Below are 42,329 nucleotides of genomic sequence, written 5' to 3' on the forward strand. Positions count from 1 at the left end.
TAAATTCTAAAATTGCATAAACAAACCGGTTTTGAGTATTAAGAACATTGAAAGCTATTAACCAACTTATTACCACATTGGCAATAACTACGTATGAATAAAGTTTTAAAATTTGCAAAACTAAATAAAAAATTGCTATCATTTTTTTTCAACATAAATAGACTGACTGGGAAAAGCAAAAGAGGCATTATTTTTTTCTACTATTTGTTTAATTGCAATTGCTAATCTCTCTTTAACATCAAGCCAATTATTCCAACTGCCTGTCTTAGTAAAACATCTAACATACATATCAATTGAGCTATCTGAAAATTTATCAACTCTCACTGCGATTCCAATTTCTGTATTATAATCCTCACTGTTATTTATGTGTTCCTCAATTTCATTTCTAATTTTTTTTAATTGATCAACTGTAGTGTCATATTGAAGTGTTATTATCCAACTTATTAACCAGTTTGAGGTTTCACTTACATTAATAACTGCATTTTCTGCAAATTGAAAATTTGGAATAATAGCTAATGATTTATCAAATTTTCTTATTGTGGTCGACCTAAAACCTATTTTTTCAACTATACCCTCAATGATACCATCAACAGAAATCCAATCTCCAATTTTAAATCTTTTTTCTACTAAAACTAAAATTCCTGAAATTAAATTTTTAAATAAATCTTGTGCGCCTAAAGCAACAGCAACTCCAAATAACCCAAGTCCAGCGATGATCGGGCCTATTTTAATACCCCACAACTCTAGCACAGCTGCTAAACCTAAAATAAAAATCAAAATTTTTAATGATTTGATAATCCAACCTATTAATTCTCTCGTAAGAAGTTTGTCTAAACCACTTAAAATATAAGATATAGGCTCTATAATTTGATGAATTACCCAAAAAATTAAAATTGTTATTAATGTTCTATTAATTGTATCTACAACCTCTCGACCCTCTAAAGAAAAAGTCATGTAATAACTTGCTATAAAAAAACCAAGAACTATTGGCAAAAATCTTGCTGGACCTGTAAGTGATTGAACAAATGTATCATCTAATTTATTTGTTGTTTTTTTAGAAATAACCTCTAATTTTTTTATAATCAATTTACTAATTAATCCTCTGAAAACTAAAAAAAGTAAAAATATTCCAATACCTATGAGTATTTGAAAAATATCAACCCCAAGTATTCCTTTATTCCAAACTGACAAAAATATTTCAGAAAAATTATTTATTAATTCCATATTTAAATTTTATATAACAAAAACTCTTCTTCTCCAGGATTAAAAAGAAATATCTTTTTCCACTTGATTTCATTCAATATTGACGAGGTTTTTTCACCTATGCACATCAAATTAGTATCCATCCATTGAGTTTCTGAATGATTAAACTTAATAAATTTTAAAAAACTCAGAGCACTATTTTGGGAATAAATAAAGACTATATCTGGAATATTTTTTTTTAATTCGTTAACAAATTTTTCCTGAAAATTATTATTATGTTTTGTCTGATAATTCACAACTCTTTTAATAGAATATCCTTCATTAATTAATTGTAAATCTAAATCCATAGATATGATCTCACCACTTACATAAACTAGATTTCCCTCATGAGTTTCAAAATTTTGCATGATTAATTCTTTTAAATTTCTTACATTGCCCTCAGCACAAATTATATTTTGAAAACCAATACTCTTTGCTTTTTTTTCAGTTTGCAAACCTACACAAAAACATTTGATATTTTTATCAATATTTTTTATATCTAAAAACTTAATTGCATTCGCACTAGTAAAAATAATGCCTCTACTATTATTCAAAAAACTATCGTCATAATTTTTTTTTTCAATTTTTAACAAAGGCATATGAGAAACAATATGGCCCAACTTTTTAAATCTAATAATCAATTCAGAACAGTCTTCTAAAGGTCTTGTTAATAATATATGCATATCAATGTTTATAATTTCCTTTGGATTTTTGTTTTAAAATTTTCCCAATTTCTAATCCTATATTTTCAAATTCATTTTTATTACTAATTTTTTTTTCATAAAATCTTTGAGAACCATCTAAAGAAAATAATTCAGCTGTAAGAATAATTTTATCGTCTTTTAGTGTTGCGTTTGCACCAACTGCAGTATCGCAATCTCCCTCTAAAATTTTAAGAACATTTCTTTCTGCTACAGCACATTGAAATGTTCCAGGATCATTTATTTTTTTTAGTAAATCTATAACCTCTATATCTTTTTCTCTACATTGCATTGCAATAACTCCTTGGCCAACACTTGGAATAATTTCCTCAAGGGAAAACACTTGGGATATTTCTTTTTCAAGATTCAATGATTTTAAACCTGCATATGAAAGAATTATTGCATCATAAAAACCCTCTTGAAGTTTTTTTAATCTTGTATCAACATTTCCTCTTATAAGCTTACAAGAAATATCGTCTCTAAATTTTTTTATTTGAAACTCTCTTCTTAAGGACGATGTTCCTATTATAGAATTCATTCTTAAATCTTTAAGTTTTTTATTATCTTTGCTTACTAAAATTTCTCTAGCGTCATTTCTTTTAAGAAAAAAATTTGTAATTAAACCACTTGTCTCAATAACAGGCATATCCTTAAGTGCATGGACTGCAATATCTATTTTGTTCTCAATTAATTCTGTTTCAATATTTTTAGAAAATAATCCTTTTCCACCTAACTCTGACAATCTCTTATTATGAACTTGATCTCCTTTAGTCACAATTTCTTTTATTATTATTTGAAAGTTATGAAATTTTGATGTTTTTAATATCTTATTCTTTACTTTTTGAGCATATATTAATGCTAATTTACTACCTCTCGATCCTATTACTAATTTTTCTTTTTTCATTCTTGTAAAGAGATTGTACTATTATTAAAAACTATTTGAATGAGCAAAAAGCCTATAATTTTAGGAATTGAATCGAGTTGTGATGAAACAGCTGCCTCTATAATAACTGAAAATCAACAAGGAATACCTATTGTTTTATCAAACATCGTCTCAAGTCAAATAGATATTCATAAAAAATTCGGTGGTGTAGTACCTGAATTAGCAGCCAGATCCCACATAGAAAAAATAGATTGGATTGTTCAAAAAGCTATAGATGATAGTAATATCAATATAGAGGAAATAAGTGCTGTAGCGTCTACAGCAGGACCAGGATTGATAGTGTGTTTATCTGTTGGTTTAAGTTTTGGAAAATCATTTGCCTCAACAATGGAAATTCCATTTATTTCTGTTAATCATTTAGAGGGTCACGCCTTAAGTCCTAAACTTAATTCAAATTTAGATTATCCATATCTATTGTTATTGATTTCAGGAGGACATTCGCAATATTTATATGTTAAAAATATAAATTCTTATAAAAGATTGGGCACAACAATCGATGATGCTCTAGGTGAGGCTTTTGACAAAACAGCAAAATTACTAGGTATAGAATTTCCTGGTGGTCCTCAAATAGAGTTGCTAGCCGAAAAAGGCGACCCAAACAAATTTAAATTACCAAAGCCCATATTTAATAGAGGTGGATGTAACTTATCTTTTGCTGGATTAAAAACAGCAATACTGAAATTAAGTAAATCTATCAAAACTGAGCAAGATAAGTTTGATATCGCAGCATCTTTTCAAAAAACTATTGAAGAAATTTTAAAGAAAAAAACTCAAATTGCTTTTAAAGAATTTGAAAAAATGAGTAAATCTAAGAAAAGAATATTTGTTGTTGCCGGTGGCGTTGCTGCTAATAAAAAAATTAGATCAATGCTAATAAAACTCTGTGAGGAAAACAATTATCAAAATATATTTCCACCAATTAACTTATGTGGCGATAATGCAGCAATGATTGCTTTGGTTGGTTTGGAAAAATTTAAACTAGGTCAATTTAATAAACTTGATTTCCCCGCAAAACCAAGATGGCCTCTAGATGAAAAAGCTAAATTTTTAAAAGGATCAGGAGTTAAAATTTAAAAAAGATGATCTATCTACATATAGGTGGAGGTGTTGGAGATATGGATCCCAGTAATAATTTTCGAGATGGATTTTCAGAGTTTGTAAAAGGAAATTCTGATAACAGAAAAAAAATTTACATTATAGAGGCGAATCCAATAAATATTAAGAAACTTAAAAAATCTTGGAGAAAATTTAATAAAGTATTTATATTTAATGTTGCAATAACTCATAAAGATATGGGCTATATGAAATTTTTTTTTTCTGAAAAGGATGCTCCACATTATCAACTTTTTTCTAATAAGATTAATCATGTAAAAAATCATTTTCCAGGTTCAAAGATTAAAACCAAAAAAATTAAAACAATTGGAATAAATACCTTTCTAAAGAAAAATTTTAATAATAAAATAATTAATTATTTTTCGATAGATATTGAAGGTTCAGATTATGAAGTCATGATGAACTTAGACTTTAAAAAGTTCAAAATAGAAAACATTTCAATCGAATACTTACATCTAAATAAGCTACAAAAAAAAAAGTTAATAAAAAGGCTTATGAATTATGGGTATTCATATTATGGGTTTGGTCTTGATCATAATAAGATAGATTGGTTTTTTAAAAAAAAAGTTTCTAAATGGAACAATTTTGTTACCAAATTTTTTCCGTATATACATAGAAAGCACTACAAAAGGTTAAATAGATTACTAATTAAATGAATTATTGGTTGTTAAAATCAGAACCAAATGTTTGGTCCATATATCAGCAGGAAGACGCAGGAGCTAGTGGTGCCCCTTGGGATGGAGTTAGAAATCACCAGGCGGCAAAAAATTTAAAATTAATGAAAAAAGGAGATCAATGTTTTTTTTACCATTCAAATATAGGTAAAGAAATCGTAGGTATTGTTAAAGTGACTAAGGAAGCCTATCAAGATAAAACAGATGCTTCTGGTAAGTTTGTAGCCGTAAATGTGAGATTTCTCAAAAAACTAAAGAGACCTGTTAGCTTAGAGAAAATTAAAAAAAACAAGCAATTAAGCCACTTATTATTAATTAAACAAAGTAGGCTATCTGTTATGCCAATAGATTCTAAAAGCTGGAAAATTATAAATAACATGGGTAAGATTTAGTAATTTAAATTTATTTTTATGCCTAAGAAAAAAAAGAAAAAAACAAAGTATAAAAAAAAAAGAAAATCTTCAAAAAAAAATAAAAGATCCTTCAGAGGGAAAAAGTCAGTTAAAATTCTCAAAAGAAAGAAAAAAAAAAGAAGTAAAAAGAAAAAAATTGAAAAAAAAGAAACTGCTTCAGAATTAATAATTAAGACTAGACCAGAGTGGATTAAAGCAAGTTTATCAAACAAAGCTCAGTATCAAAAAAATTATAACGAATCTATAAAAAACAATGACAGTTTTTGGAAAAAACAAGGAAAAAGAATAACTTGGATAAAACCATATAAGAAAATAAAGGATGTTAAGTATAGTTCTAAAGAGGTAAAAATTAAATGGTTCCAAGATGGAACTTTAAACGCTGCTGCAAATTGTATTGATAGACATTTAAAGGATAAAAAAGATAAAACCGCTATAATTTGGGTAGGAGATGATCCAAAAGACCATCAAAAAATTTCATACAAGCAACTCCATCAAAAAGTATCTAGGGCGGCTAATGGTTTAAAAAAATTAGGAATTCAAAAAGGAGATCGAGTTACAATTTATTTAACAATGATACCTGAGTTGGCTATTTTAATGTTAGCTTGTGCTAGAATTGGTGCTATTCACTCAATTATTTTTGGAGGATTTTCAGCAGAATCGATATCTGGTAGAGTGAATGATTGTGAGTCTGAATATATTATTACTGCAGATGAAGGTATTAGAGGTGGAAAAACAATTCCTTTAAAAGCTACAACTGATGAGGCGCTTCTAAGCTGTCCTAATGTTAAGAAATGTATAGTGGTTAAAAGAACTGGAAATGTAGTTAGCTGGAATGATCATAGAGATGTTTGGTACCACGATTTAATTAAAGACGTTTCATCTCAATGTGAACCAGAAGAAATGAATGCTGAAGATCCATTGTTTATTCTTTATACATCAGGATCTACAGGAAAACCAAAAGGGGTATTGCATACAACAGGTGGTTACATGGTCTATGCATCGATGACACATCAATATATTTTCAATTATAAACCTAAAGATGTTTATTGGTGTACAGCTGATATTGGGTGGGTAACAGGTCATAGCTATATTATTTATGGACCTCTTGCTAATGGCGCGACTACCATAATGTTTGAAGGAATTCCCAATTATCCTGACAGCTCACGTTGGTGGCAAATAGTTGATAAATATAAAGTTAATACTTTTTATACAGCGCCTACGGCTATAAGGGCTTTGATGAGAGAGGGTGATAATCCAGTCAAAAAAACTTCAAGAAAATCATTAAAGTTATTGGGAACAGTTGGGGAACCAATCAATCCTGAAGCCTGGATGTGGTATTATAAAACAATTGGAAATTCCAAATGTCCAATTGTTGATACATGGTGGCAGACAGAAACTGGTGGCATAATGATCGCACCTCAAACTGGAGCTATTCCTCTTAAACCTGGATCAGCAACAAAACCTTTCTATGGAATTAAACCTGCTCTTTTAGATAAACAAGGAAAAGAAATTAAGGGAGCTGGCGAAGGAAGGCTTTGCATATCTCAATCATGGCCAGGCCAAATGAGAACTGTTTATGGAGATCATCAAAGATTTATAGATACTTATTTTTCTCAGTTTGAAGGGAAATATTTTACTGGTGATGGTTGCAAGAGAGATAAGGATGGATATTACTGGATTACAGGAAGAGTAGATGATGTAATAATTGTTTCGGGACACAATCTAGGTACTGCAGAAATAGAAAGTGCTTTTGTTGCACATCCTAAAGTAGCTGAAGCAGCTGTTGTGGGATATCCACATGATATAAAAGGCAATGGATTATATTGTTATGTAACATTAAATGCCGGTGAAGTTGAGACTGGCGAACTTGAAAGAGACTTAAAACTTTGGGTGAGAAAACAAATAGGTCCCCTTGCTACACCCGATTTAATCCACTTTACTCCCGGATTACCTAAAACTAGATCAGGTAAAATTATGAGAAGAATTTTAAGAAAAATTGCTGCTAATGAGCATGATCAACTTGGAGACACAACAACATTAGCAGATCCTAGTGTAGTTGAAAGTTTAGTTGATAATAGAAAAAATAATTAAAATTGAATTCTATCTTTAAATTCTTTTTTGATTATATCCCATTTTAAAATTACTGAATTTAAGACAATTTTTCTATCTAAAGTTTTTAGTTCATCTGCAATTGGTGCCCACTTGTATAAAGATAGAGCACTCGGATTAAAAGGAATATCATCACAATATTTTTCCCAATTAATTGACTTAAATCTTTCTTCAAAATTTTTTTTTGCTTCCTCAACTATTTCAATAGGCATTTTATTTGATGTTTCGTCATCCAATATATTTAAAAAAATTTCTTTAGCTTTTATTTGTTCATTAAAGTTGTAATTTACTTTTAAGTATGAAAAAACAAAGAAACTTAAATCTTGTAATGCTACAGCATAGATATTCCATTTTGCTTGATTAACAGACTTCATAAATTCATCATTATCAAAGTGAAGAACATACCTTGTTCCCATTCTAGTTTTTAAATAACTGTAAAGTGTTACTTGTGATACCCACGCTGACTTTGTTTGAATAAAATTTTCCAAATCATCAAAATTTCTTAATTTTTTTTTTGGAATTAAGGCTTTGAATAATGAAAAAAAATACACTTTGAAATCGTCAAGGGATAAATCTCGCCAAGTAAATTTTTTTTTTGTCATAAAATTCTATTTTTAGTGGAAAATATAGGAAAAACTAACCAAATATGTACATTTTTTACACTTTTAATCTATCTCAGAATGGTTATGGTTTCGCAAGTTATAACTAAAAGAGAGAGGTATACATGGCAAAAAATGCACAACACTGGGAAAAGACCAAAGGTTTGCTAATAGTTACATTAGTAATTTGGGCTATATTCTCAATGGGTATATTCCTTTTTGGCGCTGAAATGAACGAAGTTACGGGTCCTTTTGGGTATCCGTTAACTTACTGGTTCACTTGTCAAGGTTCTCTTGGATTATTTGTAATACTAATTTTTTGGTTTGCAGGTAGACAAGAAAAAATTGATGAAGAGTTCGGCTTCGCAGAGAGGGGAGACGATTAATGATTAAAGGTAATTTTATAGACAACTTGCCTAAGATTTATGGAATCTATACTGGAGGATTCATAGGTTTTATAATTCTGATGGCGATTGGCGAACAAATGGGTATGTCATCAAAAGCAATAGGAATTTGTTTTGTTGCTTTTACAGTATTCATTTACGCTGTAATTGGTTGGCTATCTCGTACAGCACAAGCGAGTAACTATTACGTAGCTGGAAGAACAGTTCCAACTGTATTCAATGGAATGGCAACTGCAGCAGACTGGATGTCTGGTGCCTCATTCGTTGCAATGGCAGGTGGTATTTATTTTAAAGGTTATGGATATATGGCTTTGCTTGTTGGTTGGACAGGTGGTTATGTGTTAGTTGCAACTTTATTAGCACCATACCTAAGAAAATTTGGGTGTTATACGGTCCCAGATTTTGTAGGTACTAGATACGGTGGTAACACAGCAAGGTTGATGGCAGTGATAGTTTTAACTGTTGCCTCATTTACTTATGTGACTGCACAAATTAACGCTACGGGTACAATTGCATCTGTTGCTTTAGATATTCCATTTCAATACGCAGTTTATGTTGGTTTAGTAAGTATATTACTATGCTCAATGTTAGGTGGTATGAGAGGAGTAACTTGGACACAGGTTGCACAATACATTGTACTTATTATAGCTTACTTGCTTCCAGTATTCTGGATCAGTAATAATATTGGTGCGGGATTTTTCCCTCACTTCATGTTAGCTGATGAAGTAGCTAGAATAGGTGAATTAGAACAACAGTTTGGTTTTGTTAAAAACAGTGCTGCTGATCTAAAAACTGTACCTAAAGGGTTAGCTGGTATTACAAAAGCTCACTCAGAAGTAAACGCAACACCTTGGGCATTCATCTCATTAGCATTAGCGATGATGATGGGAACTGCATCATTACCACACGTAATGATGAGATTCTTTACTACCCCAAGTGTAAAAGCAGCTAGAAAATCTGTAGGTTGGTCGGTATTCTTTATCTTCCTACTTTATTCTTCTGCACCAATGTTAGCTACACTTTCTAAATTGGCTTTGATTGATCCAACATTACCAACAGGTATTATTGGTAAATCAGTAGCTGAAGTTCAAGCGATAGATTGGTATCAAAACTGGAACCAAGCTAATCTGATGTTTGTTAGTGACTTTAATGGCAATGGAACTGTTGAATTAAACGAGTTCTTCATGGCTGGTAAAGCTGTAGTATTAGCAACACCAGAAGTAGCAGGATTACCTTATGTAATTTCAGGTCTAGTTGCTGCCGGAGGTATGGCTGCAGCTATGTCTACTGCTGATGGTTTGATTCTAGCAATCGCAAATGCTATCTCTCACGATGTTTACTATAAAATGGTAGACCCTAAGGCAGAGACAGCTAAGAGACTAACTGTTGCAAGAATATTACTTGTAGTGATTGGTTTTGCTGGCGCAACTATTGCAGCGATGGAGATCCAAGGAATCTTAGGTTCAGTAATATGGGCTTTTGACTTTGCGATGTCTGGTTTGTTCTGGCCACTTGTACTTGGAGTATGGTGGAAGAGAGCGAACAAAGAAGGTGCTATAGCTGGTATGGTTCTAGGTCTAGTTTCTGGTTTTGCGTATCTAATTTGGGTACGTAGTGGTGGAAGTGGATTCCTAGGAATTACTCAGTTAACTTTTGGTATCTTTGGATCGACTGTAAGTTTAGTAGCAATGGTTGTAGTAAGTTTAGCTACTACAGCACCAAATGCTGCTACGCAGAAAATGGTTGATGATGCTAGAGTACCTGCGGGTGCCCAAGTAATAAGCCAAAAATAAATAATCTTTTTTTAGGGGCGATTAATTTCGCCCCTTTAACTTACTTTCATTATCAAATATATATTTACCAATGTCTGCTAATTTTCACCCTCTAGTATATATAGTTGATTATATCCTTGGGATTGTAATGTGGACTTTAGTTGGAAGAGTTGCAATGAACATTTTTCAAAGAGAAGACTCGGAATTTTTTTTTATGAGAGTTTTCGTAAAATTTACAAATCCTTTACTATCTGTTTTTAAACCAGTAACACCTTCATTTATTATCCAACCACTGATTCCTCTATACGTTGCCTGGTTCTTTTTTATGATAAGATTTTATCTAATGCCATATATTTTAGGGTACTCAGTTATGGGAATGCTTTCTTTTCCACTTGAAAGTGAGATATCACGACAAATTTATCAATTTTTTAATTCAATAAAATTTTAAAACTTGATACTAATCAATTTAGTATTAAATGAAAAAAATACAAATTTCACCCTCAATTTTATCTGCTGATTTTAGTCAGTTAGGTAACGAAATTAAAAGACTCGAGGAAGGAGGTGCTGACTTAATACATGTTGATGTGATGGACGGCCACTTTGTTCCTAATCTTACAATAGGACCTCCTGTAATAAAAGCTTTAAAGAAAAACTGCTCTATTAAATTTGATGTTCATTTAATGATTTCTCCAGTTCATAAATATATAGAAGCTTACTCTGATGCTGGTGCGGACATAATTACTATTCATCCTGAGGCAACAGAAGATTTATTATCTTCAATTTCTAAGATTAAAAAATTAAAAAAAAAGGTTGGTGTTTCGTTGAACCCAGAGACTAATGTAAGTGTAATTAAAAATTATCTTAATCAAATTGATTTAGTGCTAATAATGAGTGTTAATCCTGGTTTTGGAGGACAAAAATTTATGCCAGAAGTATTAGAAAAAATTAAAGAGCTTAAGAATATTCAAAAAAGTCAAAATTTAGATTTTGACATAGAAATAGATGGTGGAATAAATTTTGAAAATTCAAAAATTGCAATTCAAGCGGGTGCTAATATTTTAGTATCAGGAACTACAATATTTAAAAGTAATAATGGGGATATTAAAAAAAATATTGATTTACTAAAATCTTTATAATGAAATGATTTTAAGAAATTCCTTAAATTTCATTTATCAGTTTTTAACAAACACTAATAGGTATTTAAGAAGTTTTTATTTAAATTCAAATTATTATGATAAAAAAATTTCTAAAATAGATAATAATGACTTATTTTATAAACCAAGTCCTCATTTACTTTCAGCATTAATTAAATATCAAAAAGAAAAAATTAATATTAATGAAATAGATATTAAAAATTTATGGGATAATAAAAATAAAGATAATAAAAATTTAAAAAAACTTAATAATTTTTATTGGTTTTTTAGCTTAGATTTAAAATCCTCAAAAGAAAAAATACAAAAAATAATATCTGATTGGATCAGTAATAATTCAAAATATAACTCTAATAGTTGGGAATTTGACCTAACATCAAAAAGAATCATATCCTGGTTATCAAATTACAATTTAACAATAGAAGAAAGTAACAACGAGTATCTAAAAACATTTAACATAATGATACAAAAACAAGCGAATCATTTAATAAATGAGATAAAAAGTTCAAAAATAGTTGATGATAAATTAATAGGTTGTGCGGCTATAATTTTAGTTGGTCTAAGCTACAAAGATGAAAATACCTATCTAACATTCGGCCTTAATTTATTAAAAAAAATATCTTTATTAACTTTTGATAATTTGGGTTTTCCAAAATCTAGAAACATAAAACAATTAATTTTCTACCTAAAATATTACATTTTAATTAGAGAATGGTTTAAAGAAGCTCAAATTGAAATTCCTGAACATATTGATGAAACAATTTATTATTTAGGACAAGGTTATGCTTTTATATGGCAAAATACGGAGACAAATATTTTAATGAATGGAAATAACATTTCTAATAATTCTGAATTTGACCAATATCTTAAGAGGTTTGGTTACACTTTTAAAAATGATAACAAAGAACTTGGTGGTTACGCTATTTTATATAATAAAAAAATTTCAATTGTAATGGATGTTGGTTCATCGCCTTCCTCAAAATTTTCATCAAATTATCAATCTGGGGCTCTCTCTTTTGAAATAAATTCTAATGGAAAAAAATTAATAAGTAATTGTGGTTATTATGAGGGAAAAAATATTGAATTAATTAAGTTATCAAAATCGACCGCAACACATAGTACATTAGTAATTGATGACAATTCTTCGTGCCAATACAGAAAAAATAATAAAAATTATATAGTGGAAAATATTTTAAAAATTTTAAAAAAAAATATTGTTTTTGAAAAAAATTATTGGAAAATAAGCGCTTCACACGACGGATATGGTAAAAAATATAATACAACTCATGAACGAGAAATAGAATTTTATCCTGAACAATCTAAATTTATTGGAACAGATAAAATTATTAATAAAAAAAATAATATAAATATTAAATTCGACATTAGATTTCATCTTGAACCTAATGTAAAATTAATGAAAACACAGAACAACAAAACAATTTTAATAGAATTGGAGGATGAGGCTTGGAAATTTACTTGTGATAACTTTGATATAAATATTGATAATGGTTTATATTTCGGTAATAAAAATTCATATATTCAAAACCAAAATATTTTTATTTCTGGCATAACTAATAATCAAAATGAAAATATTATTTGGCAAATAAATAAAATCTAATGAGAAAAATAAAAAAAGCACTAATTTCAGTACATGATAAACAAAACTTAAAGCCTTTATTAAGTATTTTAAAAAAAAATAAAGTTGAAATAATTAGTTCTGGTGGAACTTATAAATTTATAAAAAAATTAAATTTTAAATGTGCTGAAATATCAGAATTTACTGGATCTTCTGAAATTTTAGGAGGACGAGTAAAGACATTACATCCTAAAATCCATGCGGGAATTTTAAATATAAGAGAAAATAAATCACACATTCGAGACTTAAGGAAAAATAATTTTGAAAATATCGATCTTGTAATTGTAAATTTTTATCCATTTGAAAAAACTTTAGAAAATTCATCAAATCATAATACAATAATTGAGAATATTGATGTTGGTGGTCCCACTTTAGTAAGAAGTGCAGCAAAAAATTATAATGATGTTACGGTGATTACAAATTGTAACCAATATAATGAGCTAATAGATGAGTTGGTTCGATTTAAAGGTGCTACATCCTTAAATTTTAGGAAAAAAATGTCTGAAATAGCATTTACAGAAACCTCATATTATGACGCTGTTATTTCAAATTATTTTCAAAATTTGTCTAACAATATTTTGCCTAAAAAAAAAATAATTTATGGAAATTTAATTGAAAAACTGAGGTATGGAGAAAATCCTCATCAAAAGAGTGCTATATACTCAAAAAATAGCTCTATCAATATAAAGCAACTTAGTGGAAAACAATTAAGTTTTAATAATTATAATGATATCTTTACAGCAATAAAGATTTCAAAATCTTTACCTAAAAATCGCGGAGTTGTAATTGTAAAACACGCTAACCCATGTGGTGTGTCTATCATAAAAGACTCGATAGAGTGCTATAAATCTGCACTTGCATGTGATCCTATAAGTGCTTTTGGAGGAATAATTTCGTGTAATTTTAAAATAAATAAAAGATTAGCGTTAGAATTAAGCAAATTATTTTTGGAAGTTGTAATCGGAAATAACTTTGAAGCTAGTGCTTTAAAAATTCTTAAAAAGAAAAAAAATTTAAGATTGATAGATGCGTCAAATTTCAAACCAACTGAAAATTTAGAATTGAATTCTAATAATGAAAATATTTTAGTTCAATCAGCAGATATACAAAAATTTACAAAAAATAATTTTAAAATAGTTTCAAAAAATAAGCCAACCAAAACTCAATTAGAAAATTTAATATTTGCATTTAATATATGCAGACATGTTAAATCCAATGCTATAGTTTTAGCATCAAATAAATCAACGTTTGGTATTGGTTCAGGACAACCAAGTAGGCTTGATAGTTGCAAAATTGCAATTAAAAAAATGAAAAAATTTTCATTGAAATCTAATGATTTAGTAGCAGCTTCTGACGCTTTTTTTCCATTTGTTGATGGAATTGAAAAATTAATTCAGTCCGGAGTTACCGCAATTATTCAGCCAGCAGGGTCAATAAAGGACAAAGAAATTGTAAAGTTTGCAAATCAAACTAATACAGTTTTATTATTTTCAAAAACAAGACATTTTAAACATTAGAAATGTTGTCAATTTTGGCAGCTAAAATGAAGTCATTCTCAGACAGACCCTCTATAGCATGTGTAGTGATGTTTATCTTTGCATAGCCCCAACCAAAAATGATATCTGGATGATGACCTTCTTCCTCAGAAATTTTTCCAACTTTGTTAACAAAATTTTGACTATCTAAAAAATTTTTAAATTTAAAACTTTTCTCTAAATAAAAAATGCTTTTGTTGTTTTTGACCACATTCCAACCATCAACTTTTTTCTGATATTTATGAATTTCAGAAATATCAAAAGGCATAACACCTCCTTCACAAGGAGCACATTTTTTTTCTGTCAAATCACTCATAATCTAATGGAGCGGGCAAAGGGGGTCGAACCCTCGACCTTCTCGTTGGCAACGAGACGCTCTACCACTGAGCTATGCCCGCTTATTAAGAAACATTATAGTTAGCGGTTTTTAAAAATGCAAGTAATAGTCAAATTTTATATCTTTTAAGTAAATTACGATTTAAGCCATTCAAAATCTTTTTCAAAATCTTTTATCAAGAAATCATAGTCTTCGTACTTTTTTTTATCGTAAACTTTAATACCTGATCTTATTTGGTTGCTACTGGCAGTTTTAGAAAATAAATCATCCCTTTTATGGAAATTTATACAATTTTCATCCCAATCTAAATTACAAAATTCATAAATTTTTTGAGATATTCTTTTTGGGTTTTTAGTAAGATCTTCTAAAGATATGGATAATATTTTTTTTTCATTTTTTACTAATTGTTTTTCGATTACTTTTAAGTAATTATCAACATACCTGATTATATCATTGATAGAGTGCGACCATGAAATTTGACTCAAAAATTCTTTATAAATTGCAAAAACATTGTCTCTTATATCTCTGTGGGTATGTATAAATTTAGCATTTGGGAAAATTCTTAATATCAAATCTACATAATAAAAATTTTCTAATGACTTATCTAAAAAGAAAACTTTTTTATCTTTAATTGAAACATTGAGATTTTTATAAGAATTAAGCAATTTTTTTAAAATTATACTTATGTCAACTTCAATTTTATCAATATTACTTTGTTCTTCAAAAAGCTCATTTCTATGAGTATTTAATAGTGACCAATTAATTAGATTAGTCTCTCCTAAATCTTCAATTTCATTCTTACCAGATGATATAATTTGCTCTGTAACAGTAGAACCTGACCTAGGCAATCCAATTATGAATATTGGAAACATATTTTCAATCTTATTTTGATTTTTTGTTTGTTCTAAAAAATAAAATTTATCAAACTTGTTTGGTATAATTTCAAACCAATAATTTAGTGCTTGTTTGTTTACTTTATCTTTGCTTTTGAAAGAATAATGATTTGCTTTTTCTAAAAAAAATACCTCTTTTTTAAAGTTCTTTTTTTCATTTTCTTTTTTTGCTAATAAAAAATAACCTGATGCAATATTAAAATATTCATCCTTTCCAAACTTAATAAACTTTTCTATATTTGGGATGTCTTGATTATAAGGTATCTTTTTATCTAATTTAGACATATTGTATAGAACACTCAGATTCTTTGGATTTAAATTTAGTGCTTTTTTGTAAAATTTTAATGACTCTGAATTTCTGCCAAGATTCTCAAGTAAGATTGCTAAGTTTATTAGTGCCGTCTCATTTTTTTCATTGATGGAAACTGATTTTAAATAATAGTCCTCTGCCTTTTTGAAGTCTTTCATTCTAAGAAAATTATTTGCAATCATATTTAACACACCAGAATTGTTTGGATTAATTTTTTGATATTCAAAAAGATAATATTTCACATCCTGAAAATTATTTAATTTACTTAAAGTGTCTGCCAATAATAATAAAATATTTAGCTTTATCTTTGATTCTAACTCAAAATTATTAATAACCTTTAAAAGGCTGATTTTAGCTTCTTCAAATTTATTTATTTTATAAAAATTTTTTGCCTTATTTATTAGTTGAATATAATCTTCCATTTAATATAAATTTATTTATGAATAATTTACCAAAAAATATACCTATTTTCCCATTAAGTAACTTTATAATTTTTCCCAAAACCACAGTCCCTTTGAATATTTTTGAACCTAGATACATTGATATGGTTAATGATAGTATGAAATCAAATAAATTCATAGGAATGATACAGCCTAAGCCAAATTTAACAAAAGGTTCAAAATCAAAACTTCCAAATTTACATAATATAGGTTGTCTTGGTAAAATTACAGGATTTAAAGAAACAGAAGATGGAAGATTTCTTATTGATTTACGAGGAATTATTAGATTTAAAATATTAAAAGAGTTAGATACAAAAAAAAAATATAGAGAGTGTAAAGTAGATTACCAAACTTTTTTGGGGGATTTAAATGAGGAAAAAGAAGAGTTAAAATTTTCTGATTTGGAACTTGTTTTCAGAGATCTTAAAAAATTATTTGAAAAAAAAGGATTTATTATTAATTGGAATGCACTTGAGAAACAAAGCTTACATGAGACAATAAATGCTTTAGCTATGGCATCTCCATTTACTTTAGAGGAAAAACAAGTGTTATTAGAAGCCTTAAGTTTAGATATAAGAAAAAACAAGATAGCAGAAATTTTATCTACATACACATACGACGAATTTCATAATACAACTTTGCAATAAATTTAAGATCTTAAGCCCTTGTCGGCAAATTTTTGAAGAGACGAATTGATAAATTTATTCTTCCCTAAAGCATATATTGATTTGCTTAATATGTCTGAGTTTATTTTACTTTCAAAATTAAACAATTCATAAATTAAATCGATACCAGATGAAAATAAGAAATTTTTATCTTGTGAGTTAATTGTAAAATCATGGCATATTGATCTATCTATATCTAGTCCTAAATTCATTTTTTTATCAATTAAACTTGATAAGAGATTAATATCTCTTAATGACATATTAAATCCTTGACCGGCTAATGGATGAATAGAGTGTAATAAATCACCAAAAGCAAGAATATTATCCTTATAGTATTGTCTTAAATTTGAAGCTTTAAGCTTAAAACAACTACATTCATCAATTTTTTTTATATCGTACATGGGATTATATTTATGAATTAATTTTTTTATTTCAGAAATTTCAATTTTATTTCTTGATTTAAAAGAATAAACTACAGATGTTTGGTTTTCTGAGATTGGCAAAAATGCTATTGGTCCATTTTTTGTAAAATATTGAAATGCTGTATTATTATTAGTTTCTTTATGAAAAATAATAGTTGTGTAAGCAAAACTATTATAATTCTTTTCTAGTCTTCTAAAAAAAAATTTTTTTGTGATTTCATGTTTTGAGTTACAATTTATAATCAAATTATACTTCTGTTTGATTAAATTTTTATAATCATTAACTTTTTTAAATCTTATTAATTTACTTTTTTTCAAATTCTTAAATAACAATTTTTGTAAATTAAAATTTTTAACTATTGAAAAAATTTGTTTGTTGTTTTTAAAATTTAAAATTTCCTCTTTTAAATTTTTTTCTGTATAGACCTTAATATTACGAATATTCCACAAAATATTATTTATATTCAATATTTCCTTATTAAAATAATCAGCATTAGACTTGGAAATCCCTAAAGTTCTTGATTTATCATATTTACTATTTTCTTTTCCTGATAAAATTTCTACTAATATATCTTTTTGAATTAGCATTTTTGCCAATGTTAAGCTAACTAAGCCGTCACCAATAATACAAACTTTCATAACAAATTAATTTTAACAATAAAAATATGATGATACAAAGTGTTAAATTTGATTCATTAAAATGAATATTAAAAAAATAACAAAAATAGTACTCAAATTTACAATAAATAGATTGATCGAAATATTAGGTACATCTGTATCTCTGATTGGTTTTTTGCTATTTATAGCTTTAATCTCATATTCTCCTGATGACCCGAATTTTATATTTCCAGAAAACACTGAAATTAAAAATTTTTTAGGTTTTCAAGGTAGCTATATTTCGGATTTATTCTTTCAATCAATTGGGATCATGTCATACCTCGTATCAATATCACTTTTTATAACTGGAATTAATATGTTCAGAGGAAAAAATATTTTTCTAATAATTGAAAATAATTTTTATATAATTCTTTATTGTATTTTCGGTACAATATTTTTAAATTTTTTTTATAAAAATACTTTTGAATTATATATAAATGGAAATGGTGGATTTGTAGGGGAATATTTTGTTGATTCCTTTTTTGTTAACTTAATAAACTTTCAAAAAACTTTTTCTTATTATTTTTTAATTTTAATTACAATTGGATTATTTTTGATTAGTGTTAATTTTAATTATAAAAAATTTTTACTTTTTTTAAAAAAAATTTTTAATTTTATTAGTAGAAAAAATACCAAATCTTATACTGATAAAAGCGAAATTATAAGTGAGTACATACCTCAGGATGAAATTAAAAATTTAATACAAGAGGATTTACCATTTATAAAAGCGGAAAAAATGAAAGAAAATGAGAAAACAAAATTCAAACTCCCAAATTTAGATTTACTAAACACTCCAAGTAAAAAAGAGAGAGAAGAAACAAGTAAAGTTGTCAGTTATGATCCTGAATTTCTTGAAAAAATCTTATTAGACTTCGGTGTAAACGGAAGTATTAAAAAAGTAAGTCATGGACCAGTTGTAACACTAAATGAATTTGAACCTGCTGCAGGCGTAAAAGTATCAAAGATAATTAATCTTTCAGATGATATAGCAAGAAACACTAGTTCGGAGTCTGCGCGTATAGCTACCATACCAGGAAGCAATACTGTCGGCATTGAATTACCAAACAATTTAAGAGAAAATGTTTATTTAAGTGAAATTTTGGATAAAACTGAATTTAAGAAAAAAGATATTAAATTACCAATTGCGCTTGGAAAAAATATATCTGGCACTCCTGTAGTGGGAGATTTAGCTTCAATGCCTCATTTATTGATTGCCGGTACAACAGGTTCAGGAAAATCAGTTTGCATTAATACGATTATTCTATCTCTTTTATATAAACATACACCTGAAAAATGTAAGTTTATTTTAATAGACCCAAAAATGTTAGAACTGTCTACTTATGAGGGTATCCCACATCTTATTTGTCCAGTAATAACTGAGGCTAAGAAAGCTGCATCTGTCCTCGGTTGGGTAGTAAAAGAAATGGAGAGTAGATATCGCTTGATGACGAAAGAGGGAGTGAGAAACATTGATAGTTATAATGTAAAACACAAGTTACCGATGCCCTACATAGTTGTCGTAGTTGATGAAATGTCTGATTTAATGCTTGTGGCTGGAAAAGAAATAGAAAATTATATTCAAAAATTATCCCAAATGGCTAGGGCAGCTGGAATACATATAATTATGGCCACTCAAAGACCAAGCGTGGATGTAATAACTGGAACAATAAAAGCTAATTTCCCAACTAGAATTTCATTTCAAGTTACATCTAAAATAGATAGTAGAACAATATTAGGAGAGCAAGGTGCTGAGCAATTATTAGGTAAAGGCGATATGCTTTATATGTCATCTGCAAATAAAATTTTGAGAATTCATGCTCCATTTGTGTCAGATAACGAAATAGAAAAAATTAATAACTTTATAAGATCACAACAAGAACCGGATTACGTGGATGAAATTTTAAATTTTGCAGATGAAAAAGAAATAGGAGATGGACTTAAGAATAATAATGATAAAGATGAACTTTATGAAACAGCATTGGAAATAATTAAATCTGAAGGTAAAGCCTCTACTTCCTTTTTGCAAAGGAAATTGCAAATTGGGTATAATAGGGCTGCTCGAATTATTGATATGATGGAGAGTGAAGGTGTGGTAAGTAAGGCAAACCATGTTGGTAAAAGAGATGTGCTTTGATGAAAAGGTTTTTTTTATTACTTATTATTATTAATTTTCCTAATTTAGGACTGGCGGCAATCAAGGATAAAATAATAAATAATTTAAATAGTATTGAAAATTTAAGCTTTAAATTTGAACAAAATATTAATGGTAAAATTGAAACAGGAGATTGTGTTATTCAGTATCCAAAAAAAATTTTCTGTAGATATGATAAATTAAACAATAAAATTTTAGTTTCTAATGGTACATCTCTTGTAATTAAGACAAACAACGGAAATTATTATCGATACAGAATAGAGAGAACGCCGTTAAATTATATACTTGATAAAAATTTTTTGATTCAAGAAATACAAAATTTAAAAGAAAGAGTTGTTGATAATAAATTTGTTAATTTTACATTTTTTAAAAATGAAAATGAGATTAATATATTTTTTGATGCACAAAATTATGAATTAATTGGTTGGCAAACTTTAGATATATATCAAAACTTAAATATTACTTACCTGTATACTATTAGAAAAAATCAAATATTAGAAAAAAATTTTTTTAAACTTCCTCCTATAAACTAAATTCTAATAGTTTCTTTTTTGTAAATTTTCATACCTCTTGCTAAATAGTTATCTAATGCGTTCTTATGATCAAGAGAACATGTATGAACCCAAACTCTTTTAACATCCTTTTTAAAAGATTTTTTTATTGCTGTAGTGAGCATATAACCGCCTAGTTTTTTATTTTGATATTCCTCTAATAGTCCAAAATATGCGATTTCTATCTCTTGAAGCTTTGAATGAAATATCAGCTCAAAATATCCTGCCAAATCATCTTTAACCTTTAGAATATATGTATCTAATCTAGGATCAGATGAATATTTAATCCAATCTTTTTCTGACCAGGTCAGACGATCAATCCATTTATGTTTTTTTCCAACATTTTTATAAAAAAATTTATTAATCTGAAAATCATCTGGTTTTACAATATGTGTGGAACATTCTACCTGTGGAGAAACACTTTCAATTAAACAATTGATTGATTTAATCTCTAAATAATTACGAACGATAGTCTCTTTCACACAACCATTTTTCCCACTTTTTCGCCACCAAATAGGTGAAAGTGTAAATGAGGAACTTCTTGTCCCCCATCTTCATTAATATTAGCTAATGCCCTATATCCCTTCCCTGTATCAACTGAAATCCCAAGTTTCTTTGCTACAATATTAATTCCTTTCAATAATCCAACCATTTCTTTTGGTGATGCATTTACACAAAAATCATCCAAATCAATATATTTCCCTTTTGGAATTACTAATGCATGAATTTTTTTTTGAGGATTAATATCATGAAAAGATAAAACAAAATCATCTTCATAAATTTTTTTACAAGGAATTTCTCCCCTCAAAATTTTTGCAAAGACGTTGTTATCATCGTAACTCATTTTTTTCTTTTATTTAATTCATCCATAACATCTTCAATTTTTACCTCATTAGCCTCTAAATACATTATCAAATGATAAAAGACATCTGCAGCTTCATGAATTGTGTTTGAATTATTTTCAACAGCTTCTATCAACTCATTTATTTCCTCGAGAACTTTTTCTTTACTTAAAGACTTATCGCTAAGTAATTTATTTGTATAAGATCCATCTACAGGCGATTTTTTTCTTTCCCTCGCAAGATTAAATAAATTTTCTAACGTACTAAGCATGTCAAATTCTAACAGGTATTCCTTTTGAGTCCAAATATTCCTTCGCTTCTTTTACTGAATGTTTTCCGTAATGAAATATAGATGCAGCAAGAACGGCACTAGCTTTTCCTAATTTTATTCCATCAACTAAGTGATCTAAATTACCTACACCACCTGAAGCAATTACCGGAATATTTACTTTTGATGAAATTTTAGACATTAGATCAATATCATATCCAACTTGTGTTCCATCTCTATCCATAGAAGTTACTAGTAATTCTCCTGCACCATTGTCTTCCATCTGTTTTGCGTACTCTAATGCATCAATACCACTATTATTTCTTCCTCCATGAGTAAATACTTCCCACTTATCCTCATTTTTTTTTGCATCAATTGCAACTACAATACATTGGGATCCAAATTTTTTTGAACTATCAATAACAACTTTTGAATTTTCAACTGCAGCAGTATTTATGGAAACTTTATCTGCACCACAATTTAGTAATTTGTAAATATCCTCCACACTTCTTATGCCACCACCAACTGTTAGAGGTACAAAACATTTCTTTGAAGTTTTTTCTACAACTTCATAAATAATAGCTCTATTTTCATTTGATGCAGTAATATCAAGAAAACAAATTTCATCTGCCCCACCATCACTGTAAATTTTTGCTTGCTCAACGGGATCTCCGGCATCTTTTAGATCCACAAAGTTTATTCCTTTAACAACACGTCCATTTTTTACATCTAAACAAGGAATTATTCTTTTTTTAAGCATCTTCTTTTACAAGCTCTTCTAATTTTATATCACCATCATAAATAGCTTTACCAACTATTATACCCTCAACATTTTTTAAATTCTTTGCTTTTTTAATGTCATCTATTGACGAAACTCCACCAGATATAATTACTGGACAATTTGATATCTCAGCAACTTTTGCTGTTTCATCAAAATTTGGGCTTAGTTTCGAGCCATCTCGGTTAATATCAGTATAAATCAATCTACTAACTCCATAATCATTAACCTCTTTTAAATAATCTAAAGTCAATTGATTAGATTTTTCTGTCCATCCAGATACCGACAGATAACCATCTTTAGCATCCAAACCTAAGGCAATTTTATTTGGAAATTTTTCACATGCTTCTTTTAAAAAGTTTTTATCTTTTATTGCAGCACTTCCTAAAATTGTTTTCTCAGCACCTGCATCAATATATCTTTGAATACTATCAAGATTTCTGATTCCACCACCTACCTCGACTTTTAAATTAAATTTGCCAACTATATTCTGGATAATATTTAAATTAACTGTTTCACCATTTAAAGCTCCATCTAGATCTACAATGTGTAAATTTTTAAAACCATAATTTTTATATTTACTAGCTTGTTCAACTGGAGACATTTCGTACTCAGTTTTATTTTCAAAATCTCCCTTTACTAACCTTACACATTTTTTATCTTTAATATCTATAGCCGGGAATATTTTCATATTTATTTTATAAACTTATAAAATTATCAATTATTTTAAGTCCCATCTTATCACTTTTCTCTGGGTGGAATTGAGTTCCAAAAATATTTTCTTTTTCGACAGAGCAAACAATATTTGTTGAATAATCTGTTGTCGCTAAAATCACTTTTTTATCCTCTGGTATAAATTCATAGCTATGAACAAAATACATATGAGAATTATTTTCTACATCTTTAAAAATTTTACTATCTTTTACAATACTGATTTGGTTCCAGCCAATATGAGGAAGTTTATATTTACCATTTTGATTATCTATTTTTGCAACTTTTCCTGAAATCCAACCTAACCCTTCAGTTTCAATTTCTTCGTAACCAATATCAGCAAACATTTGTAAGCCAACACAAATCCCGAGAAGAGGTTTTTTATACATTATTGCAAATTCATTTAATGTATCTGAAAGTCCATTAATTTTATTTAAAGCTTCTACACAGCTTTTAAATGAGCCCTGCCCTGGCAAGACTACTTTATCACTCAATTTAATTTTATTTAAATCTGAAGTAACCTCAATATTTACTTTATCTTGAGCAACTTCTTTAAAAGAATTTATTACAGAACTTATATTACCAGAATTATAATCAACAATTGTGACCTTCATCAAACTTATAATGAACCTTTAGTGGATGGAACGCTCTTTTTATTTCTAGGATCCAACTCTAATGCTGCTCTTAAAGATCTTGCTAATCCCTTATAACAAGACTCGATAATATGATGACTATTATCACCATAAATATTTTCTATATGCAAAGTAATACCAGCAGATTGTGAAAAAGCCTGAAACCACTCTTTGAATAACTCAGTATCCATTTCTCCTAGTTTCTCAACTTTTAATTTTACTTTCCAAATTAAATAAGGTCTATTTGAAACATCAATTGCAACACGAGATAATGTTTCATCCATTGGTATCATAGAATGCGCATACCTTTTAATTCCTATAAATTTTTTGGCTGCTTTTTTCAATGCTTCTCCTATAGCTATACCTGTGTCTTCTGTAGTGTGATGAAGATCAATATGAGTATCTCCTTTTGCTTTTACTTTTAAATCAATTAAAGAGTGTTTGGATAATTGTTCAAGCATGTGATCTAAAAAACCTATTCCGGTGTCAACTTGATACTTGCCCTTACCATCAATATTTAACTCAACACTAATGCTAGTTTCTTTTGTTTTTCTAGATACTTTCCCTTTTCTGGTCATATATTTTAGAGGTATACAGACATAATCCACCTATATCAATATTTGTATCTGGACTTGAAGTATCAAAATTAATTACCATTTATTGTTTATGACAACAATTGTTTTAGTTAGAAAGAATAACGAAGTAGTAGTCGCTGGTGACGGACAGGTTAGTATGGGAAATACAGTCGTTAAAAGTACTGCTTCAAAAGTGAGAAAAATTGAAAAAAGAGATGTAGTTGCTGGATTTGCGGGATCTACTGCTGATGCTCTAACTCTATTTGAAAGATTAGAGGGTAAACTTGAGAAACATGCGGGAAATTTGTCTAGAGCCGCAGTAGAGCTAGCTAAGGATTGGAGAACTGATAAATATTTAAGAAGACTAGAGGCTCTTATGGCTGTAGGAGATAAAAATAATAGTTATATAATTTCTGGGACTGGTGATGTTTTAGAACCCGAAGGAGATGTTATTGGAATTGGTTCAGGGGGTAACTATGCTTTAGCAGCAGGAAAAGTTTTAATGGAAGGAAAAATGTCAGCAGAGGAAGTTGCAAAAAAGGCAATAAAAGTTGCTGCTGATATTTGTGTATTTACAAACGATAATGTAAAAATTGAGAAAATATAATGGAAAATCAAAACGTAACACCTTTACATCCTAAAGAAAAAAATAAAAAAGAAGAAGCTTCTTTGGTAAGCTCTCTTTCACCAAGAGAAATAGTTTCAGAATTAGATAGGTTTGTTGTAGGTCAGAATAAAGCAAAAAAAGCTGTTGCTGTTGCTTTAAGGAATAGATGGAGAAGACTAGCGCTTAAAGGTGAGATGAAAAATGAAATTTTACCCAAAAATATTTTGATGATTGGTCCAACTGGAGTTGGTAAAACAGAGATTTCTAGAAGACTTTCTAAACTTGCAGAAGCGCCTTTTGTAAAAGTTGAAGCCACAAGGTTTACAGAAGTTGGTTATGTTGGAAGAGATGTTGAACAAATAGTTAGAGATTTGATTGAAATCGCAATATCTATGGAAAAAGTTAAGAAAAGGAAAGAAGTTTTTACAAAAGCACAAAAAGCTGCTGAAGAAAAAGTCTTAGATGCTTTAGTGGGTAAAAAAGCAAGTTTAGCTACAAGAGAAAGCTTTAGGAAAAGACTTAGAAATGGTGATTTAGATGACAATGAAATAGAAATAGCAGTAAGTGATACTGGTTCTGGTGGAACATCATTTGAAATACCAGGTATGCCTGGAGCTAATGTGGGAATGATTAATATTGGAGAGATGCTCGGTAAATCTATGGGCAATAAAGAAAAAAAAAAGAAAATGACCGTAAAAGAGTCTCATGAAATTTTGATAAACGATGAATCTGATAAATTAATTGAACAAGACAAAATAATAAAAGCTGCAAAATTATCTACTGAAAATAACGGAATTGTATTTTTAGATGAGATAGATAAAATCTCAGCAAGAACTGATAGAGTAGGTGGTGATGTATCAAGAGAAGGTGTGCAAAGGGATTTGTTGCCATTGATTGAGGGAACTACTGTAAATACTAAACACGGACCTATAAAAACAGATCATATTTTATTTATTGCATCAGGAGCATTTCAACTTGCGAAACCATCAGATTTATTGCCTGAACTTCAAGGTAGATTGCCTATTAGAGTTGAGTTAGAAGCTCTAACAAGCGAAGATTTTAAAAGAATTCTAAGAGAACCAGACTATAGCTTAATAAAACAATATGTTGCGCTTCTTAAAACTGAAAATGTGAATTTAGAATTTTCTGATGATGGAATAGACACTATTGCAAAAATTGCATCTGAAGTAAATGCAACTGTTGAAAATATTGGCGCCAGAAGACTTCACACAATAATAGAAAAAATTTTAGACGATATAAGTTTTACAGCTACTGATAGGGCGGGTGAAAAAATTATCATTAACAAAGAATATATAAATAAAAATTTAGATACTCTTGTAAAAGATACTGATTTATCAAAATTTATTTTATAATTTTTTTTTTAAGAAAATATAAAAAGCACCGCTACCGCCATCTTTGATTTTAGCTTCTTTTATCTCAATAATCTTTTTCATCAAATTAAAGTTATTTTTAATAAATTCTGGAACGGAATTTTTTAATATACTCAAATCTTTTGAAATATAAGGATCTTTTTCAACATCTGAATGGAGACCTTTGCCAGTCACAACAACAATTTTTGTAACCCCATTTGTATGTGAGTCATTAATAAATTTTTCAATAGTTTTATTAGCCTCTCCTAATGTAAAACCATGTAAATCAATACGCTTAATTTTTGTGGTTTTACCCACTGACGAATCTAAATCTTTGTTAGGTAATTTTTCATCATTAGATAAGAACTTTTCCCAATCCTTCTTATCTTTTTCTGAAATTTTATCGTTCAACTATGTAAGCGTATCTACTAATTGCCAGTTAGGATTATTTGATCTGGTGTCTCTCGAAAAAACCCATGTATCATAAATTTTTTTTATTTTTTCAGGATCGCCTGAAATAATTTTTTTATCTATATCTCTAATACAAGTGATCACTTCACTTACGAAATCTACTGTCACATTTAATGTTTTATCTAACATTTTATGTTCTTTAATTTTAGCTGATTTAACTCCTATAAAAGTTATTTCAGCATAATGACCTCTTTTACTTCTTTCCTTAAGAGCAGCTTCAAATTGATCATGAATTTTATTGCTTAACAAAGGTTTGCTAGCTATCAATTTATTATCATTATCACTAAAGTCAGTTATGATTGTTTCATAAGCAATTTTAGCTCCTTTTAAAAATTCTTGTTGAGCTTTGTGATCAAAATTTTCTTTTTTAAAGATTTTTTGATCGCTTTGAATATTATTTAAAACTTTTTCGAATTGTGAGGGAGGTTCTCCTTCAAAACCAGTTCTTTTTCCTAAAATGCCTCTCAATCTTAAAAAAATGAACCCTGCGATCATCGCAAGTAATATTATATCTATGTATTCAAAACTATAATTCATTACCTAAATGTAATTACTATGTTGATTAATTTCAACTAACAATTACATTAAAGACAAATGAACTCAGTTTTATTATCAATTATTTTAATTCCAATTTTAGAAATTTACCTTTTTATTAAGATAGGCTCTCAAATTGGCGCTTTTAATACAATTTTGCTAATATTTGTTACTGCATTTATCGGCGTATATTATGCAAAGTATGAGGGTTTAAATACTATTAAATCAGGTTTCCTTCAGATGATTAAAAATGAAATCCCTGCCTATGAAATAATTTCAGGAGCAGCTATAGCTTTTGCAGCTGTCCTTTTAATTATACCAGGCTTTGCCACGGATTTTTTGGGTTTCTTATTTATATTTCCTATAACGAGAAAATTAATATTTGGAAAATTTTCAAAAAAATTTAAGGATACTAAAGAAAAAAAAAATGATTTCATTGAAGGAGAATATGAAGATATAGAAGACAATGATGACAGAAAAGTTTAAAATTTTAGCAAATTACATTAAAGATATGTCAAGTGAAACACCGGACATTGAAACTTTTTTATTTGTAAAAGAAAATATTTCTAAATACCAGTTAAATATTGACATTAATTCTAAAGCTTTAAAGGATAAACTAGTTGAAATAAATACTACTCTTAAATTTGAAGATAAAGAACCTAATCAAAAAAAATCACATTATGAAATAGTTTATGCTACGATAATTAAAGTAGGAGATGATATTAAGGAAAAAAAAGAATTAGAAAAAATAATTCTTTGTGATGTACCATCACAAATTTATCCTGATTTAGAAAAAGCTTTTTTAAATCTAATTCACAATTCAGGTCACCCTGGTTTGAAAATTGAAAAAAAAATAGATTTTAACAAACTGTATAACGAACGGTTTAATTAAAAAAGTTTTTTTTTAAGTTTTTTTTCAAAAAAAGATTATGTTTAACTAGTTCCTCTGGAGAAGGATTTATAATTTTTTTACAGTAATCAACATTTTTATTTTTTAAATCAAAATGTTTTTGCTCCGGTTCGTTAAATTCAAGCATTGGTTCTTTTTGATCAATCAAATTTATATAAACTTTTGATAATAAATCACAGTCAATGAGAGCGGTATGTTGTACTCTTTTAGAGTTATCGATCCTGTATCTTTTACATAGAGCGTCGAGACTTATTCCAGAGCCTGGAAACTTGTCTCGAGCCAAAACAAGTGTGTCAATTACTTCGTTATTAATTTTATTTATTCCAAGAAGTTTTAATTCATTATTAATATGACCTAAATCAAATTCAGCATTATGTATAATTAACTTTTTTCCTTCAATAAAATTTAAAAATTCTTGAGCAATTTCTTTAAATTTTTTTTGTTTAGACAAAAAATCGTCAGAGTAACCATGTACCTTGAAAGCTTTTTCTGATACCTTTCTTTCAGGATTTAAATAACAATGAAATTTATTTTTTGTTGGAACTAAGTTATTAAGCTCGATACATCCAATTTCAACAATTCTATGGCCCTCTTTAATTGATATACCTGTTGTCTCTGTGTCTAATACTATTTCTTTCATTTATATAATTTGACTTAAAATATTTTTAATGGCTCTTTTAACAGATTTATCAGTAAAATCATTTTTTATAATAAATTGAGATTTATTCTTTTTATAATTCAGTGGTAACTGAATATTTTTAAACTTTTTATAAAGTTCTTTATTATAATTATTCCTATTTTTTAATCTTTTTAAAATTTCAGATTTTTTTGACTCAACGAAAACTAGAATATCTTTCTTACTATTGATCTTATTTTCTAATAGAAGAGGAATATCTAAAACGACTATCTTTTTATTTTCATGTTTTTTTAAAAAAACATTCATCTTCTTTTTTATTTCGAGATGAACAATTTTTACTATTTTTTTCAAATTGTCTTTATTAAATAATATTGCTCTTGTAATTTCATTTTTACTGATTGGAAAAGAATAAATAAATTTAGGTAGAGATTTTTTAAGTTTTTTAAAAACTTTAATATCATTTTTATATAACTTACTTACCTCATTATCAGCATTAAATACTGGATATCTAAAGCACCTGGCTATGTAACTTTTTCCTGATCCAATATCACCTAAAATTCCAATTTTGATCATTAATCCAATAATTTAATTACTTCATCATTAATTTTAGGACTAACACCTGTCCACATTTTAAAAGCCAAATGCGCTTGCCACAAAAACATCATTTTTCCATTCATAGTTTTGTTTCCCCTAATTTTTGCCTCCTTAAGAAAATTTGTTTCTCTAGGGTTGTAAATTAGGTCGTAAAACAAGACTTCTTTTTTATTTATATAATCACTAAAATCAAAATTAATTTTTTCATCTTTTTTCAAACCGACACTGGTTGTATTTATGACCAAATCACATAATTCACATTTTTTCTCCCAGTCAATAATTTCTATAGTATCTTCTTTAATTTGAAGAATACCAGGTGCTGTATCCCATAATTTTTTTAACTCTTCTGCTTTTTCTCGCGTTCGATTGGTTAAATAAATTTTTTTAGCTCCATTAATTTTGATAAAACTTGACAAAATGGAAGGAGTAACACCTCCTGCACCAATTATTAAAACTTTTTTATTTTTAGAAAACCAATCATTTTTCACTAAACTAATCTCAAAACCTTGTTGATCTGTGTTGTATCCAACAACTTTATCATTTTCTTTAACTAATGTATTTACAGATTTGGTCAACTGAACATCTTGTGGTGCATCGTCAATATAATTAAATATTTCTCGTTTAAAAGGAACCGTTACATTTACACCTTTTATTTCTTCCTTTTTAATTTGTTCAACTATTTTTTTTAGATCACCCTTCTCTACTTTTTTCTTTTCATAAATTGAGTCAGAAAATCTATATTTTTTAAACCAATAATTATGTAAAAGTGGAGATAGAGAATGATCTATTGGATTGCCAATTACTAGATATTTATTCATAATTTTTTAGATAATCCTTAATTTTGTCAATTGGAAGGCCCATTATAGTATTTTCGTCTCCTTTTATATCTGTAAATAGTTTTCTTCCCTCACCTTCAATTTGGTAAACATTGTAAGCATATAAAGCTTCATCTGATATTTTGGATAAATATAACTTAAGTTCATCATCAGAAAAATTTTTCATAGTTAATATTGCTTTGTCAGTATAATTCCAGATCATATTACCACCTCTAGATATACATACTGAGCTTATTAAATAATGTGATTTATTGTTAAGTAATTTTAAAATATCAAATGCTTCAGTTCTATTATTTGGTTTTGATAAGATGCTACCATCTAAATCTATAACACTATCAGCTCCAAGCACCATATAATCTCTATATTTGGCGCTTACTTTATTTGCCTTTAACTCTGCTAAATTTTTTGAAATTATCTCTGGTGAGGCGTTTTCTTTACTTAATGATATTTTTACAGTATCTTCATCAACGTTTGATGGTATCACATCACAACTTATACCATTTGAATTTAAAATATTTTTTCTTACTTTGCTTTTTGAGGCTAAGATAATCTTATCCATCATTTTTGACTATAAATTTCATAAATTTTAATTACTGAGGCAGCTGTTTCTTCAACAGATTTTCTTGTTACATCAATAGTTGGCCAACCATATTTTTTGAAAGTTTTTTTTGCATTATCAATTTCTTTTTGAATATTTTCTATATTTGTATATTTTTTATTTTCTGTTTCCTTTAAAGAATTCATTCGATTTTTCCTTAAATCTACTAATCTTTGCGCTTCTGTATTTAATCCAATAACACAACTAATTTTAGGATCACTTTTTAATATTTTTGGTATTGAGTTTTCATTTACTAATGGGATATTAGAAGTTTTATAACCTTTATTTGCCAAGTAAATAGAAGTTGGTGTTTTGCTAGTTCTACTAACGCCTAATAAAACAATATCTGACTTACCCACATCGTTTAATAAATTTCCATCATCATGGTTCATTGTAAATTGTATAGCTTCTATCCTCTGATAATATTCTTCATTTAATACGTGTTGTCCACTTGGCTCATGAGAGGCTTTTTGATTTAGTAATTTAGAAAAACTAAGTATTAAATTTCCTAAAACACCAAAGCATGGAAGCCCTTTGTCTTCGCTTTGATTTGCAAGAAATTTAGCTAAGCTGTTGTCAACTATTGTATATAAAATAATTGAATTTTTGTTTTTTTTAGCATTACCTAATATTTTTATAATTTGGTTTTCCGTTCTAGTAAAAGAATATGAATGAACTTTGTATTCGATATTTGAAAATTGTGCTTTTAAAGCTAGAAAAATTCTATCTAATGTCTCACCAGTTGAGTCAGAAATAAGATAGATTTGAAAGGTTCTGCTCATGAAAAAAATGTTAGTTTTATTGTATTAATTCTTAAAATCTCTTCATTATTTTAATATTATCTTAAAACTTTTTGTAAATAACTTATATTATTAACAATAATAAACATGTTAATAAAATTATACATTTTTTAAGTAAAACTAAATTAGTAAGTAAAACTTACGTTTTTAGATCAATTAATATGAATAAATAGTTAATAAAAAGTGTGTAAAAATTAATTATCGTAATTCACAAGATATAATACTAATACAATAATTATATATATAATATTATGACACCTATAACCAAAGTCATTGTTGAAAAAGATACTAAAATAAATCCTATATGGATAATGAGACAAGCCGGAAGATATCTTCCAGAATTCAGAGAAATTAGAAAACAAAATCAAAATTTTATTAATTTATGTCTAAATAAGGAATTATCGGCAGAGATCACATTACAGCCACTGAAAAGATTTAATCTTGATGCTGCGATAATTTTTTCTGACATTTTGATATTACCTTATGGTTTGAATCAGAAGGTAGAATTTAAAAAAGATTTTGGTCCATTATTGGGAGAGTTAGATCTTAATCAAATTTCAAAAATAGATGAAATTGATTTTGTCCAAAAAATTCTACCAGTTTATAAAGCAATAAATTTAGTTAGTAATCATAAACTAACAAAAAATAAAAATACTATTGGTTTTGTTGGTGCTCCTTGGACATTATTAGTGTACATGATTAATCAACAATCACCTAAAAAAAAATTAAAAGATAATTTTTTTAAAGATGAGTTTCTAATAAATAGAATTCTATTAATCATAGAAAAATTTTTAAAAATTCATATTAAAAACCAAATAGATAATGGAGCAAATATCATTCAAATATTCGATAGCTGGGCAGGACTTTTAGAAGAAAAAGATTTGCCAAATTATGTATATAGCCCAACTTTAAATTTAGTAAATTATGTAAAATCTTTAAATACTCCTGTTATATGTTTTCCAAGGGAAATTAAAAATTATAAAGAATTTTGCGATATTATTAAACCTGATGTAATAAATATAGATTATAATGTTAATCCTAAAGAAATAATAAGAAAAATAGAAATCCCTATTCAAGGAGGACTTGATCCCAAAGTTTTATTAACAGACAAAGAAACTCTAAAAAAAGAAGCTATCAAATATTTAGATATTTTTAAAGATCACCCTTACATTTTTAATCTTGGACATGGTGTGTTACCTGAAACTAATCCTGAAATGGTGGAATATTTAATAAAAATCGTAAAAGAATATTAATGAAAAAAGCAATAATTTTATTTAATCTTGGTGGACCAGATAAATTGCAAAATGTTGAACCATTCTTGTTTAATTTGTTTAATGATCCAGCAATTTTAAATTTACCTGGATTTTTAAGATATCCTTTAGCTAAGTTTATAGCTAACAGAAGAGCTCCAACAGCAAAAAAAATTTACGAAGAACTGGGAGGATCATCACCTATTTTAAAACTTACTAAAAAACAGTCTTCTGCTTTAGAAGTTAAGTTAAACAGTGACGATAAGTCATCAGAATACAAATGTTTTATAGTTATGAGGTGTTGGCATCCAAGAGCAGAAATTGTTATTAAGGATGTAATTGAATTTAATCCAAAAGAAGTAATTCTTGTACCTCTTTATCCACAATATTCAGCTGCAACATCTGGTTCGTCAATTAAAGAATGGAACGATGTTTGTAAAAAAGTTGGTTATAAAATTAAAACAAGCACGATCTGCTGTTATCCAACAGATGAAAGTTTTATTGAAGCTCATAAGATTGAGATCACAAAGAAAATTGATAATTTAAAAAATTTTAAACTAATATTTTCTGCACACGGATTACCTGAAAAAAATATAAAAAAAGGGGACCCATATCAATGGCAAGTAGAACAATCAGTTAATAAGATTGTTGAATCTTTAAATATCAAAAATTTAGACTGGATATTGAGTTATCAAAGTCGAGTTGGTCCTTTAAAATGGATTGGTCCTTCTACAGAAGATATAATTGTAGAAAATTCAAAATTAGGCAAACATATTGTTTTAGTTCCTATTGCATTTGTATCTGAGCATTCTGAAACTTTGGTTGAATTAGATATAGAATACAAAGAATTAGCTGATAAAAATGGCTGTAAAAATTATTCTAGAGTACCGGCCCTGGGAACAAATGAAAAATATATAAAAGCATTGTCTGATTTGATAATAAATAAAGAAAATTACAGTTATAAAGGAGAACTTTTTCCTCCTAAGACACAATGTCCAAAACAATTTAAAAAATGTCCATGTTTGAATTATGAATAGTTATTTATTATTTAAAAGTTTACATCTTATAGCTGTAATTTCTTGGATGGCTGGACTTCTATATCTTCCCAGAATATTTGTTTATCATTCAGAAAATAATAATGAAATCATTACAAATGTATTTAAAACAATGGAAAGAAAATTGTTCTATTATATTATGACACCAGCAATGATATTAAGCTGGTTATTTGGTTTGGTATTAATACATGAGATAGGTTTCGATCAACTGGCTAGTTTGTGGCTTCAATTAAAGCTAATTTTAGTGCTATTTTTGACTGTTTATCATTTTTATCTTGGGTCATTGCTTAATCAATTTAAATTAGATCAGAATGTAAAGACGTCTAAATTTTATCGTTATATCAACGAAGTGCCTACTTTATTGTTAATTTTGATTGTTTTTATAGTAGTTTTTAAGCCAATCTAAGGTTGAATTTTTTAAAATAGTATATATATTTAAATAATTATTAAGTCCTTAATAATACCAAATCATGAACATACAAGAATTAAAACTAAAATCATCTGAACAGCTTATCACTCAAGCAGAGGAATTAGGCATAGAAAATGCTAGCACGCTAAGAAAACAAGAAATTCTTTTTGCTATCCTTAAAAAAGTTGCTGAAAAGGAAGAAATTACAGGTGCAGGTGTTTTACAGTTATTGCAAGATGGTTTTGGCTTTTTGAGAGCTATGGAGTCTAATTATCTTCCAGGACCTGATGATATCTACGTAAGTCCAAGTCAAATAAGAAAATTTGGTTTAAGAACTGGGGATACGGTAGAAGGTCCAGTAAGAGCGCCTAAAGAAGGAGAAAGATATTTTGCTCTATTACAAGTAAGTAAAATTAATTTTGAAGAACCAGATAAATCTCGACACAAAATAGCTTTTGATAATTTAACACCCCTTTATCCTGACAAGCAGTTAGTAATGGAAATAGAAATGGTAAAAACTGAAAAAAAGCCAGACTTGACCCCAAGATTAATAGATCTTGTCAGTCCGATTGGGAAAGGGCAAAGATCAATAATAATATCACCCCCAAAAGCCGGTAAAACAATGATCCTACAGAGTATAGCTAACTCTATAGCCAAAAATTATCCAGAATGTTATTTGATAGTATTATTGATAGATGAACGTCCAGAGGAAGTGACTGATATGCAAAGAACCGTAAAAGGTGAAGTTATAAGCTCTACTTTCGATGAACCTGCACAACGACATGTGGCTGTTGCTGAAATGGTAATAGAGAAAGCAAAAAGACTAACTGAGCATAAAAAGGATGTTGTTATTTTATTAGACTCAATAACAAGATTAGGGAGAGCGTATAATGCAGTAATCCCTAGTTCAGGTAAAGTTTTAACTGGTGGTGTTGATGCTAACGCGCTACAGAGACCAAAAAGATTTTTTGGTGCAGCAAGAAATATAGAGGAAGGTGGTTCATTAACCATTATATCAACAGCTTTAATTGATACGGGTAGTAGAATGGACGAAGTTATTTTTGAGGAATTTAAGGGAACTGGTAATAGCGAAACTGTTCTTGATAGAAAAATTGCTGATAAAAGAATTTACCCAGCTATAGATATAACTAAATCAGGCACAAGAAGAGAAGAATTATTGTTTGATAAAAATGATTTACAAAAAATGAACGTATTAAGAAGAATAATTGCACCAATGGGCACTATGGATGCAATTGAATTTATAAGTTCTAAGTTAAAAGACACAAAGAACAACGCTGAGTTCTTTAATTCAATGAACAAACCAGCCTAATTAAGTTTTCCAATATTGTAGAATAAAAGTTATAATATTTTATGACTATTTATGCTTTATCATCTGGTCCAGGAGTTTCTGGCGTTGCAGTAATTAGAATTTCAGGTTCAGAGACATCAAAAGTAATAAAGTCACTTACAGGAAAGCAAATTCCACAACCAAGAGTCGCTACCCTTCGGAAAATAAACAATATCAACACTTCTGAGCTAATAGATGAAGGGATAATATTGTGGTTTCCAGGCCCTGAGAGCTACACAGGGGAGGATATGGCCGAAATTCATGTACACGGAGGGAAAGCTGTAGTTTTGGCTGTCCAAAACGAGATTTCAAAAATAAAAAATTGTAGATTAGCTGAGCCAGGAGAATTTACCAAGCTAGCATTTCAAAATGGAAAAATAAATTTGCTCAAAGCCGAGAGTATAGCAGATTTGATAACTGCTGAAACTGAAATCCAAAGATTACAAGCTATAAAGATTATGAAAGGAAAATCCTCAGAAAGATTTAATGAGTTGAGAGATAAATTGTTGAAAATTTTATCATATGTTGAGGCGAAAATAGATTTTCCTGATGAGGATCTACCAGAAGATAATATAAAAAAAATAAAAGAAAATTCCTTAGAAGTATTAAATGATATTAATAAAATTTTAAATGATCAAAAGGTAGGAGAAATAATCCGTGAAGGTTTTAAAATTGCAATTGTTGGACCTACAAATGCCGGTAAGTCAAGTTTAATAAATTATTTATCAAATAGAGAAGTTGCTATAGTCTCTGAGATTGCTGGCACAACAAGAGATGTTGTCGAAACACATTTAAATATAGATGGGTATCCAGTTATTATCTCAGATACAGCTGGCATAAGAGATTCAAAAGATGAAATAGAAAAAAAGGGAATAAAATTATCTTTAAAAAAAGCTGAAAATGCTGATCTAAAATTAGTAGTAGTCGATGCTAAAAGCATTGATTTTAGCGGTTTTTTTAACGATTTAATAAAAAAAAATGCGATATTAGTGATTAACAAATCAGATCTTCTAAATAAAAAATTAGATCAAGAAATTTCTAAACATAATCACGTTTTAATTTCATTAAAAGATAACTTAAACATAGATGAGTTGATCACAAAAATTAAGAATAATATAAGAGATAAATTCATAACTGAGGAAGATATTTTAATTACTCGAGAAAGGCATAGACAACATTTAGTACAGTGCGCAGATCATTTGAAAAATTTTTTGGATAAAAATAACAAAAAAGATTTTGATAAAGCAGCTGAGGATTTAAGGTTAGCAACAAGACATTTAGGCATGATTGTTGGAAAAGTCGATGTAGAGGAGATATTAGGCAGTATTTTCAACGATTTTTGTATTGGAAAATAATAAGCATTTTGCTGTATTTTTAGGCCTTTTTTAACCGTTTTCGTTGATAATCAACGCTTATTTAAGCATTAAAACTCAAATCTTGTAAAAATCTTAATCGAATATAAATTTAAACCATGGAAAAAGATTTATCTTTTGATGTAGTAGTAATAGGCGGAGGTCACGCAGGTTGTGAAGCAGCAGCAGCATCTGCACGACTTGGAGCCAACACTGCTCTATTCACTCACAATAAAAATACCATAGGAGAAATGTCATGTAATCCAGCCATAGGTGGTTTAGGTAAAGGTCATCTAGTTAGAGAAATAGATGCTTTAGATGGTGTTATGGGAGAAGTAGCTGACAAATCTGGAATACAATTTAGATTATTAAATAGAAGTAGAGGACCTGCGGTTAGAGGGCCACGAACTCAGTCTGACAGATCACTATATCGTAAATATATGCAAGAAAAACTTGTAAACTACTGTAATTTAAGCATTTTTTCAGATCCCGTAATAAAGTTTATTTTTCAAAATAACCAAATAAGTGGGTTTATAACACTTAAAGGTAACAAAGTGAGTTGTAACAAGTTAATCTTAACAACAGGAACTTTTTTGAATGGTTTGATACATATAGGTGATGAAAGAACCCCTGCTGGACGATTTAATGAAAAACCGAGTACAGGTTTAAGTGAACAGTTAGAAAAGTATAATTTCAAAATTGGAAGATTAAAAACAGGCACACCTCCAAGGTTAGATTCTAGAACAATTAATTTTGAAAATTTGGAAAAACAGTTTGCCGATGAAGATCCATATTTTTTTTCTTTTCTGACCAAAAAAAATCTAAACAAGCAAGTTTCTTGTTCGATGACTTATACAAACGAAAAGGTTCATAAAATAATAGAAAAGAATTTATCTAAAAGTGCAATGTATTCCGGAAGCATACAAGGTGTTGGTCCAAGATATTGTCCGTCTATAGAGGACAAAATAGTAAAATTTGCTGATAAGGCAAGACATCAGATATTTTTAGAGCCCGAGGGTCTAAATGATTATACAATTTATCCTAATGGCATATCTACATCTCTACCTGAGGTTGTTCAATACGAAATACTCAACAATATCAATGGTTTAGAGAATGTAAAAGTGATTAGACCAGGATATGCTATTGAATATGATTATATTGACCCGAGAGAGCTCTTTTTAACATTAGAGACAAAAAAAATAAAAAATCTTTATCTCGCTGGTCAAATAAATGGAACTACAGGTTATGAAGAAGCAGCTGCTCAAGGCCTTATCGCGGGAATTAATGCTTCACTATCTTTAAAGAACATGGAACCTTTTATTTTAGATAGATCAGACGCATACATTGGCGTTATGATAGATGACCTAGTCACTAAAGGTGTTGCTGAGCCTTATAGAATGTTCACATCTCGAGCAGAATATAGACTAAGTCTTAGATCAGATAATGCAGACTTAAGGCTTACTCATAAAGGAATTAAAATTGGTTTAATATCAGAAAATAGAAAGCAACTATTTGAGGACAAATTTGATAAATTAAGCAAAATATCTCTTCAAATGTCTAATTTAAACATATCACCTTCTAAGGCGGATAATTTCGGAATAAAAATAGCGAAAGACGGTGTTTTTAGATCAGCAGAGGAAATTCTTACCCAAAAAAGCGTTGATATGTCAAAAATAAGGAATATTTGGCCTGAAATCGCTGATTATGGTAATGAAATTGATGAGCAGATTGAGATCAACTCTCATTACAGAGGATATTTAAAGAAACAAAAGGCCGATATTTTAGCTTTTAAAAGAGATGAGAATCTCACAATTCCAGAAAATATTGACTATGATCAATTTTCAGGTCTTTCTAATGAGGTTAAAGCTAAATTCAAAGAAATAAGACCAAAAACAATGGGTCAGGCGTTAAGAATTGACGGTATCACCCCTGCGGCTGTATATATTTTGTTGTCACACGTTAAAAGAAAGTCTATTAAGCATATAGCTTAATGGATAATGAAATTTTAAATTCTTACTCTAGACTCAATAATTTAAATGTTTCACGTGAAACATTTTTAGACTTTGAAAACTATGCATCGTTTATTCTTGAAGAAAATGAGAAAATAAACATTATTAGCAAAAATACAGCATCAAAAAAGACAATAATTGATCGACATATTGTTGATTCAGCACAAATAATTGATTTTGTTGATTTAAAAAGCAATACAACCACAGATTTAGGTTCAGGAGGAGGATTTCCAGGGATTATAATAGCAATTATTCTAAAAAACATGAAAAATAATATGAATGTTCACCTTTATGAAAAAAGCTATCGCAAAAGCAATTTTTTGCAAGAAGTTTCAAAAAAATTAAGTTTGAACACAAAAGTTTTCCAAAAAAATATTTTTGAGATAAAAAATGTAGAAACTGGAACTATCATGTCTAGAGCATTTAAACCTATGCCAGTTGTTTTAAATTTGGTTTACGAGAATTTTTTAAAATATAAAAATTTAATTTTCTTTATGGGAAAAAGTGGAAAGAGTGTTTTTGAAAATTCTAAAAAAAATTGGAAACTTGAGTATACAGAAAAAAAAAGCTTAACAAATAAAGATTCATTTTTATTAAATATTAAAAAAATTAAAAAAAAAAATAGATGAAAATTATTTCAATCATAAATCAAAAAGGGGGCGTAGGGAAAACTACTACAGTCATAAATCTTGCAGCTGGATTATCACAACAAAAAAAAAAAATTTTAGTAATTGATCTTGATCCTCAGGGAAATGCCACTACAGGTCTTGGACTATCTAACATGAACAATTCAGACGATACAATATATGGGGTTCTTAATGGAACTAAAGATATCGGTGAGGTTATCAAAAAAACAAATATCGAAAATCTAAACATGATAACATCCAACGTAGATTTATCAGGACTAGAGGTTGAAACTGCCGATGATGGGAATCGCGCATTTATATTAAAGTCCAAATTAACCGCATATTTAAATGATTCTAGAGGATTTTATGATTATGTTTTGATTGACTGTCCTCCGTCTTTGAGTTTACTAACTGTGATGGCATTAGTTAGTTCAGGATCTCTTTTAGTCCCGCTACAAACAGAATTTTTTGCTCTAGAGGGTTTAACACAACTTATGAAAACAATAGAAAGGATAAAAGTTAGTTTAAATCCAGATTTAAAGATTAGAGGAATTTTGCTAACTATGTATGATAAGAGAAACAAACTTTCGTCTCAAGTCGAACAAGAAGCTAGAGAATATTTTAGAGAAAAAGTCTACTCGACCGTTATCCCGCGGAATGTCAGATTATCAGAAGCACCTTCACATGGTGTACCAGTGTTAATTTATGATAAATCTTGTCCTGGTAGTAAATCCTATTTTAGTTTTACTGATGAATTTATAAATCAAGAGTCGACAATTGGGAGTGTTGCATAATGGATAAAATAAAAAAAGGTCTCGGTCGTGGGTTATCCTCATTAATAGGAGAAACAAAAGTATCTGAAAAAAAAAACCAGCTTTCAATATCAGATTTAATTCCAAATAAATATCAACCACGAAAAAATTTTGATGAGGAAAATTTGAAAGACCTAACCAATTCTATTATTGAAAGAGGAATAATTCAACCAATCATTGTTAGACGATCAACTAATATACAAAATAAATTTGAAATTATTGCAGGTGAAAGAAGATGGCTTGCTGCTCAAAACGCCGGATTGCATTATGTTCCAGTTGTAATTACTGAAGCTGATGATTTAAAATCCTTAGAATTTGCGATTGTTGAAAATGTTCAAAGGCACGACTTAAATCCATTAGAAGAGGCGCAGGGTTATAAAAGATTAATTGATGAATTTAATTATGATCAAGAAAAAGTTTCCAAATTTATAGGAAAAAGCAGAAGTTATATTACGAATTGTTTGAGATTATTATCATTGCCTGTTGAAGTTATTAAATTAATTGAAAACAAAAAAATTACATCCGGACATGCAAAAGTCTTAGTTGGTTTAGAAAATGCCTTGTTTGTTGCTAATAAAATTATTGAAAAGAAATTATCTGTAAGACAGGCTGAAAATTTTGTAAAAATATTTAAAAACAAGAAAACTAAATCTAATATCTCCAAAGATGCCAATATTAGAGACTTAGAAAGATCTATTTCTGATAAAATTGGTCTCAGCGTTACTATTAAAAATGACAAAAGAAATAGAGGTAGTATTTCTTTTTCTTATAAACAAATTGATCAGTTAAATAAGATTATAGAGATCATTAAGGCGAATTATTAGAGTTTTCTAAACTTTCAATTATAAAATTATTGAGTATTAGATTTGATATTTGAGAATTTCTTTTTATCAAATTTTCTAAATCATTTATTTTTGTAATAAATACATTTATTTCATCTAATGATAGAATTTTTAATTGTTGTTTAATTATATCTTTGTCTTTCCAAAATATTGGAGGTTTGAATAATGATATAGCATTATCAACGTTTGAAACATCATTTATATTTTCTTTCAATTTTTTCAGTCTTTTAAGCTTGTATAAAAAATTTCTTATAATAATAATGTTGTCCTCAGCAGAGGAATTATTTTCATTTAAAATGTCAAAAGTTTTCTTTTTATTTTTGATTAGACATTGGTCAGTTAGTTCTGAAATACTATGATTTTCAGCTAAATTAGTGATTTTCAATATTTCTTCCTGATTAATTTTCTTATTTAGTTCACAATAGTTTGAAATTTTAGATAATTCATTTTTGAGTGCAACTCGGTTAAATTTTGATCTTTCAATTATTAAATTTATATTTTGATTAGAAATATTTATTTTTTTTTCTTTAAAAAAATTTTGTACTAAAAATAGGAGTGATTGATGGTTATCTTCATAAAAAGCAGCAATGATAGTATTTTTGTCTTTTTCAAAAAATGATCTTAGTTTAGATTTTTTATCCAAAGCCCCAGCTTTTATAACTATTTTAATATCTTTTACATTTTGAACTATAATTTCTTTTATCAGATTTAAAATTTTATCTGAGGACCTATTTATTATTATAA

49 protein-coding genes and 1 tRNA gene (1 of these 50 only partly in view) are annotated in these 42,329 nt (G+C 28.4%); 26 read left to right on the forward strand and 24 right to left on the reverse strand.

The genetic code is table 11. The features are described from left to right. The 4 genes in view from AMN95_RS00565 to hemC are tightly spaced (at most 2 nt apart) and all read right to left on the reverse strand, a layout consistent with a single transcriptional unit that may run on beyond the window. Positions 1-142, reverse strand: the 5' end (the start) of a protein-coding gene (locus AMN95_RS00565) for a YggT family protein (RefSeq protein WP_075522063.1). Its footprint begins 149 nt before the window's first position; the window shows 142 of its 291 coding nt (coding positions 1-142); it begins with the start codon at positions 140-142; its stop codon lies off the left edge, out of view. Next, entirely contained in the window at positions 139-1,224 is a 1,086-nt protein-coding gene (locus AMN95_RS00570; protein ID WP_075522064.1) for a mechanosensitive ion channel family protein, read from the reverse strand. Before AMN95_RS00570 ends, AMN95_RS00565 begins: the two co-directional genes overlap by 4 nt. A gap of 2 nt (positions 1,225-1,226) precedes the next feature. After that, entirely contained in the window at positions 1,227-1,925 is a 699-nt protein-coding gene (locus AMN95_RS00575; RefSeq protein WP_075522065.1) for a uroporphyrinogen-III synthase, read from the reverse strand. 1 nt (position 1,926) lies between these two features. Then, positions 1,927-2,847 (reverse strand): hydroxymethylbilane synthase, encoded by a 921-nt coding sequence (gene hemC, locus AMN95_RS00580; protein ID WP_075522066.1) that lies wholly within the window; start codon positions 2,845-2,847, stop codon positions 1,927-1,929. A 39-nt stretch (positions 2,848-2,886) separates the two neighbouring features. Between hemC and tsaD the strand changes: the two genes are divergently transcribed. Genes tsaD through acs form a run of 4 tightly spaced genes read left to right on the forward strand, consistent with a single transcriptional unit; the run spans position 2,887 to position 7,177 of the window. Then, on the forward strand, positions 2,887-3,960 hold the full coding sequence (tsaD, locus tag AMN95_RS00585) for a tRNA (adenosine(37)-N6)-threonylcarbamoyltransferase complex transferase subunit TsaD (protein WP_075522067.1): 1,074 nt from the start codon (positions 2,887-2,889) through the stop codon (positions 3,958-3,960). A 5-nt stretch (positions 3,961-3,965) separates the two neighbouring features. Next, positions 3,966-4,655: an FkbM family methyltransferase gene (locus tag AMN95_RS00590; RefSeq protein WP_075522068.1), complete on the forward strand. Its 690-nt coding sequence runs from the start codon at positions 3,966-3,968 to the stop codon at positions 4,653-4,655. Beyond that, the gene (locus AMN95_RS00595; RefSeq protein WP_075522069.1) at positions 4,652-5,065 is read left to right on the forward strand and encodes an EVE domain-containing protein; all 414 of its coding nucleotides are present in this window, start codon (positions 4,652-4,654) and stop codon (positions 5,063-5,065) included. The genes AMN95_RS00590 and AMN95_RS00595 overlap by 4 nt, the downstream gene beginning before the upstream one ends. Positions 5,066-5,083: 18 nt before the next feature. Further along, positions 5,084-7,177: an acetate--CoA ligase gene (gene acs / locus AMN95_RS00600; protein WP_075522070.1), complete on the forward strand. Its 2,094-nt coding sequence runs from the start codon at positions 5,084-5,086 to the stop codon at positions 7,175-7,177. Here the strand turns inward: acs and AMN95_RS00605 are convergent. Then, positions 7,174-7,797 carry an esterase gene (locus AMN95_RS00605; protein ID WP_075522071.1) on the reverse strand — a complete coding sequence of 208 codons (624 nt, stop codon included), beginning with the start codon at positions 7,795-7,797 and terminating at the stop codon, positions 7,174-7,176. The two genes, acs and AMN95_RS00605, sit on opposite strands and share 4 nt — an antisense overlap. A gap of 122 nt (positions 7,798-7,919) precedes the next feature. Between AMN95_RS00605 and AMN95_RS00610 the strand changes: the two genes are divergently transcribed. The 6 genes from AMN95_RS00610 (at position 7,920) to purH (ending at position 14,274) form a co-directional block, all read left to right on the forward strand. Beyond that, positions 7,920-8,180, forward strand: coding sequence for a DUF4212 domain-containing protein (locus tag AMN95_RS00610; protein WP_075522072.1), 261 nt, complete (start codon positions 7,920-7,922; stop codon positions 8,178-8,180). Beyond that, complete coding sequence (locus AMN95_RS00615) at positions 8,180-9,991, forward strand: sodium:solute symporter family protein (protein WP_075522073.1); 1,812 nt, start codon at positions 8,180-8,182, stop codon at positions 9,989-9,991. The genes AMN95_RS00610 and AMN95_RS00615 overlap by 1 nt, the downstream gene beginning before the upstream one ends. A gap of 70 nt (positions 9,992-10,061) precedes the next feature. Continuing rightward, a complete protein-coding gene (locus AMN95_RS00620; protein ID WP_075522074.1) occupies positions 10,062-10,418 on the forward strand; it encodes a hypothetical protein in 357 nt (118 codons plus the stop codon). Between the two features lie 28 nt (positions 10,419-10,446). Beyond that, the gene (gene rpe / locus AMN95_RS00625) at positions 10,447-11,106 is read left to right on the forward strand and encodes a ribulose-phosphate 3-epimerase (RefSeq protein WP_075522075.1); all 660 of its coding nucleotides are present in this window, start codon (positions 10,447-10,449) and stop codon (positions 11,104-11,106) included. Between the two features lie 4 nt (positions 11,107-11,110). Further along, positions 11,111-12,739 (forward strand): heparinase II/III family protein, encoded by a 1,629-nt coding sequence (locus AMN95_RS00630; protein WP_075522076.1) that lies wholly within the window; start codon positions 11,111-11,113, stop codon positions 12,737-12,739. Next, on the forward strand, positions 12,739-14,274 hold the full coding sequence (gene purH / locus AMN95_RS00635; protein WP_075522077.1) for a bifunctional phosphoribosylaminoimidazolecarboxamide formyltransferase/IMP cyclohydrolase: 1,536 nt from the start codon (positions 12,739-12,741) through the stop codon (positions 14,272-14,274). The genes AMN95_RS00630 and purH overlap by 1 nt, the downstream gene beginning before the upstream one ends. On the opposite strand, the gene AMN95_RS00640 is transcribed toward purH, so the two are convergent. The 3 genes from AMN95_RS00640 to AMN95_RS00650 all read right to left on the reverse strand — a co-directional run bounded on the left by AMN95_RS00640 (position 14,264) and on the right by AMN95_RS00650 (position 16,254). Further along, positions 14,264-14,608 carry a 4a-hydroxytetrahydrobiopterin dehydratase gene (locus tag AMN95_RS00640; RefSeq protein ID WP_075522078.1) on the reverse strand — a complete coding sequence of 115 codons (345 nt, stop codon included), beginning with the start codon at positions 14,606-14,608 and terminating at the stop codon, positions 14,264-14,266. The genes purH and AMN95_RS00640 overlap by 11 nt on opposite strands. 7 nt (positions 14,609-14,615) lie before the next feature. After that, a tRNA-Gly gene (locus tag AMN95_RS00645) sits at positions 14,616-14,690 on the reverse strand. 73 nt (positions 14,691-14,763) lie between these two features. Continuing rightward, positions 14,764-16,254 (reverse strand): tetratricopeptide repeat-containing sulfotransferase family protein, encoded by a 1,491-nt coding sequence (locus tag AMN95_RS00650; protein WP_075522079.1) that lies wholly within the window; start codon positions 16,252-16,254, stop codon positions 14,764-14,766. A 17-nt stretch (positions 16,255-16,271) separates the two neighbouring features. Here AMN95_RS00650 and AMN95_RS00655 point away from each other — a divergent pair, with 17 nt between their 5' ends. Beyond that, a complete protein-coding gene (locus AMN95_RS00655) occupies positions 16,272-16,919 on the forward strand; it encodes an LON peptidase substrate-binding domain-containing protein (protein WP_075522111.1) in 648 nt (215 codons plus the stop codon). Between the two features lie 2 nt (positions 16,920-16,921). Here the strand turns inward: AMN95_RS00655 and AMN95_RS00660 are convergent, their stop codons facing one another. Next, positions 16,922-17,998, reverse strand: a complete 1,077-nt coding sequence (locus AMN95_RS00660; protein WP_075522080.1) for an FAD-dependent monooxygenase — start codon at positions 17,996-17,998, stop codon at positions 16,922-16,924. A gap of 61 nt (positions 17,999-18,059) precedes the next feature. Here AMN95_RS00660 and AMN95_RS00665 point away from each other — a divergent pair, with 61 nt between their 5' ends. Beyond that, positions 18,060-20,150: a DNA translocase FtsK gene (locus AMN95_RS00665; RefSeq protein WP_075522081.1), complete on the forward strand. Its 2,091-nt coding sequence runs from the start codon at positions 18,060-18,062 to the stop codon at positions 20,148-20,150. Continuing rightward, the gene (locus tag AMN95_RS00670; protein WP_075522082.1) at positions 20,150-20,701 is read left to right on the forward strand and encodes a LolA family protein; all 552 of its coding nucleotides are present in this window, start codon (positions 20,150-20,152) and stop codon (positions 20,699-20,701) included. Before AMN95_RS00665 ends, AMN95_RS00670 begins: the two co-directional genes overlap by 1 nt. On the opposite strand, the gene AMN95_RS00675 is transcribed toward AMN95_RS00670, so the two are convergent. The 7 genes from AMN95_RS00675 to hisB are packed head-to-tail and all read right to left on the reverse strand — an operon-like array spanning position 20,698 to position 24,528. Then, positions 20,698-21,201 carry a GNAT family N-acetyltransferase gene (locus tag AMN95_RS00675; RefSeq protein WP_075522083.1) on the reverse strand — a complete coding sequence of 168 codons (504 nt, stop codon included), beginning with the start codon at positions 21,199-21,201 and terminating at the stop codon, positions 20,698-20,700. The genes AMN95_RS00670 and AMN95_RS00675 overlap by 4 nt on opposite strands. Next, positions 21,198-21,563, reverse strand: coding sequence for a histidine triad nucleotide-binding protein (locus AMN95_RS00680; RefSeq protein ID WP_075522084.1), 366 nt, complete (start codon positions 21,561-21,563; stop codon positions 21,198-21,200). Before AMN95_RS00680 ends, AMN95_RS00675 begins: the two co-directional genes overlap by 4 nt. Beyond that, on the reverse strand, positions 21,560-21,832 hold the full coding sequence (hisE, locus tag AMN95_RS00685; RefSeq protein WP_075522085.1) for a phosphoribosyl-ATP diphosphatase: 273 nt from the start codon (positions 21,830-21,832) through the stop codon (positions 21,560-21,562). The genes AMN95_RS00680 and hisE overlap by 4 nt, the downstream gene beginning before the upstream one ends. Position 21,833: 1 nt before the next feature. Continuing rightward, a complete protein-coding gene (hisF, locus tag AMN95_RS00690) occupies positions 21,834-22,589 on the reverse strand; it encodes an imidazole glycerol phosphate synthase subunit HisF (RefSeq protein ID WP_075522086.1) in 756 nt (251 codons plus the stop codon). Next, positions 22,582-23,298 (reverse strand): 1-(5-phosphoribosyl)-5-[(5-phosphoribosylamino)methylideneamino]imidazole-4-carboxamide isomerase, encoded by a 717-nt coding sequence (gene hisA, locus AMN95_RS00695; protein WP_075522087.1) that lies wholly within the window; start codon positions 23,296-23,298, stop codon positions 22,582-22,584. Before hisA ends, hisF begins: the two co-directional genes overlap by 8 nt. Positions 23,299-23,305: 7 nt before the next feature. Continuing rightward, the gene (gene hisH, locus AMN95_RS00700) at positions 23,306-23,932 is read right to left on the reverse strand and encodes an imidazole glycerol phosphate synthase subunit HisH (RefSeq protein ID WP_075522088.1); all 627 of its coding nucleotides are present in this window, start codon (positions 23,930-23,932) and stop codon (positions 23,306-23,308) included. Positions 23,933-23,937: 5 nt separating this feature from the next. Next, a complete protein-coding gene (hisB, locus tag AMN95_RS00705) occupies positions 23,938-24,528 on the reverse strand; it encodes an imidazoleglycerol-phosphate dehydratase HisB (protein ID WP_075522089.1) in 591 nt (196 codons plus the stop codon). 88 nt (positions 24,529-24,616) lie between these two features. Here hisB and hslV point away from each other — a divergent pair, with 88 nt between their 5' ends. Together hslV and hslU are read left to right on the forward strand one after the other, a co-directional pair. Next, complete coding sequence (hslV, locus tag AMN95_RS00710; RefSeq protein ID WP_075522090.1) at positions 24,617-25,132, forward strand: ATP-dependent protease subunit HslV; 516 nt, start codon at positions 24,617-24,619, stop codon at positions 25,130-25,132. Then, positions 25,132-26,505: an ATP-dependent protease ATPase subunit HslU gene (gene hslU / locus AMN95_RS00715; protein ID WP_082256642.1), complete on the forward strand. Its 1,374-nt coding sequence runs from the start codon at positions 25,132-25,134 to the stop codon at positions 26,503-26,505. The genes hslV and hslU overlap by 1 nt, the downstream gene beginning before the upstream one ends. Here hslU and AMN95_RS00720 read toward each other — a convergent pair. After that, on the reverse strand, positions 26,500-26,913 hold the full coding sequence (locus tag AMN95_RS00720) for a Smr/MutS family protein (RefSeq protein ID WP_075522091.1): 414 nt from the start codon (positions 26,911-26,913) through the stop codon (positions 26,500-26,502). The two genes, hslU and AMN95_RS00720, sit on opposite strands and share 6 nt — an antisense overlap. Then, entirely contained in the window at positions 26,914-27,510 is a 597-nt protein-coding gene (locus tag AMN95_RS00725) for a Tim44/TimA family putative adaptor protein (protein ID WP_075522092.1), read from the reverse strand. It lies immediately after the preceding gene. Positions 27,511-27,567: 57 nt separating this feature from the next. Here AMN95_RS00725 and AMN95_RS00730 point away from each other — a divergent pair, with 57 nt between their 5' ends. Further along, positions 27,568-27,993: an FxsA family protein gene (locus AMN95_RS00730; protein WP_075522093.1), complete on the forward strand. Its 426-nt coding sequence runs from the start codon at positions 27,568-27,570 to the stop codon at positions 27,991-27,993. Then, positions 27,977-28,399: a protein-export chaperone SecB gene (locus tag AMN95_RS00735; RefSeq protein ID WP_075522094.1), complete on the forward strand. Its 423-nt coding sequence runs from the start codon at positions 27,977-27,979 to the stop codon at positions 28,397-28,399. The genes AMN95_RS00730 and AMN95_RS00735 overlap by 17 nt, the downstream gene beginning before the upstream one ends. On the opposite strand, the gene dnaQ is transcribed toward AMN95_RS00735, so the two are convergent. The 5 genes from dnaQ to AMN95_RS00760 are packed head-to-tail and all read right to left on the reverse strand — an operon-like array spanning position 28,392 to position 31,864. Continuing rightward, complete coding sequence (dnaQ, locus tag AMN95_RS00740; RefSeq protein WP_075522095.1) at positions 28,392-29,057, reverse strand: DNA polymerase III subunit epsilon; 666 nt, start codon at positions 29,055-29,057, stop codon at positions 28,392-28,394. The two genes, AMN95_RS00735 and dnaQ, sit on opposite strands and share 8 nt — an antisense overlap. Then, positions 29,058-29,627 carry a dephospho-CoA kinase gene (gene coaE / locus AMN95_RS00745; protein ID WP_075522096.1) on the reverse strand — a complete coding sequence of 190 codons (570 nt, stop codon included), beginning with the start codon at positions 29,625-29,627 and terminating at the stop codon, positions 29,058-29,060. Continuing rightward, entirely contained in the window at positions 29,627-30,466 is an 840-nt protein-coding gene (gene aroE, locus AMN95_RS00750) for a shikimate dehydrogenase (protein WP_082256643.1), read from the reverse strand. Before aroE ends, coaE begins: the two co-directional genes overlap by 1 nt. Then, positions 30,459-31,046, reverse strand: coding sequence for a Maf family protein (locus AMN95_RS00755; RefSeq protein WP_082256644.1), 588 nt, complete (start codon positions 31,044-31,046; stop codon positions 30,459-30,461). The genes aroE and AMN95_RS00755 overlap by 8 nt, the downstream gene beginning before the upstream one ends. Beyond that, positions 31,043-31,864: a pyruvate, water dikinase regulatory protein gene (locus AMN95_RS00760; RefSeq protein ID WP_075522098.1), complete on the reverse strand. Its 822-nt coding sequence runs from the start codon at positions 31,862-31,864 to the stop codon at positions 31,043-31,045. The genes AMN95_RS00755 and AMN95_RS00760 overlap by 4 nt, the downstream gene beginning before the upstream one ends. Positions 31,865-32,133: 269 nt before the next feature. Between AMN95_RS00760 and hemE the strand changes: the two genes are divergently transcribed. The 9 genes from hemE to AMN95_RS00805 all read left to right on the forward strand — a co-directional run bounded on the left by hemE (position 32,134) and on the right by AMN95_RS00805 (position 41,567). After that, on the forward strand, positions 32,134-33,135 hold the full coding sequence (gene hemE / locus AMN95_RS00765; RefSeq protein WP_075522099.1) for a uroporphyrinogen decarboxylase: 1,002 nt from the start codon (positions 32,134-32,136) through the stop codon (positions 33,133-33,135). Next, on the forward strand, positions 33,135-34,169 hold the full coding sequence (hemH, locus tag AMN95_RS00770) for a ferrochelatase (RefSeq protein WP_075522100.1): 1,035 nt from the start codon (positions 33,135-33,137) through the stop codon (positions 34,167-34,169). Before hemE ends, hemH begins: the two co-directional genes overlap by 1 nt. Further along, positions 34,162-34,593 (forward strand): protoporphyrinogen oxidase HemJ, encoded by a 432-nt coding sequence (hemJ, locus tag AMN95_RS00775; RefSeq protein ID WP_075522101.1) that lies wholly within the window; start codon positions 34,162-34,164, stop codon positions 34,591-34,593. The genes hemH and hemJ overlap by 8 nt, the downstream gene beginning before the upstream one ends. 64 nt (positions 34,594-34,657) lie before the next feature. Further along, entirely contained in the window at positions 34,658-35,926 is a 1,269-nt protein-coding gene (gene rho, locus AMN95_RS00780; RefSeq protein WP_075522102.1) for a transcription termination factor Rho, read from the forward strand. A gap of 41 nt (positions 35,927-35,967) precedes the next feature. Beyond that, positions 35,968-37,299, forward strand: coding sequence for a tRNA uridine-5-carboxymethylaminomethyl(34) synthesis GTPase MnmE (gene mnmE / locus AMN95_RS00785; protein WP_075522103.1), 1,332 nt, complete (start codon positions 35,968-35,970; stop codon positions 37,297-37,299). Between the two features lie 116 nt (positions 37,300-37,415). Next, complete coding sequence (mnmG, locus tag AMN95_RS00790; protein WP_075522104.1) at positions 37,416-39,287, forward strand: tRNA uridine-5-carboxymethylaminomethyl(34) synthesis enzyme MnmG; 1,872 nt, start codon at positions 37,416-37,418, stop codon at positions 39,285-39,287. Next, on the forward strand, positions 39,287-39,934 hold the full coding sequence (locus AMN95_RS00795) for a 16S rRNA (guanine(527)-N(7))-methyltransferase RsmG (RefSeq protein ID WP_075522105.1): 648 nt from the start codon (positions 39,287-39,289) through the stop codon (positions 39,932-39,934). The genes mnmG and AMN95_RS00795 overlap by 1 nt, the downstream gene beginning before the upstream one ends. After that, positions 39,931-40,725, forward strand: a complete 795-nt coding sequence (locus tag AMN95_RS00800; protein WP_075522106.1) for a ParA family protein — start codon at positions 39,931-39,933, stop codon at positions 40,723-40,725. Before AMN95_RS00795 ends, AMN95_RS00800 begins: the two co-directional genes overlap by 4 nt. Then, the gene (locus AMN95_RS00805; RefSeq protein ID WP_075522107.1) at positions 40,725-41,567 is read left to right on the forward strand and encodes a ParB/RepB/Spo0J family partition protein; all 843 of its coding nucleotides are present in this window, start codon (positions 40,725-40,727) and stop codon (positions 41,565-41,567) included. Before AMN95_RS00800 ends, AMN95_RS00805 begins: the two co-directional genes overlap by 1 nt. On the opposite strand, the gene holA is transcribed toward AMN95_RS00805, so the two are convergent. Further along, positions 41,551-42,329, reverse strand: a 779-nt coding sequence (gene holA / locus AMN95_RS05605; protein WP_075522108.1) for a DNA polymerase III subunit delta, incomplete at its 5' end; no start/stop codon positions are given. The two genes, AMN95_RS00805 and holA, sit on opposite strands and share 17 nt — an antisense overlap.

The organism is Candidatus Pelagibacter communis (assembly GCF_001180185.1).
Lineage (GTDB): Bacteria > Pseudomonadota > Alphaproteobacteria > Pelagibacterales > Pelagibacteraceae > Pelagibacter > Pelagibacter ubique_F.

What these genes read in the sequence shown, in the direction of transcription:
- hemC (WP_075522066.1), bottom strand. Translation starts at nt 2,847, where the DNA reads ATGAAAAAAGAAAAATTAGTAATAGGATCGAGAGGTAGTAAATTAGCA.
- AMN95_RS00800 (WP_075522106.1), top strand. Translation starts at nt 39,931, where the DNA reads ATGAAAATTATTTCAATCATAAATCAAAAAGGGGGCGTAGGGAAAACT.
- AMN95_RS00735 (WP_075522094.1), top strand. Translation starts at nt 27,977, where the DNA reads ATGACAGAAAAGTTTAAAATTTTAGCAAATTACATTAAAGATATGTCA.
- AMN95_RS00755 (WP_082256644.1), bottom strand. Translation starts at nt 31,046, where the DNA reads ATGATGGATAAGATTATCTTAGCCTCAAAAAGCAAAGTAAGAAAAAAT.
- rho (WP_075522102.1), top strand. Translation starts at nt 34,658, where the DNA reads ATGAACATACAAGAATTAAAACTAAAATCATCTGAACAGCTTATCACT.
- AMN95_RS00660 (WP_075522080.1), bottom strand. Translation starts at nt 17,998, where the DNA reads ATGAAAGTTTGTATTATTGGTGACGGCTTAGTTAGCTTAACATTGGCA.
- AMN95_RS00670 (WP_075522082.1), top strand. Translation starts at nt 20,150, where the DNA reads ATGAAAAGGTTTTTTTTATTACTTATTATTATTAATTTTCCTAATTTA.
- tsaD (WP_075522067.1), top strand. Translation starts at nt 2,887, where the DNA reads ATGAGCAAAAAGCCTATAATTTTAGGAATTGAATCGAGTTGTGATGAA.
- AMN95_RS00650 (WP_075522079.1), bottom strand. Translation starts at nt 16,254, where the DNA reads ATGGAAGATTATATTCAACTAATAAATAAGGCAAAAAATTTTTATAAA.
- hisF (WP_075522086.1), bottom strand. Translation starts at nt 22,589, where the DNA reads ATGCTTAAAAAAAGAATAATTCCTTGTTTAGATGTAAAAAATGGACGT.
- hemH (WP_075522100.1), top strand. Translation starts at nt 33,135, where the DNA reads ATGAAAAAAGCAATAATTTTATTTAATCTTGGTGGACCAGATAAATTG.
- aroE (WP_082256643.1), bottom strand. Translation starts at nt 30,466, where the DNA reads ATGAATAAATATCTAGTAATTGGCAATCCAATAGATCATTCTCTATCT.
- AMN95_RS00730 (WP_075522093.1), top strand. Translation starts at nt 27,568, where the DNA reads ATGAACTCAGTTTTATTATCAATTATTTTAATTCCAATTTTAGAAATT.
- AMN95_RS00630 (WP_075522076.1), top strand. Translation starts at nt 11,111, where the DNA reads ATGATTTTAAGAAATTCCTTAAATTTCATTTATCAGTTTTTAACAAAC.
- AMN95_RS00575 (WP_075522065.1), bottom strand. Translation starts at nt 1,925, where the DNA reads ATGCATATATTATTAACAAGACCTTTAGAAGACTGTTCTGAATTGATT.
- AMN95_RS00655 (WP_075522111.1), top strand. Translation starts at nt 16,272, where the DNA reads ATGAATAATTTACCAAAAAATATACCTATTTTCCCATTAAGTAACTTT.
- AMN95_RS00795 (WP_075522105.1), top strand. Translation starts at nt 39,287, where the DNA reads ATGGATAATGAAATTTTAAATTCTTACTCTAGACTCAATAATTTAAAT.
- dnaQ (WP_075522095.1), bottom strand. Translation starts at nt 29,057, where the DNA reads ATGAAAGAAATAGTATTAGACACAGAGACAACAGGTATATCAATTAAA.
- hslV (WP_075522090.1), top strand. Translation starts at nt 24,617, where the DNA reads ATGACAACAATTGTTTTAGTTAGAAAGAATAACGAAGTAGTAGTCGCT.
- hemE (WP_075522099.1), top strand. Translation starts at nt 32,134, where the DNA reads ATGACACCTATAACCAAAGTCATTGTTGAAAAAGATACTAAAATAAAT.
- AMN95_RS00610 (WP_075522072.1), top strand. Translation starts at nt 7,920, where the DNA reads ATGGCAAAAAATGCACAACACTGGGAAAAGACCAAAGGTTTGCTAATA.
- rpe (WP_075522075.1), top strand. Translation starts at nt 10,447, where the DNA reads ATGAAAAAAATACAAATTTCACCCTCAATTTTATCTGCTGATTTTAGT.
- hisA (WP_075522087.1), bottom strand. Translation starts at nt 23,298, where the DNA reads ATGAAAATATTCCCGGCTATAGATATTAAAGATAAAAAATGTGTAAGG.
- coaE (WP_075522096.1), bottom strand. Translation starts at nt 29,627, where the DNA reads ATGATCAAAATTGGAATTTTAGGTGATATTGGATCAGGAAAAAGTTAC.
- AMN95_RS00620 (WP_075522074.1), top strand. Translation starts at nt 10,062, where the DNA reads ATGTCTGCTAATTTTCACCCTCTAGTATATATAGTTGATTATATCCTT.
- AMN95_RS00760 (WP_075522098.1), bottom strand. Translation starts at nt 31,864, where the DNA reads ATGAGCAGAACCTTTCAAATCTATCTTATTTCTGACTCAACTGGTGAG.
- hslU (WP_082256642.1), top strand. Translation starts at nt 25,132, where the DNA reads ATGGAAAATCAAAACGTAACACCTTTACATCCTAAAGAAAAAAATAAA.
- AMN95_RS00615 (WP_075522073.1), top strand. Translation starts at nt 8,180, where the DNA reads ATGATTAAAGGTAATTTTATAGACAACTTGCCTAAGATTTATGGAATC.
- AMN95_RS00805 (WP_075522107.1), top strand. Translation starts at nt 40,725, where the DNA reads ATGGATAAAATAAAAAAAGGTCTCGGTCGTGGGTTATCCTCATTAATA.
- hemJ (WP_075522101.1), top strand. Translation starts at nt 34,162, where the DNA reads ATGAATAGTTATTTATTATTTAAAAGTTTACATCTTATAGCTGTAATT.
- acs (WP_075522070.1), top strand. Translation starts at nt 5,084, where the DNA reads ATGCCTAAGAAAAAAAAGAAAAAAACAAAGTATAAAAAAAAAAGAAAA.
- AMN95_RS00640 (WP_075522078.1), bottom strand. Translation starts at nt 14,608, where the DNA reads ATGAGTGATTTGACAGAAAAAAAATGTGCTCCTTGTGAAGGAGGTGTT.
- AMN95_RS00570 (WP_075522064.1), bottom strand. Translation starts at nt 1,224, where the DNA reads ATGGAATTAATAAATAATTTTTCTGAAATATTTTTGTCAGTTTGGAAT.
- AMN95_RS00595 (WP_075522069.1), top strand. Translation starts at nt 4,652, where the DNA reads ATGAATTATTGGTTGTTAAAATCAGAACCAAATGTTTGGTCCATATAT.
- purH (WP_075522077.1), top strand. Translation starts at nt 12,739, where the DNA reads ATGAGAAAAATAAAAAAAGCACTAATTTCAGTACATGATAAACAAAAC.
- AMN95_RS00665 (WP_075522081.1), top strand. Translation starts at nt 18,060, where the DNA reads ATGAATATTAAAAAAATAACAAAAATAGTACTCAAATTTACAATAAAT.
- AMN95_RS00590 (WP_075522068.1), top strand. Translation starts at nt 3,966, where the DNA reads ATGATCTATCTACATATAGGTGGAGGTGTTGGAGATATGGATCCCAGT.
- hisB (WP_075522089.1), bottom strand. Translation starts at nt 24,528, where the DNA reads ATGACCAGAAAAGGGAAAGTATCTAGAAAAACAAAAGAAACTAGCATT.
- hisE (WP_075522085.1), bottom strand. Translation starts at nt 21,832, where the DNA reads ATGCTTAGTACGTTAGAAAATTTATTTAATCTTGCGAGGGAAAGAAAA.
- AMN95_RS00725 (WP_075522092.1), bottom strand. Translation starts at nt 27,510, where the DNA reads ATGAATTATAGTTTTGAATACATAGATATAATATTACTTGCGATGATC.
- mnmE (WP_075522103.1), top strand. Translation starts at nt 35,968, where the DNA reads ATGACTATTTATGCTTTATCATCTGGTCCAGGAGTTTCTGGCGTTGCA.
- AMN95_RS00605 (WP_075522071.1), bottom strand. Translation starts at nt 7,797, where the DNA reads ATGACAAAAAAAAAATTTACTTGGCGAGATTTATCCCTTGACGATTTC.
- AMN95_RS00680 (WP_075522084.1), bottom strand. Translation starts at nt 21,563, where the DNA reads ATGAGTTACGATGATAACAACGTCTTTGCAAAAATTTTGAGGGGAGAA.
- mnmG (WP_075522104.1), top strand. Translation starts at nt 37,416, where the DNA reads ATGGAAAAAGATTTATCTTTTGATGTAGTAGTAATAGGCGGAGGTCAC.
- hisH (WP_075522088.1), bottom strand. Translation starts at nt 23,932, where the DNA reads ATGAAGGTCACAATTGTTGATTATAATTCTGGTAATATAAGTTCTGTA.